Annotated in this window: 45 protein-coding genes and 1 pseudogene (2 of these 46 cut by a window edge); 30 read left to right on the top strand and 16 right to left on the bottom strand. The window is 60.8% G+C overall.

Annotated elements, in window-relative coordinates:
* The 5 genes from K5K95_RS12045 to K5K95_RS12025 all read right to left on the bottom strand — a co-directional run.
* Positions 1-634 carry the 5' end (the start) of a pilus assembly protein TadG-related protein gene (locus K5K95_RS12045; RefSeq protein WP_222589615.1) on the bottom strand. It extends 1349 nt beyond the left edge of the window, so only the first 634 of its 1983 coding nucleotides appear in the window; its start codon is at positions 632-634; the stop codon falls past the left edge of the window.
* A 230-nt stretch (positions 635-864) separates the two neighbouring features.
* Positions 865-1422: a DUF4136 domain-containing protein gene (locus K5K95_RS12040; protein ID WP_222589614.1), complete on the bottom strand. Its 558-nt coding sequence runs from the start codon at positions 1420-1422 to the stop codon at positions 865-867.
* A gap of 55 nt (positions 1423-1477) precedes the next feature.
* Entirely contained in the window at positions 1478-2098 is a 621-nt protein-coding gene (locus tag K5K95_RS12035; protein ID WP_222589613.1) for a DUF4136 domain-containing protein, read from the bottom strand.
* A 12-nt stretch (positions 2099-2110) separates the two neighbouring features.
* Positions 2111-2860, bottom strand: a complete 750-nt coding sequence (locus K5K95_RS12030; protein ID WP_090176010.1) for a methyltransferase domain-containing protein — start codon at positions 2858-2860, stop codon at positions 2111-2113.
* A complete protein-coding gene (locus tag K5K95_RS12025; RefSeq protein WP_090176013.1) occupies positions 2857-3162 on the bottom strand; it encodes a MazG-like family protein in 306 nt (101 codons plus the stop codon). Before K5K95_RS12025 ends, K5K95_RS12030 begins: the two co-directional genes overlap by 4 nt.
* A gap of 240 nt (positions 3163-3402) precedes the next feature.
* Between K5K95_RS12025 and K5K95_RS12020 the strand changes: the two genes are divergently transcribed.
* Both K5K95_RS12020 and K5K95_RS12015 read left to right on the top strand, forming a co-directional pair.
* Entirely contained in the window at positions 3403-3696 is a 294-nt protein-coding gene (locus K5K95_RS12020; protein WP_222589612.1) for a hypothetical protein, read from the top strand.
* Between the two features lie 162 nt (positions 3697-3858).
* Entirely contained in the window at positions 3859-5208 is a 1350-nt protein-coding gene (locus K5K95_RS12015; RefSeq protein ID WP_222589611.1) for an MATE family efflux transporter, read from the top strand.
* A gap of 42 nt (positions 5209-5250) precedes the next feature.
* Here the strand turns inward: K5K95_RS12015 and K5K95_RS12010 are convergent, their stop codons facing one another.
* From K5K95_RS12010 to K5K95_RS11985, 6 genes are all read right to left on the bottom strand, one after another.
* The gene (locus K5K95_RS12010) at positions 5251-6063 is read right to left on the bottom strand and encodes a DUF4123 domain-containing protein (RefSeq protein WP_222589610.1); all 813 of its coding nucleotides are present in this window, start codon (positions 6061-6063) and stop codon (positions 5251-5253) included.
* On the bottom strand, positions 6060-7364 hold the full coding sequence (locus K5K95_RS12005; RefSeq protein WP_222589609.1) for a type VI secretion system Vgr family protein: 1305 nt from the start codon (positions 7362-7364) through the stop codon (positions 6060-6062). Before K5K95_RS12005 ends, K5K95_RS12010 begins: the two co-directional genes overlap by 4 nt.
* Positions 7365-7596: 232 nt before the next feature.
* A complete protein-coding gene (speA, locus tag K5K95_RS12000) occupies positions 7597-9510 on the bottom strand; it encodes an arginine decarboxylase (protein WP_222589608.1) in 1914 nt (637 codons plus the stop codon).
* Positions 9511-9727: 217 nt separating this feature from the next.
* The gene (locus K5K95_RS11995) at positions 9728-10099 is read right to left on the bottom strand and encodes a translation initiation factor Sui1 (RefSeq protein ID WP_090176030.1); all 372 of its coding nucleotides are present in this window, start codon (positions 10097-10099) and stop codon (positions 9728-9730) included.
* 175 nt (positions 10100-10274) lie between these two features.
* Positions 10275-10832, bottom strand: coding sequence for an NUDIX hydrolase (locus K5K95_RS11990; RefSeq protein ID WP_222589607.1), 558 nt, complete (start codon positions 10830-10832; stop codon positions 10275-10277).
* Between the two features lie 3 nt (positions 10833-10835).
* Positions 10836-11903 (bottom strand): DUF2333 family protein, encoded by a 1068-nt coding sequence (locus K5K95_RS11985; RefSeq protein ID WP_222589606.1) that lies wholly within the window; start codon positions 11901-11903, stop codon positions 10836-10838.
* Positions 11904-12190: 287 nt separating this feature from the next.
* Here K5K95_RS11985 and gcbA point away from each other — a divergent pair, with 287 nt between their 5' ends.
* From gcbA to K5K95_RS11915, 14 genes and pseudogenes are all read left to right on the top strand, one after another.
* Positions 12191-13861: a diguanylate cyclase GcbA gene (gene gcbA, locus K5K95_RS11980; RefSeq protein WP_222589605.1), complete on the top strand. Its 1671-nt coding sequence runs from the start codon at positions 12191-12193 to the stop codon at positions 13859-13861.
* Positions 13862-15353: 1492 nt separating this feature from the next.
* A pseudogene (locus K5K95_RS33580) lies at positions 15354-15860 on the top strand (methyl-accepting chemotaxis protein); the annotation flags it as partial.
* A gap of 239 nt (positions 15861-16099) precedes the next feature.
* Positions 16100-17842, top strand: a complete 1743-nt coding sequence (locus K5K95_RS11970; RefSeq protein ID WP_222589603.1) for a protein-disulfide reductase DsbD — start codon at positions 16100-16102, stop codon at positions 17840-17842.
* Positions 17843-17973: 131 nt separating this feature from the next.
* The gene (gene aroQ, locus K5K95_RS11965; RefSeq protein ID WP_020797556.1) at positions 17974-18426 is read left to right on the top strand and encodes a type II 3-dehydroquinate dehydratase; all 453 of its coding nucleotides are present in this window, start codon (positions 17974-17976) and stop codon (positions 18424-18426) included.
* Between the two features lie 46 nt (positions 18427-18472).
* The gene (gene accB, locus K5K95_RS11960; RefSeq protein WP_090176048.1) at positions 18473-18934 is read left to right on the top strand and encodes an acetyl-CoA carboxylase biotin carboxyl carrier protein; all 462 of its coding nucleotides are present in this window, start codon (positions 18473-18475) and stop codon (positions 18932-18934) included.
* A gap of 17 nt (positions 18935-18951) precedes the next feature.
* The gene (accC, locus tag K5K95_RS11955; RefSeq protein ID WP_090176051.1) at positions 18952-20310 is read left to right on the top strand and encodes an acetyl-CoA carboxylase biotin carboxylase subunit; all 1359 of its coding nucleotides are present in this window, start codon (positions 18952-18954) and stop codon (positions 20308-20310) included.
* A gap of 181 nt (positions 20311-20491) precedes the next feature.
* Positions 20492-21370 (top strand): 50S ribosomal protein L11 methyltransferase, encoded by an 879-nt coding sequence (prmA, locus tag K5K95_RS11950; RefSeq protein ID WP_222589602.1) that lies wholly within the window; start codon positions 20492-20494, stop codon positions 21368-21370.
* Between the two features lie 30 nt (positions 21371-21400).
* Complete coding sequence (locus tag K5K95_RS11945) at positions 21401-22615, top strand: DUF3426 domain-containing protein (RefSeq protein ID WP_222589601.1); 1215 nt, start codon at positions 21401-21403, stop codon at positions 22613-22615.
* Positions 22616-22800: 185 nt separating this feature from the next.
* Positions 22801-23811, top strand: coding sequence for a tRNA dihydrouridine synthase DusB (gene dusB, locus K5K95_RS11940; RefSeq protein ID WP_208670221.1), 1011 nt, complete (start codon positions 22801-22803; stop codon positions 23809-23811).
* Positions 23808-24128 carry a DNA-binding transcriptional regulator Fis gene (gene fis / locus K5K95_RS11935; RefSeq protein WP_007907419.1) on the top strand — a complete coding sequence of 107 codons (321 nt, stop codon included), beginning with the start codon at positions 23808-23810 and terminating at the stop codon, positions 24126-24128. The genes dusB and fis overlap by 4 nt, the downstream gene beginning before the upstream one ends.
* Positions 24129-24209: 81 nt before the next feature.
* Entirely contained in the window at positions 24210-25817 is a 1608-nt protein-coding gene (purH, locus tag K5K95_RS11930) for a bifunctional phosphoribosylaminoimidazolecarboxamide formyltransferase/IMP cyclohydrolase (protein ID WP_090176058.1), read from the top strand.
* 154 nt (positions 25818-25971) lie between these two features.
* Positions 25972-27267: a phosphoribosylamine--glycine ligase gene (gene purD / locus K5K95_RS11925; RefSeq protein ID WP_222589600.1), complete on the top strand. Its 1296-nt coding sequence runs from the start codon at positions 25972-25974 to the stop codon at positions 27265-27267.
* A gap of 99 nt (positions 27268-27366) precedes the next feature.
* Positions 27367-30144, top strand: coding sequence for a hybrid sensor histidine kinase/response regulator (locus tag K5K95_RS11920; RefSeq protein WP_222589599.1), 2778 nt, complete (start codon positions 27367-27369; stop codon positions 30142-30144).
* Positions 30145-30208: 64 nt separating this feature from the next.
* Positions 30209-30805, top strand: coding sequence for a MarC family protein (locus tag K5K95_RS11915; RefSeq protein ID WP_222589598.1), 597 nt, complete (start codon positions 30209-30211; stop codon positions 30803-30805).
* A 111-nt stretch (positions 30806-30916) separates the two neighbouring features.
* Here K5K95_RS11915 and K5K95_RS11910 read toward each other — a convergent pair whose 3' ends face one another.
* The 5 genes from K5K95_RS11910 to cobG all read right to left on the bottom strand — a co-directional run bounded on the left by K5K95_RS11910 (position 30917) and on the right by cobG (position 42891).
* A complete protein-coding gene (locus K5K95_RS11910; RefSeq protein ID WP_222589597.1) occupies positions 30917-37993 on the bottom strand; it encodes a TcdA/TcdB pore-forming domain-containing protein in 7077 nt (2358 codons plus the stop codon).
* 537 nt (positions 37994-38530) lie between these two features.
* A complete protein-coding gene (cobJ, locus tag K5K95_RS11905; RefSeq protein ID WP_222589596.1) occupies positions 38531-40234 on the bottom strand; it encodes a precorrin-3B C(17)-methyltransferase in 1704 nt (567 codons plus the stop codon).
* Positions 40234-40965, bottom strand: coding sequence for a precorrin-2 C(20)-methyltransferase (locus tag K5K95_RS11900; RefSeq protein WP_033063954.1), 732 nt, complete (start codon positions 40963-40965; stop codon positions 40234-40236). The genes cobJ and K5K95_RS11900 overlap by 1 nt, the downstream gene beginning before the upstream one ends.
* Positions 40965-41591: a precorrin-8X methylmutase gene (locus K5K95_RS11895; RefSeq protein WP_090176078.1), complete on the bottom strand. Its 627-nt coding sequence runs from the start codon at positions 41589-41591 to the stop codon at positions 40965-40967. The genes K5K95_RS11900 and K5K95_RS11895 overlap by 1 nt, the downstream gene beginning before the upstream one ends.
* Complete coding sequence (cobG, locus tag K5K95_RS11890) at positions 41584-42891, bottom strand: precorrin-3B synthase (RefSeq protein ID WP_315903122.1); 1308 nt, start codon at positions 42889-42891, stop codon at positions 41584-41586. The genes K5K95_RS11895 and cobG overlap by 8 nt, the downstream gene beginning before the upstream one ends.
* A 144-nt stretch (positions 42892-43035) precedes the next feature.
* Here cobG and cbiE point away from each other — a divergent pair, with 144 nt between their 5' ends.
* The 14 genes from cbiE to urtA all read left to right on the top strand — a co-directional run.
* Entirely contained in the window at positions 43036-44247 is a 1212-nt protein-coding gene (gene cbiE / locus K5K95_RS11885; protein WP_222589594.1) for a precorrin-6y C5,15-methyltransferase (decarboxylating) subunit CbiE, read from the top strand.
* The gene (locus K5K95_RS11880) at positions 44240-45337 is read left to right on the top strand and encodes a cobalt-precorrin-5B (C(1))-methyltransferase (protein ID WP_222589593.1); all 1098 of its coding nucleotides are present in this window, start codon (positions 44240-44242) and stop codon (positions 45335-45337) included. The genes cbiE and K5K95_RS11880 overlap by 8 nt, the downstream gene beginning before the upstream one ends.
* On the top strand, positions 45334-46062 hold the full coding sequence (locus K5K95_RS11875) for a cobalt-precorrin-6A reductase (RefSeq protein WP_222589592.1): 729 nt from the start codon (positions 45334-45336) through the stop codon (positions 46060-46062). Before K5K95_RS11880 ends, K5K95_RS11875 begins: the two co-directional genes overlap by 4 nt.
* A 155-nt stretch (positions 46063-46217) precedes the next feature.
* Positions 46218-46508, top strand: coding sequence for an addiction module antidote protein (locus tag K5K95_RS11870; protein WP_208670244.1), 291 nt, complete (start codon positions 46218-46220; stop codon positions 46506-46508).
* 98 nt (positions 46509-46606) lie between these two features.
* Positions 46607-47005 (top strand): DUF2946 domain-containing protein, encoded by a 399-nt coding sequence (locus K5K95_RS11865; RefSeq protein ID WP_222589591.1) that lies wholly within the window; start codon positions 46607-46609, stop codon positions 47003-47005.
* Between the two features lie 48 nt (positions 47006-47053).
* Positions 47054-47533 carry a copper chaperone PCu(A)C gene (locus K5K95_RS11860; RefSeq protein WP_222589590.1) on the top strand — a complete coding sequence of 160 codons (480 nt, stop codon included), beginning with the start codon at positions 47054-47056 and terminating at the stop codon, positions 47531-47533.
* Between the two features lie 20 nt (positions 47534-47553).
* Positions 47554-48003, top strand: coding sequence for a DUF2946 domain-containing protein (locus K5K95_RS11855; protein ID WP_222589589.1), 450 nt, complete (start codon positions 47554-47556; stop codon positions 48001-48003).
* 84 nt (positions 48004-48087) lie between these two features.
* Entirely contained in the window at positions 48088-50205 is a 2118-nt protein-coding gene (locus K5K95_RS11850; protein WP_222589588.1) for a TonB-dependent copper receptor, read from the top strand.
* A gap of 112 nt (positions 50206-50317) precedes the next feature.
* Complete coding sequence (locus K5K95_RS11845; protein WP_222589587.1) at positions 50318-51697, top strand: PepSY-associated TM helix domain-containing protein; 1380 nt, start codon at positions 50318-50320, stop codon at positions 51695-51697.
* 1006 nt (positions 51698-52703) lie between these two features.
* On the top strand, positions 52704-53492 hold the full coding sequence (locus tag K5K95_RS11840) for an ABC transporter ATP-binding protein (protein ID WP_222589586.1): 789 nt from the start codon (positions 52704-52706) through the stop codon (positions 53490-53492).
* Positions 53489-54436, top strand: a complete 948-nt coding sequence (locus tag K5K95_RS11835; RefSeq protein WP_222589585.1) for an ABC transporter substrate-binding protein — start codon at positions 53489-53491, stop codon at positions 54434-54436. Before K5K95_RS11840 ends, K5K95_RS11835 begins: the two co-directional genes overlap by 4 nt.
* On the top strand, positions 54433-55443 hold the full coding sequence (locus K5K95_RS11830) for a FecCD family ABC transporter permease (RefSeq protein WP_222589584.1): 1011 nt from the start codon (positions 54433-54435) through the stop codon (positions 55441-55443). The genes K5K95_RS11835 and K5K95_RS11830 overlap by 4 nt, the downstream gene beginning before the upstream one ends.
* Before the next feature lie 549 nt (positions 55444-55992).
* Complete coding sequence (locus K5K95_RS11825; RefSeq protein ID WP_222589583.1) at positions 55993-56364, top strand: DUF6124 family protein; 372 nt, start codon at positions 55993-55995, stop codon at positions 56362-56364.
* Positions 56365-56690: 326 nt separating this feature from the next.
* Positions 56691-57671 carry the 5' portion of an urea ABC transporter substrate-binding protein gene (gene urtA / locus K5K95_RS11820; RefSeq protein WP_222589582.1) on the top strand. The gene runs 285 nt beyond the window's last position, so the window shows 981 of its 1266 coding nt (coding positions 1-981); its start codon is at positions 56691-56693; the stop codon falls past the right edge of the window.

The raw sequence follows: 57671 nt of genomic DNA, 5'->3' as shown, positions 1-57671 counted from the left end.
TGATGTTGGTATTCACCAGCCCGTTCCAGCCGACGGCATTGATGTTCAGGTTACCGCCGAGCAACCCACCGAATAACGCATTGAGCATGACCGACTTGCTGGTATCGACGCTCAGCGCTGTACTGCGAATGGTCAGCGAAGCCAGGGGTGGCGGTAAGGCGGCGACCGCCGTGGCGGACAGGTTGACTGTCGCCCCGCGTGGCGCGCCACCGAACAGTGCGCCGATGCCGCCGGCGAAACTCTGCGGGACCACATGGCTGGCGATCACCCGAATGGCTTCGCTTTTGCTTGGGTCGCCGGCAAAGACTCGAAGGTTATTAGCGTCCAGGGCCAAGACACCACAAGCCACCTGCAGGTTGCGGTTGGGGCCGGGAAAGGAGAAGCCATTGCGGTTGGCGCTGGCGTTGGCATACACCGTGGCCGTGGCCCCGGCGGTGCAATCGCCGCCTCGGGTCGAGGCTTCAAGTGCGGCCATGTCCGCCACGCGCTGCAGGTCGCGCTTTTCCAGGTACAACCGACCGCTGTCGACCACCAGCAGCACAAACACCAGGGCCATGCCCAGCGTCAGCGCCGCCATCATGCCGATAGCCCCGCGTTGTCGGGTCGCGCCGTAGAACTGCTGTCGGGAAGACATCGCGCACTCCTTTGCCGGTGCACAACCGAGGACTACCTCCTTGGGTCAAAAGCAGTGTAGACAAGGCTCGGCAAGACTGCTGGCAAGACGCCACCCCACACTCAAAAACTAATGTGGGAGCGAGCCTGCTCGCGATAGCGGTGAGTCAGTCGACATTAATGTCGAGTGGACCGACGCCATCGCGAGCAGGCTCGCTCCCACAGGGGGGCATGGTGTTTGGGGTTCGGTGGTTAGCGCGGTGGATAGTTGGCGAGGATGCGTCCCACGGTTTCATGTATCGCATTGCTGCGATCGGAAGGGTTGGTTGTACGGCTGAGCAGTTGCTCATCACTGCCACGCCACACCAGTTTGCCGTCCTTGCCATCGAGTAGATCGATCTGGATGGTCGCCACCTTGTAACTGACGTTACGGGTTTCGTTGTACATCGGTGCGCCCCAATAACCATTCCAGGGATTACCCCAACCGCCGCCATAGTTGGTGGTCACCTGCTGCTGGCGCTCTTCGATGATCAGGTAGGTCTGGACATCCAGATTACCCTTGCTGCCGGGAGCGGCCGGGCGCAGGCCGCGCTGATCCAATTGGTCGGCCACCGATTCGCGGATACGCTGTTCGGTCAGGTCGCTCTTGATCCGTGGGTCGTCAGGGCGATATTGCAAGGCAGGCTCTTTCCAGCTCCAGCTGCGATAGGCGGCGAAGTCGCGGCTGGCATCGAAGTCACTGTTGACCTGGTTGGCGGCGCAAGCGCTGAGCAGCACGGCCACAGCCAGTATGGTAAAACGGCGGATCATGATGGTTCTCCGGGTTGAAGACATGAACCTTTCAAAGGCTTCCAAACCACAGAAGCTAACTAGGAGGATACGCCGACATCGCCTTTTCTACAGCCTCCCGGATCGCGTCGGCACGCTCGCTTTGGCTGCCCCGATTGCCGGTTTCAGCACTTGAACTCCACACCGGTTGACCGGTGCTTGCGTCGAACAAATCCACCCGCACGACCACGACCTGTTCCTGATAAGTGCGCACGATCGGCACCGTGTTGTACATGCCATAGCCGCTGCCGTAATGGTTGTAACCGCCGCCGTAGTAACCGCCGCCGTAGCCATAGTCATCCTGCACCTGCCGCAAGCGGGTCTCCAGGTGCAGATCGGCGCTGACAAACAGGTCAGCCGGGCGGCTGGTATCGTGCAACGGCCGCAAGCCGCGCTGGTCGAGGGCATTGCTGACCGCTTCTGCGACCTCGGCCGAGTCCGCCCAGACGCTGCCCGGCGGCAGTTGCCCGTTGAGCCAGGCCCAGCTGCGGTAACGACCGTAGTCACGCGGCGGCGCCGGGTAGGCGCTGCGGTCGAAGGTGCTGGCCGCTTGAGGCGGTGCCGGCGGCAACGGATTGGACGACGCCACATAAGGGTTGCTGCCCTGACACGCCCCCAACCCGAGGCAGATCACCAGTAACCCTGCACGACTTTTCATTTCGAGCTCCGATCAGACCGGCCGACAGATCCAGTGCAAATAACGCCCAAGCCCGGCAAAGCTTGGGTGACGTCGGTGAGCCAGCTCCATTTCGAGCAGGTCCACCAGTTCGGCGCGTGCCTGGAACTCCACTGGCATGTAGTCGTGAAAAACCCGCACTCCGCTCTGAGTTTCGACCCGCCACAGACCCTCAAGTTGCTCCGCCAGTTCACGCGGATCAAGAGGCTGCTGCGGCGTCAGGCTTTGCTTCTCGCCGGCCATGTCGTTCTTGCGCATTTTGCGGAAGTGACCCTTGAGCAGGTTGCGATAGATCAGCGCATCGCGGTTGTAGAAGGCCAATGACAGCCAACCGTCCGGCTTCGTCAACTGATGCAGCACCGGCAGGATCGCATGCGGTTCGGCCAGCCATTCCAGCACGGCATGGCACAGCACCAGGTCATAAGGTTCGGTGAGCTGACCGAGCAGTTCCTGCCACGGCGCCTGAATGAACGTGGCGCTCTGCCCGGCCTCGGCGAAGCGCTGGCGGGCGCCTTCGAGCATCGGTTCGGCGGGCTCGGCCAGCGTGACATCATGCCCGCGCTGGGCCAGCCACAGCGACATGTGCCCCAGGCCGGCACCGATATCCAGGACGCGTAACGGCCGCTCCGGCAAGGTTTCCGCCAGGTCGGCCTGAAGCACGGCCAGGCGGATTGCCCCTTTGGCGCCCCCGTAGATCTTTTCCGCGAAGCGGGTCGCCAACTGGTCGAAATGACGGTCGCTCATGAGCCAAACCTCTTTTCACTGTCTGCGAGCTTGCTGCGCACCACTTCATCCATGTCCAGCCCCAATTCGCTGCACAGCAGCAGCAAATAGAGCACTATGTCGCCGACTTCCTGCCCGGCGTGGGCGAGTTTGTCGGCCGGCAACTGGCGCGACTGGTCTTCGGTCAGCCACTGGAAGATCTCCACCAGCTCGGACATTTCCACGCTCGCGGCCATGGCCAGGTTTTTCGGGCTATGAAATTGCCGCCAGTCATTGCGGTCACGGATGGCGTGCAGGCGTTCGGTCAGTTCAACAAGGTTCATCGGGCTCTCCTGAAGGCGTATAGCTTCGGGGGGATGGCCGGGGATGGCAAGGGTGCTTTTCCTGTGGGAGCGGGCTTGCTCGCGAAAACGGACTGAAATCGACATCAGTGCTGGCTGACAAACCGCCTTCGCGAGCAAGCCCGCTCCCACAGGGTCTATGCAACCCTCTATGCTTGCAGGGAACTCGCCATCGCGATCAATGGCCCAAGCCTCAACCCCTTACATCAGGACGTTCACGACATGCAGGTAGAAAGTTTTTTCGAATGGCTCGGTCAGGCACTCGGTTCGGTCATCCGCTTTATCGTTGATGGCCTCAGTGGCTTGTTCAACCTGCTGAGCCATGCCGGCAGCAATTTTGTCGAAGGCTTGTCCCGTGCCTTGGGCATGGAAACGTCGATTATCACTATCATCGCGTTGATTCTGGGGTTGATGCTGTTGTGGTCAGCGATTCGGGCGTTCATGAACGCGTCGATCATCATGGGGATCATCTGGTTGCTGCTGGGGCTCTGGTTGCTGAGCTGGATCATCCACTGACAACCTGACTGATCGTTCCCACGCTCTGCGTGGGAATGCAGCCCGGGACGCTCCGCGTCCCAAACGTCGTGACGCAGAGCGTCACAGGAGTCATTCCCACGCAGAGCATGGGAACGATCATCACAAACTGTCGCTACAATGCTGGCTCCCCAAGGAGCCTGCATGTCCAACCTGATTGCCGACTGGCGCGACCGCCCTACCCATCGCCGGGTCTGGGCGCTCGCGGCGCCCATGATTCTGTCGAATATTTCCGTACCGCTGGTGGCACTGGTCGACAGCACGGTCATCGGCCACCTGCCCCACGCCCATCAGTTGGGGGCCGTCGCGGTCGGGGCCAGCCTGTATACCTTTCTCGCCTGGGCCATGGGTTTTCTGCGCATGGGCTCCACCGGTTTTGCCGCCCAGGCGGCCGGTCGAGGAGATGGCGCAGCGTTGCGGCAAATCCTGTTGCAGGGCTTGTTGCTGGCGATGGGCCTGTCGATTCTCCTCGGGGCCCTGGGCGTGCCGTTGAGCGGCGTCGCGCTGCACTTCATGCAACCCTCGGCAGAGCTGGATCAACTGACCCGCGAATTCTTCCACACCCGATTGTTCGGCCTGCCGGCAGCGCTGGCCAGTTATGCACTGGTCGGCTGGTTTCTCGGCACCCAGAACGCCCGGGCACCGCTGGCGATTTTGCTGAGCACCAACCTGGTGAACATCGCACTGAACCTGTGGTTCGTCCTCGGACTGGAATGGGGCGTGGTCGGTGCGGCCAGGGCCTCGGTCATTGCCGAATGGACCGGCGCCTTGATCGGCCTATACATGACGCGCCACGCCCTGCGCGCTTATCCCGGCCATATCGCCTGGGCCGCGCTGGCGCTGTGGAAAAGCTGGCGTCCGCTGCTGGCGGTCAATCGCGACATCTTCATCCGTAGCCTGGCGCTGCAATCGGTGTTTTTCCTGATCACCGTGCAAGGCGCGCGGCTGGGTGATGCCACCGTCGCCGCCAACGCGCTGCTGCTCAACGGTTTGCTGCTGACGGCCCACGCGCTCGATGGTTTGGCCCATGCCGTGGAGGCGCTGTGCGGACATGCCATCGGTGCGCGTGATCGAGAGGCGCTGCGTCGCTCATTGGTGGTCGCTTGCGGCTGGTCATTGCTGGCGAGCCTGGGGTTTGCGGCGCTGTTTGCGCTGGCCGGGCATCTGTTCATCGAGATGCAGACCGACATCCAGAGCGTGCGCGAAACCGCATTCGTCTACCTGCCCTACCTCGCCGTGCTGCCGTTGATTGCCGTCTGGAGTTATCTGCTCGATGGCCTGTTCATCGGCGCCACTCGCGCACGGGAAATGCGCAACGGCATGCTGCTGACGGTGCTCTTGCTGCTGCCCTTTGCCTGGGCGCTCCACCGTTTTGGCAATCATGGGCTGTGGATAACGTTCTTGCTGTTCATGTTGCTGCGCAGCCTGACCCTCGGCGCGTTTGCCTGGTACCTGCGCCGCAACGACGGCTGGTTCGCCGGCAACGTTCACTGAATCGGGCCGGCCTGCCAAACCTCCAGCGCCAGACCCCAAGCCTCATGGGTCTGACTGCCCGGAGGAATCGTTCTGCCACAGGTTGCGCAGGTTATCGAGCCGTTCCTGCTGGGTGCTTCCCGGCAATGGCTGCATGGGCAAAGTGTCGGGATACTGCAAACGCAGCCAAAACCAGCCATCCAGTACCGCACGCTCACTGAAGCCCAGCGCCAGTCCTTCCTGCGCGTCGGACCACAGGCGGTTGTAGTCGGTCCCGGTGGATCGGCTCCAATGCCAGACGTGCTGCTCCAGCATGCAGGTTTGCAAGGTGTCCTGCTGGCGCGGCGTCAGGTTTTCTTCGATGGCCAGCGCACTGACGGCAAGCCCGGGATTGAACAATTGCTGCCAGCCCTGACTGCCGATTGCGCGGTCGGCCCAGGTGCCGCCAAACCAGCGCAACTGGCTGATCGGGCCGAGCCAGCGACTCAGTTCCTGGGCGTCGCAGGCATCGAAAAAGTAACTGGCGGTGTGCGGGTTGTAATAGCTCAACAAGGCACGGTGATGCAGGCCGAAGGATACCGTCAGCATGCGACGCAAATGGTCGAGTAACTGTGACGGCGATGCCTCGCTGGTCAGCAACAATCCGCTCCAGACGTGAGGCTCGCGGTGACACAGTCCGGCGAGCAGCGGGCATTGCTCAAGGTCGACCAACACTGGCCCGTATTCGCGCAATGGCTGGAACTCGGTGCCATCGAACAGCAGGAACTGTCGAGCCTGCGCAAACTGCTGGCGCAGCGCCGCCCCGGCACGTGGTTCGCCCGGGACATCGAGCAATAACCATTGCGCCGTCGAGTCAGGTGCCTGGACGGTGATCATGCCGCACCGCTCTGGCCAGACTGTGTCGCCAGTCGGCAGGTGCAAAAAGGCTGGGTGCAATGAATAAAACTGCCGCCTGCGGGCAACAGACACAGAAGCGCCAGCGGTTCGCTGGATTGCAACTGTCCCAGCAAACCGCTGAGCGCCAGGCTCGCATCGGGCGTCGCTACGGGTGGCACGCTGGATGCCTTGATCGGTACAGGTCCAGGAAGAAATCCGGTGATCAACGGTTGGTCCGGATCGCCTTCGATAAAACTCACCAGCACCTGCACCCCTTCGCGCAATGGCAGGTCCTCTGTGTCGGCCAACTGCGGCGCAATCGGCAGCCAGCAATGACTCGGCGCCGCGCCTTCCCCTTGGTAAACCCAGTCAAACTGCACGGCAACCGGCCGGGACGAATCCGGTTGCGGTTCATCGATCGCTACCACCCACGCCCGCTGAAGACCATGCATCCGCGGCTTGCCGAGTGCATGAGTCACCAGGATCGAACGCTCCCCCGCCAGCGCATGAATCCGGTTTCGATACCCCGATTCCGAAGCCTGATGCTCGACGCGGGTCAGCAGCCAGCGACGATTGCATTCCATGATCGGATGGCCGGACAGCGACATCCACTGACCGCTGCGCAGTGTTGGCCGCTGGGTATCGCCCTCCAACCGATGATCGCGCCCCTGCAGCGTGAACGGGAGCACACCCGGTCGTTCGCCTTCGCCATTGAAAACGACGGCTTCATCGCGACTAAATTGTCCCGGATCATCACCGAAAACCAGGCAGTGACCACCTGCGCGATGCGCGAACCAGTAATGAAGCCCCTCTTGGGCGCAAAGACGCTGGAGAAACTGCAGGTCCGATTCCCGGTACTGCGTACAGAAGTCTTGCGGCGTGTAGTCGCCACTCACATCGAAACGGCAACCTTTGCCGGTAATGCCATGCTCCTTGAGCACCTGACGAAGAATGTCCGGCACCGAGCGATTGCTGAAGATTCGTTGGCTGACGCGCAGCCCCAGGCATGCCAGTTTCGGCCCCATGCGCACGCGGCAAAGCCTCGAACCGACGCCTTGACCAGGCTGGACGAGTTCAAGCAAATGGCCGTGGATTCCGTTTCCTGGCGGTCCGAAGTGCAAGAAAGCCGGGCGGTACAGCAAGCTTGCCAGGTCCAGTGTCGGATCATCGATCAGCAGATCCACCTCGAACACAAAAGGTTCGCTGATCGCTTCACTACCGGTAAAGGCCAAGACCTCGACAGGGTCGGACAGACCCTCTACATCGAGACGACAGGACGGCTCGTTGACTGGATCGAACATCGGCGATTCTCTACAGGAGGGGCGGCCGGGGATTCTCTCCGAGAGAGTTGACCGAGTAGAGAGCCGAAGTACAAATTAGGAAATTACCTACGCGAAAAGAAGACCACATCGCTTGGATAACCCATGATGTAAGTCATTTCGGTAGAAAACAGGGAAGCTTCGCACCGGGTCATCTGAAATTTCCGTCGCGCACGGAACATTTTCAGACAACCCGATGAGAGCGAGCCTTACCTCAGGAAGACAGGTAAGACGAACGGGTCAGCCCCAGACGCAAAGCGTCGAGGAACTGGGTGCGCTCGGCCGCGGTGATGCGGGCACTGGCGCACTTGTCGCGGTAGTGAGTCATCAGCTCTTCCGGCGACAAGTGCACGTAACGCAGCATGTCTTCGATGGTGTCGTGGGTTTCGATACCGGCGTGGTACACGCTGCCATCGGCGTTCTGGTAGATGTTCACCGAGTCGGTGTCACCGAACAGGTTGTGCATGTCACCAAGGATTTCCTGGTAAGCGCCGACCAGGAAGATACCCAGCAGGTAGTCTTCGCCTTCGTTCAAACCGTGTACCGGCAGGCTGGTTTCGATGCTCTGCTCGTCGACGTATTGCTTGATCTTGCCGTCGGAGTCGCAGGTCAAATCTTGCAGCACGGCGCGGCGCAGCGGCTCTTCGTCGAGACGGTGCAGCGGCAGGATCGGCAAGACCTGGCCGATGGCCCAGGTGTCCGGCAGGCTCTGGAATACCGAGAAGTTGCAGATGTACTTGTCGGCCAGCTTGTCGTTGAGTTCATCGAGCACCTGACGGTGCGAACGCTGACGCGCCTTCAACGAGTTGTGCAGGCGACGGCACACGGCGAAGTAGCATTGCTCGGCCAGGGCTTTTTCAGCCAGGGTCAGCTTGCCATCGGCGTACTGGGTCGCGATGTCGCTCATGTAGTGCGTGGCGCGCCAGTAGGTTTCGGTGACCATTTCGATGTCGGTCGGACCCAGCAGGTCAACCAGCCATTGCACGGTTTCCGGCAGCGCTTCCTTGTTGTCGATCTGCGGCACGTCATCGTTATGCTTCTCGACGTCGGTCACTTGCACCACCAGCATGGCGTGGTGAGCGGTCAGCGAACGGCCGCTTTCAGAGAAGATGTTCGGGTGCGGCAGGCTCTGCGCGTCGCAGAATTCCTTGAGCATCCCGACCACGACACCGGCGTAATCGTCCATGTCGTAGTTGATCGAACTGGCGTTGCGCGAGTGAGTACCGTCGTAGTCGACACCCAGACCGCCACCAACGTCGATGTGGTCAACCGGCAGGCCGAGGTTGCGCAGTTCGCCGTAGTAACGAATCGCTTCCTTGAAGCCGTGCTGGTAGTCCGCCAGGTTGGCGATCTGCGAACCCATGTGGAAGTGCAGCAGGCGGATGCCCTGATCCAGACCCGCCGCGCGGAAACGCTCGACCACCGACAACAGTTGCGCCGCCGACAGACCGAACTTGGACTTCTCGCCACCGGTGTCCGCCCATTTGGACGATGCCAGGGACGACAGACGCACGCGCAGGCCAACCTGTGGCTTGACCTTGAGCGAGGCCGCTTCTTCGATCACCAGCGCGACTTCGGATTCTTTCTCGATCACGATGAACACGTTGTGGCCCAGCTTCTGGCCCATCAGTGCCAGACGGATGAACTCGCGGTCCTTGTAACCGTTGCAGACGATGGTGCCGCCCTTCGGCGCCAGGGCCAGCACGGCCAACAGTTCAGGCTTGGAGCCGGCTTCCAGGCCAATGGACACGTTCTGGGTGGCGATGATGTTTTCGATCACCGCTTCTTGCTGGTTCACCTTGATCGGGTACAGCGCGGTGTACTTGCTCTGGTATTCCAGACGCTCGATGTTGGCATCGAACGCGCCGGTCAGCTGACGAACGCGGTCTTGCAGGATGTCGGGGAAGCGCACCAGCAACGGCAAGGACAGGCCGCTTTTGCGCAGCTGGTCGACTTGCTCGAAGAGGTCGATAGGCGAACTGGTCGGACCGTTCGGACGAACTTCGACGCGACCGGCGTCATTGATCGCGAAATACCCGGCCCCCCAATGGCGAATCCCGTAAACACTGCGGCTGTCCGCAACTGTCCATTGGCTGCCATCGTCTTTGCGTGTGCGTCGTACGGACATTGAAGTCCCCTATAAAGAAGTCATAGAGCGTCGCCTGGGATCAGGCCGGCGCATTCTAAAGAATGAAAATGACGGTTCGTCAACGAGGGGATAGACCTCGCTGACCGCAGTGAGTTTAGAAACCGGTCAGAACAGGCTCTGTGAAAACCATGTAGGCGACGCCAGACCTGAACGGATCAGGGCTGGATCAAGCCGAGGGTGGTTTTCACAGAGGCTGCTAGCCGCCGGACTTCTTCGCCTTGAAACCCAGCTTGATCAGTTCGGCCAAGAGTAGCTCGACATGATCGCCCTGGATTTCAATGATCCCGTCTTTCAACGCCCCGCCGGTCCCGCAACGTTTCTTCAACGTGGTCGCCAGGTCCTTGAGCGCGTCTTCGGCCAACGGCACGCCGGTGATGGTGGTCACCGTCTTGCCGCCACGGCCCTTGCTTTCGCGACGCACGCGAGCAATGCCGTCGCCGGCCGGGATAACGGTCTGTTTGCAGATACAGGCGTCGACCGGCTTACTGCAATCCGGGCAATGACGACCTGCGTCGGTGGAAAATACCAGGCCACCAAGGGCGGCGAAGGATGCGGCTTTTTTGGCCACCGGCAATCCTCTTGGGAGGACAAAGACTGATCGCAACCTTGGGCAAGGTTATCGACCGCGAAGCCCCACTCAGGCAGGGGCAGCGCTACTGAGCCGGGCACTGCCGGTTCAGCTTGAAAAGGTCGCGCAGTGTAACGGCAAAAAGCCGACTTGCTAAGAGCCAATCGGCGCCAATTTATAGCTCTTTTGCGACGTCTTTCCCTTGAGCCCGCAGATAGCGCATCAACGCGGCCAGGGAGTCCGGGCAATAGGGCTTTTGCTGGATTTCCAGCATGACCTGATCAATGGGGATGAAGCGCGCTTCAAGCACCTCTTCCGGTTGCAGGATCAACGGGCCATCCCACACCGCCGAAAACGCCGAACACCACAGGCGATTGCTCGTGTCTTCAAAGAAGAAGTGATCATGGGCGCTCAATTCCACGCCGCTCACGCCCAGTTCTTCTTCAAGTTCACGCGCTGCCGACTCGGCATAGGTTTCGCTGGCAAGCACCATGCCCCCTGCCGCCACGTCCCAGAAACCCGGGTAAATGGCTTTGCTCAGGGTGCGGCGGTGAACGCATAGTTCACCGGCCGAGTTGAACAGCATGATGTAGGTGCCGCGCCCGATCAGCCCGCGCTCGCGCAAATCGGAACGGACCAGGGCGCCGAGCAGGTTATCGTGCTCGTCGACCCAGGCGATCTGTTCGGCATCCGAGGCCGCGCGGTGGGCGGCCTCTTTGGCGTTATCGACCATGACTCAGCCCTGATTGAGCAATTGACGCAAGTCGATCACTGCAGCGTTGGCCCGGGAAATGTAATTGGCCATGACCAGCGAGTGGTTGGCCAGCACCCCGAAGCCGCTGCCGTTGAGTATCATCGGGCTCCAGACCGGTTCTTGCGAAGCCTCCAGCTCACGAATGATCTGGCGCACGCTGACCGTGGCGTTCTTCTTGGCCAGTACATCGGCGAAGTCGACTTCGATGGCGCGCAGCAAGTGCGACAGCGCCCAGGCCTGACCGCGTGCTTCGTAGAACACGTTGTCGATCTGCATCCACGGGGTCTCGACGATTTCTTCATCGACCTGCGGCACCTGGCCCGGGGCCAGGACTTCGGTTTTCAGTGCGGTGTTGAGCTTGACCCGGCCGACGCTGGCCGACAGACGTTGCGACAGCGAACCCAAACGGGTGCCGACATCGCCCAGCCAGTTGTTCAGGTTGTCGGCGCGGGCATAGAACAACGCGCTTTTCTGATTCGGATCGGACAGGCGTGCCTGATAACGGCTCAGGGAATTGATGCCTTCCTGGTATTCGGACTCACTGGAAGGCAGCACCCAGCTCTTGTTGTCGAAGTTGAAACGCGGCTCGGCCTTGGCCAGGTCGGCGTCTTCGGTGGACTGCGACTGGGAACGGGCGAAGTCTTTACGCATTGCCCGACTCAGGTCACGGACCTGGACCAGCACGCCATATTCCCAGCTTGGCGTGTTATCCATCCACAGGCCCGGTGGGAAACGGTCGTTGGAAATATAGCCGCCCGGCTTGTTCAGCAACGTACCGGCGACGGTCTTGAGGGTCTCCACCGTGGTGTACCCGATGACCATCTGCTTGCCTTCTTTCTCGGCAGCCGCCTGGGCATTTTGTTGAACCGGAAACAGCGCAGGCTCCTCGCTCCAATACCAACCCAGCCCAATCGTCACCAGCAGGTAAAGGCCGATCAGCGTGGCCAGCGCCCGGCTGAACAACAGGCCGCCGATGTAGCTGCGGGTGGCCGATTTCGGTTCAGCGGCACGTTCAGGCGCGCTGCCCGCGCGATTCTTCCAGTCCAGCATGGCGATATCCTTTCAATCACTTGAGTTCATCGGTTCGACCACAACCCTACGCCATCGTGCCTCGTTTGCCGCGCATTAATCCTGCGCGAAACAGCGAGCCACCCAACGAGGCGATCCTGGCGCCACTATAAATGAAGCACAGCGTTGAGCCTATGCGACCAGTCGGTCAGAAACTGAATGATGTCGCTTTGCAGATTATTGACACACAACACTCATGGGATTCAAAAGAGGTGCTAGCATAGAGCCACCAGTCGATCTCAGCATGCACCCTAACTAGTAGTCAGGATATGACCGAGCCAGAAGACCCCAGCCGTGAGCGCCTCAAGCACCACTTTGCCCAGCGGGTAATTCATCAGGCACGTCAAATTCTTGAGATATGGCAGCGCCTGCAACGCAGCGAGTGGTCCACTACCGATTTGTCCGAACTGAGCGAGGCCAACCTGCGCCTGCTGCGGTTCGCCGAGCGTTTCGAACAACCGGAACACTCTCAACTGGCGCGCCACATCGGCCAGTCGCTGGAGGCGGTCGACGCCAATCGCGGACGCCTGAGCAGCGGGCTGATCACCGACCTCAATCGCTTGATGCAACGCCTGTCACGCACCGGCCTGCGTCACGGCGATCACCTCGAACAGACTTTCCTGCCGCCGCTGCGCAAGCCGATCTACGTGATGCTGCAAGATCACGACCGCGCCGAGCGCCTGGCCAAGCAACTTGAATTTTTCGGACTCAGCGCGCAGTCCCTGGACAGCGTGTCGGCATTTCGCTCCTCGATGATTGAGCGCTTGCCTGCGGCGATCGTCATGGACGTGGATTTCAGCGGCGCCGGCATCGGCCTGAAACTGGCGGCCGAAGCCCAAGTCGGCCTGGACGAACCTTTGCCCCTGCTGTTCTTCAGCCTGCACGAAACCGACACCCCGACCCGCCTCGCCGCCGTGCGCGCCGGCGGCCAGGAATTCCTTACCGGCACCCTCGAAGCCTCGAGCCTGCTGGAGAAAATCGAAGTCCTGACCTGCGTCGCCCAGTACGAACCTTATAAAGTGCTGATCATCGACGACTCCCGCGCCCAGGCGTTGCACACCGAACGTCTGCTTAACAGCGCCGGCATCGTCACCCGCACCTTGATCGACCCGATTCAGGCGATGGCCGAGCTGGCGGACTTTCAGCCGGACCTGATCATCCTCGACATGTACATGCCCACCTGCACGGGAACGGAACTGGCCAAGGTGATCCGCCACAACGACCGTTACGTCAGCGTGCCGATCATTTACCTGTCGGCCGAAGATGATCTGGACAAGCAGCTCGACGCCATGAGCGAAGGTGGCGACGACTTCCTGACCAAGCCGATCAAACCGCGGCACCTGATCACCACCGTGCGCAACCGCGCGGCCCGGGCGCGCAATCTGAAGGCGCGGATGGTCCGCGACAGCCTGACCGGTTTGTATAACCACACGCATATTCTGCAATTGCTCGAAGACTGCAGCTTCCGCGCCCGCCGCGAGAACAAGCCGCTGAGTTTTGCGATGCTCGACATCGACCACTTCAAACGCGTCAACGACAGCCATGGCCACCCCATGGGCGACCGGGTGATCAAGAGCCTGGCGCTGTTCTTGAAGCAGCGCTTGCGCAAGACCGATTTCATCGGCCGTTACGGCGGTGAAGAGTTCGCCATCGTCATGCCGGACACCGATCTCGAATCGGCGCACAGGGTGCTCGATGAAATCCGTCAGCGCTTTGCCGAGATTCACTACCCGGCCCAGCCGCAGGATTTGTGGTGCACCTTCAGCGCCGGGGTGGTGGAGCTTTGTGAACACTCCGACAGCCTGATGATGGCCAGCCAGGCCGACGAGGCGCTGTACCGCGCCAAGGACGGCGGACGTAACCGCGTGCAAGCCGCGCGAACGTCAAAGCAAAGTGCCACTTTTTCATCGGATTGGACCCATTCAGTCATAACCCTGTAACAGAAACGCAATAACTTCAGGCGCTTACCATTCTGCCGTTGGTAGACCCGCGATGCGCCTGAAGCTGCTGACCAATCTCAATACCCTCCTTTTAGTCGCCGTGTGCGTGGCCCTTGGCGTGACGCTCTGGTGGTCGCAAAAAGCTTTGGAACGCCCCTATCTGCTGATGGAGCGCTATCTGGGCCTGTCCCAGCAATTCCAGAATGAGGTGGCGCGCAATATCGAGGATTACCTCGCCAGCGGTGATGCCCTGCGTTTGAGCAGCGCCAGCCAGGCCATCGACAGCCTGCAAAAGGAACTCGGTGAGTTGCCGCCCGCATTGGCTGAAACCCTGCGCCCGAGCCTGTCGAACCTGGAAGAATTCAGCAAAACCGATCTGCTGGCCGCCGGCAAACTGGCGGGCGATCCGCAGGCCTTGCTGTTGCAAGCGGAACGGGAACTTGGTGCCAGTCTCGAACAACTCAGCCAGTACGCCAGCGCAAACGCGACTTATCTGGCGCCCTTGCTCGCCGCCTCGCAGCACCTGGGCAAACTGTCTCTGGCCCGGGACAAACTGGTCAGCAGCGGCCGCAGCGAATTGGCCGCCGATGTCGAGCGCGAAGTCGCCAGCATCCGTACGCAGGCCGAGCTGCTTGGCGCGTTGCCGCTGCTGGGTGTTGCCAGCAGCAGCGAATCAGGCAGTGACGATTTCTCGGCGATGATGGGCCTGGAGAACACCGAAAAAACCGTAGCCGAAGACGCAGGCGTTGGCCTGAAACGGGAACTCAACAGCCTGCTGACGCGCTACCCCGCCGAGCTCTCGCGCACGCGCGACCAGATTCAAAAACGCGCCGACCTCAGCAACGCGACGCACCTGAAGATCGCCGCCGTACAACAGGCCATTGCCGGGCTGGAACCGGTGGTCCGCGCTCAGCACGGTCAGATCCAGGGTGAAGTGCGGTTGATGCAGGGCGTGATGATCGGCCTGATTTTGCTGATCGCCCTGCTGATCGACACCTTGCAACGCAAACTGGCCAGGACGCTGACCAACCTGGCGCCGGCGCTCTCGACCTGGGCCGAAGGCGACTTCAGCCAAGACATTCAACTGGGCAAGACCAACCGCGAACTGCATGACATTGAAGCGTCGCTCAATCGCCTGCGCGCTTATCTTGTGGACCTCGTGGGGACCATTCGCCTGAATGCCGAACAGGTCGCCGGCAGCAGCCGCACCCTGGCCGAACTGAGCAATGACCTGCACAGTGGCGCCGAGCATCAAGCGGGCGACACGGCGTTGATCCGCGATTCCCTGGGTGAACTGGAGGCGACGATTCAACAAGTCGCCGGTGACGCCAGCCAGGCGGCCGACGCCAGCCGTCATGCCGGGCTGGCGGTCGAGCATGGACAAAAAGTCATCGGCCTGAGCCTCACCGGGCTGCATGCGCTGGTGGGCGAAGTGCAGGGCAACGCACAGATGATCGAACATCTGGCCGAAGAGTCGGCGACCATCGGCGGCGTTCTCACGGTGATTCGCTCGATTGCCGACCAGACCAACCTGCTGGCCCTGAACGCCGCCATCGAAGCCGCCCGCGCCGGAGAAATGGGTCGCGGATTTGCCGTTGTCGCGGAAGAGGTTCGCTCACTGGCACAACGCACCGCGGGCGCCACGGCCGAGATCCAGACCTTGATCGCCGGCCTGCAAACCGCCGCAAGGCAATCGGTTGAGGGCATGCGCGCACAGGTCGAACACGCCGAAGCCACGGCCAATCAGGCCCAGGCGGCCGACGGCGCACTGGATAAAATCGTCGGCGCGATCCAGACCATTTCCGACACCGCCGTGCGCATCGCCGATGTCACCGCCCAGCAGAGCGGCGCCGTCAGTGAGATCCGCGATCACAGTGAGCGGATTCACCAATTGGGTGGGGATAACTTGCTGCGCATCGGCGAGGGCCGCGTGCAAGGGGAAAATCTGTTGGTGTTGGGTGGACGACTTCACACCGCCGTCCAAGCCTTCCGCGTCTGATAAACCGCCATCGCGGGCAAGCCCGCATGATCGTTCCCACGCTCTGCGTGGGAATGCCTCAATGGACGCTCTGCGTCCGCTGTTGGGACGCGGAGCGTCCCGGGCTGCATTCCCACGCAGAGCGTGGGAACGATCAAAATCAAAAGATCGCAGCCTCGTTTCACTCGACAGCTCCTACATACATACGGACCCGAGACGACTCCGCTATCATTCCCGCACCTCCGATACGCGAGATTGTCATGCGCCGTTTGCTCTGCCTGCTGTTTTTAATGTTCGCCCTGCCGGCCTCCGCCGGGTTGCTGGAGAGTCGGCCCAGTACCACCCTGGGTTCGATCAACAACAGTGCCGACTTCCTGCCGGTGCGCGAGGCGTTTCAGCTGAGCCTGGTAGACAGCACACCGCAATCGATCAAGCTGCGTTTTGTCGCGACAGAGGGTTACTACCTCTATCGCCATCGCTTTCAATTTCGCGCCGACCCGGCCGATGTCGGCCTCGGCGCGGCGCAATTGCCCAAGGGCGAACAGAAACACGATGAGTACTTCGGCGATGTCGAGGTCTACCACGGAATTCTCGACGTAGAGCTGCCGCGCACCGATCAACGGGCCTTTACCCTGGCGGTGACCTATCAGGGCTGCGCCGATAAAGGCCTGTGCTATCCACCCGAAACCGAGCGCCTCAGCATTGATGGTATCGGCGCCCCGACGGCCGCGCACATCTGGAGCTGGCGTGAACTCGCGTTGTTTTTTCTCGCAGGCTTGGGGCTGACCTTCACACCGTGCGTGCTGCCCATGCTGCCGATCCTTTCCGGCGTAGTGCTTCGCGGCCAGGTCGGTGGCTTGCGCGGCTTCAACCTGTCCCTGGCTTACGTGCTGCCAATGGCCGCCTGCTTCGCCTTGCTGGGTGCGTTGATGGGAATGTTCGGCGCGCAACTCAACCTTCAGGCGCGCCTGCAATCGGCCTGGGTGCTGGTGCCGTTCGCGATGTTTTTTGCTGTGTTTGCCCTGGCGATGTTCGGCGTGTTCGAACTCAAGTTGCCGCACGCCATCAGCAGTCGGCTGGATCGTATCGCCGGCCGCACAGAAGGCGGCTCGCTGTGGGGCGCGGCGGTGTTGGGCGTGGTGTCGAGCCTGCTGGTCTCCCCCTGCGTGTCGGCGCCGCTGGCCGGTGCGCTGCTGTATATCAGCGCCAGTGGCGATGCTCTGGGCGGCGGTTTGAAATTGTTCATGCTCGGCCTTGGCATGGGCGTACCCCTGTTGCTCGTGGCTACCGGTGGCGCGGCCTGGCTGCCCAAAAGCGGGCCGTGGCTGATCCAGGTGAAAAATGCGATCGGCGTGTTGCTGCTGGGTCTGGCGATCGGGCTGCTCAGTCGCGTATTGCCGGGACAGATCACCTTGTTGCTGATCGGCTTGCTGGCCGGGGGCGTCGGGTTGTTCATGGGCGCGCTGGAGTTCGTCTACAAACCGCCGCGAAAACGCCTAGGACAATTACTGGGGATGTTCCTGCTGTTTTACGCGCTGGCCTGTTGGTACGGCGCATTCAGTGGTCAGACGGACCCGTTCAATCCGATCGGCCAGCCGCACATGATTGCCGGCAACCAGCAACCGCAAGACAGCGGCGCCTGGCAAACCGTCACGACCCCGGCCGAGCTTGATCGCGTTCTCGCCGACGCCCGATCCACAGCCACCCCGCTGCTGCTCGACTGGTACGCCGACTGGTGCATCAGCTGCAAAGTCATCGAACACGAAGTGCTCAACGACGCCAATGTCGTCGAACGCCTCAAGGGCTATCGACTGATCCGCTTCGACATCACCGCCAGCAACGCTGAGCAACGCACCCTGCTCGATCGCTACAAACTGTTCGGTCCTCCGGCGCTGATGTTTTTCGGCAAGGACGGCATCGAACGCACTGATGTGCGGGTGATTGGCGAGATCGGCGCGAAGGACTTCGCTGAACGCGTCGCCAAAGCAAATGACCGGATTTAATCACTCGGTCACATATTTCGCGCAAACATCGGCCATCGTGCTGGCTATTGCATAGAACTGGACAGTCACAAAGGCTTTGCGGCATAGTCGCCGGGTTCTGACAATTGCACACAGATAACAAGGATCAGCAGATGGCGACCTTATTGGTTTTGCACGGCCCCAACCTGAACTTGCTCGGCACCCGTGAACCGGGCACCTATGGCGCTACGACACTGGCGCAGATCAACCAGGACCTGGAACGCCGCGCTCGTGAAGCCGGTCACCATTTACTGCACCTGCAAAGCAACGCCGAATATGAATTGATCGACCGCATCCACGCCGCTCGCAGCGAAGGTGTGGATTTCATTCTGATCAATCCAGCAGCTTTTACGCACACAAGTGTCGCATTACGTGACGCGCTGCTGGCGGTGAGCATCCCATTCATCGAAGTGCATTTGTCTAACGTGCACAAACGCGAACCTTTCCGCCATCACTCTTACTTCTCCGACGTAGCGGTGGGAGTGATCTGCGGCCTTGGCGCCAGCGGTTATCGACTGGCCCTGGAGGCCGCCCTAGAACAGCTTGAAAGACCGGCAACAGCTTGAACAACAAGCGTTACGCCCCTGACCGACCCTTGGGAGTTGATGATTCATGGATATCCGTAAAGTTAAGAAACTGATCGAACTGCTGGAAGAGTCCGGCATCGACGAGCTCGAGATCAAGGAAGGCGAAGAGTCCGTACGTATCAGCCGTCATAGCAAGACTCCGGCTCAGCAGTATTACGCACCTGCTCCAATGCACGCTCCGGCTCCAGCGCCTGTCGCTGCTGCCCCGGTTGCCGCTGCCGCTCCTGCTGCTCCGGCCGCCCCCGCGCTGAACGGCGCCGTTGCCCGTTCGCCGATGGTCGGTACGTTCTATCGCAAGTCTTCGCCATCCTCGCCGTCCTTCGTTGAAGTCGGCCAGACCGTGAAGAAAGGCGACACCCTGTGCATCGTCGAAGCCATGAAGATGATGAACCACATCGAAGCTGAAACCAGCGGTGTGATCGAATCCATCCTCGTCGAAGACGGCCAGCCGGTTGAGTACGACCAACCGCTGTTCACCATCGTTTGAACCGCGGAGAAACTTTGATGACTGCGAAGTTGGAAAAAGTTCTGATCGCCAACCGCGGTGAGATTGCCCTGCGGATCCTGCGTGCCTGCAAAGAGATGGGCATCAAGACTGTCGCCGTTTACTCCAAGGCCGACAAAGAGCTGATGCACCTGGGCCTGGCAGACGAATCCGTCTGCATCGGTCCGGCCTCTGCCGCGCACTCTTACCTGCACATCCCGGCAATCATCGCCGCCGCTGAAGTGACCGGCGCTACCGCCATCCACCCAGGCTACGGTTTCCTTGCGGAAAACGCTGATTTCGCTGAACAGGTCGAGAACTCCGGCTTTGCTTTCATTGGCCCCAAAGCCGACACCATTCGCCTGATGGGCGACAAGGTATCGGCCAAGCACGCCATGATCGCTGCGGGTGTTCCAACCGTTCCGGGTTCCGACGGCCCACTGCCTGAAGACGAAGAAACCGCTCTGCGCATCGGTCGCGAAGTCGGTTACCCGGTGATCATCAAGGCCGCTGGCGGCGGCGGTGGTCGCGGCATGCGCGTTGTGCATAAAGAAGAAGACCTGATCTCCTCGGCGAAACTGACCCGCTCCGAAGCGGGCGCAGCGTTCGGCAACCCGATGGTCTATCTGGAAAAATTCCTGACCAACCCACGTCACGTGGAAGTCCAGGTGCTTTCCGATGGCCAGGGCCATGCCATCCATCTGGGCGACCGCGATTGCTCGCTGCAACGTCGTCACCAGAAGGTTCTCGAAGAAGCGCCGGCACCGGGCATCGACGAGAAAGCCCGTGCTGAAGTCCTAGCTCGCTGCGTCAAGGCGTGCATCGACATCGGCTACCGTGGCGCCGGCACCTTCGAGTTCCTTTACGAAAACGGCCACTTCTACTTCATCGAGATGAACACTCGTGTCCAGGTAGAGCACCCGGTTTCGGAAATGGTCACTGGCATCGACATCGTCAAGGAGATGCTCAGCATCGCCGCTGGCAACAAGTTGTCGTACACCCAGGAAGACGTGGTCATCCGTGGTCACGCGCTGGAATGCCGGATCAACGCCGAAGACCCGAAAACCTTCATGCCAAGCCCAGGCACGGTCAAGCATTTCCACGCTCCAGGCGGCAACGGCGTTCGCGTCGATTCGCACCTGTACAGCGGTTATGCCGTTCCGCCGAACTACGATTCGTTGATCGGCAAGCTGATCACCTACGGCGCAACCCGTGAAGAAGCCATGGCACGCATGCGCAATGCGCTGGACGAAATCGTTGTCGACGGGATCAAGACCAACATCCCGCTGCACCGCGACCTGGTCCGTGATGAAGGCTTCTGCAAAGGGGGCGTGAACATTCACTACCTCGAGCACAAGCTGGCAGGCGAGAAGCACTAAGCTTCGACCCTATCTACAAAGCCGCCTCCGGGCGGCTTTGTTGTTTCTGGGTATTTCATCCGAGCATCAGGAACTGTGCGGTGAGCACAGGCGACTCCCACAAAACCTCCGCGCTCGCGTAAACTTGCGCGCTTCTCGCAGCCCGCTAGGCTGCAATCTATATTTTTCAAAGGTGCCCGCCATGCCTTGGCTGCAAGTCCGTCTCGCCATCAGCCCAGAACAAGCCGAAACCTACGAAGACGCGTTCCTTGAAGTGGGCGCCGTGTCGGTGACCTTCATGGATGCCGAAGATCAGCCGATCTTCGAACCGGAACTCAACACCACGCCGCTGTGGTCGCACACGCACCTGCTGGCACTGTTCGAAGGCGGCACCGAAGCCGCCTCCGTGCTGGCCCATCTTGAATTGCTGACCGGTAGCCCGCTGCCCGAGCACCACAGCGAAGTCATCGAAGACCAGGACTGGGAACGCAGCTGGATGGACGGTTTCCAGCCGATGCGTTTCGGCCAGCGCCTGTGGATCGTGCCAAGCTGGCACGCCGCCCCGGAACCGGACGCCGTGAACCTGCTGCTGGATCCGGGCCTGGCATTTGGCACCGGCACCCATCCGACCACCGCCTTGTGCCTGGAATGGCTCGACGGTCAGGACCTCAAGGACTGCAACGTGCTCGACTTCGGCTGCGGCTCTGGGATCCTGGCGATTGCCGCCCTGTTGCTGGGCGCCAAGCAAGCCGTGGGCACCGACATCGACGTCCAGGCACTGGAAGCTTCCCGCGACAACGCCGGGCGCAACAATATCGCCGAAGCGCTTTTCCCGCTGTATTTGCCGGAAGATCTGCCCCAGGTTCAGGCTGACGTGCTGGTCGCCAACATCCTGGCTGGCCCGTTGGTTGCCCTGGCGCCGCAGCTGTCCAGCCTGGTCAAGCCTGGCGGCCGCCTGGCACTGTCGGGCATCCTCGCCGAGCAAGGTGAAGACGTTGCCAAAGCCTACGCCCAGGACTTCGATCTGGACCCGATCGCCAATCGCGATGGCTGGGTGCGCATCACTGGCCGTCGGCGCTAGAATGAGCGCCTGCCTAAACCGGATCGCCGCATGACCGATAGCTTCGTCACTCAGTGCCCGCATTGCCAGACCAGCTTCCGCGTGAGCCACGCTCAATTGAGCGTGGCCCGTGGAGTGGTTCGTTGCGGCTCGTGCCTGCAGGTGTTCAACGCCGCCAAGCAGCTGCTTGACCAGCGGGCCGGCAAGGAAGCGGTCAAACCGGTCGCCCCGACCATCGTCGAACCGCCGGCACAGCGCGCCATCAGCCAAAAGCAATGGTCTGCCGCCGAGCTGGATCTGGACAGCCTGGACCTGGACGAAGAACTTGCCCGGCTCGAACAGCGGGAAATCCAGCCGACCACCGAATTCGGCCGGCACCGCGAAGACAGCCTGAGCGCTCGCCGCGATAACCCCGAACACGACGCTCCGTGGTCCGACAGTCTCTTCAGCGAATCGGCCGCCGATCGCGCCCAGGCGGTCGAAGACGACCAAAAGGAAGCGCGGACCGAACCGGGCAAGCACGCGCGCACTGAACCTTCGTTCTCGCTGGAACCGGTTGATCTGGACGACGAACCCCAGGTGCCGCAACTGCGCCTGAATGACCCGCTCGACATGCCCTTGCACCATGATCGCCTGTCGGCAACCGATGCACCTGAGGACGACCTGCCCCCGATCGTCCCCCTGCGCAAGCGACACGAGCGCAGTGAATCGACCGAACGTGCCGAGGCGTTGCAAGACCTCAGCGACGATCCGCTGCAACTGGATTGGCAAAAACGCCGCTCCCCCTGGGGCCGACGGCTGTTCTGGTCCCTGCTGGTGTTGCTCGGCGCAGTCGCGCTCGCGGGCCAATACGTCGCTTACCATTTCGATGAATTGGCACGCCAGGACCAGTACCGTCCGTGGTTCCAGCAACTGTGTCCGCAAATCGGCTGCACGGTGCCATCCAAGGTCGACATCGCAAAAATCAAAAGCAGCAACCTCGTCGTGCGCAGCCACCCCGAGTTCAATGGTGCGCTGGTGGTCGATGCGATCATCTACAACCGCGCGCCCTTCTCCCAGCCGTTCCCGTTGCTGGAACTGCGTTTCGCCGACCTCAACGGCCACCTGATCGCCAGCCGCCGCTTCAAGCCCGGCGAGTACCTCAACGGCGATCTTGAAGGAATGGCGGAGATGCCACCGCAGACGCCGATCCACATCGCACTGGATATCCTCGATCCAGGCTCCAAAGCGGTGAACTACAGCCTGAGCTTCCATTCGCCCGAGTGAAACGGTTCACCGTTACAGGCTTGACGGCATATTTCTGACTTTGACCGCTCATACCAAACCGCTGGCGATAACAGAATTACTGTTCAGATTTTGTTCAATTCAGCCTTTATCCAGTCATCGAGAGCGGGTATCATGCCAACCCTTTTTCGAACTCTCATGATCCGGCCCCACAACAGGGAAGTCCTATGTCGGCGGTACGCATCGGTCCATATACATTGCACAACGGCTTGATTCTCGCACCAATGGCGGGCGTCACAGACCAGCCCTTTCGTCAGCTGTGCAAGCGACTGGGCGCAGGACTTGTAGTCTCTGAAATGGTCACCAGCGACATGAGTTTGTGGAACACCCGCAAATCGCGGATGCGCATGATTCACGAAGGTGATCCCGAGCCTCGCTCGGTACAGATCGCCGGTGGCGATGCACAGATGCTTGCGGATGCGGCCCGAGCGAATGTCGAACTGGGCGCACAGATTATTGACATCAACATGGGCTGTCCGGCGAAGAAGGTCTGCAACAAGGCCGCCGGTTCCGCACTGTTGAAGGATGAAGCGTTGGTCACCGAGATCCTGCACGCCGTAGTGGCTGCGGTCGATGTGCCGGTCACCTTGAAGATCCGCACCGGCTGGGACCGGGACAACAAGAATGGTTTGACGGTGGCGAAGATCGCCGAGCAGGCAGGCATCACGGCGTTGGCGGTCCATGGCCGCACCCGTGCCGACCTGTACACCGGTGAAGCCGAGTACGACACCATTGCCGCGATCAAGCAGGCAGTGTCGATTCCGGTCTTCGCCAACGGCGATATCGATTCACCCGAGAAGGCCCGGTACGTACTCGATGCGACCGGTGCCGATGGCCTGCTGGTAGGCCGGGCAGCCCAGGGGCGGCCATGGATTTTTCGTGAGATCGATCATTTCCTGCGCACCGGCGAGAAACTCCCGGCACTGGAACTGATCGAGGTGGAACGCATTCTGCTAGAGCATCTGGCTGCACTGCACGTCTTCTATGGAGACGTTATGGGTGTCCGTATCGCTCGAAAGCATGTGGGCTGGTATCTCGCAACCTTGCCGGGCGCCAGGGAGTTTCGCGCCCACTTCAATCGTTTGGAAGATACGGAAGCACAATGCGCCAACGTTCAGGGCTTCTTCGCCGAACGTTATAAGAGCCTGACAGGGGACGGAGAAGGGGTGGCCGCATGACGATGATGACCGAGACTTTAGTGAGTGGAACAACACCCGTGAGCGACAACGTGAATTTGAAACAGCACCTCAACACGCCGAGCGAAGAAGGTCAGACCCTTCGCGGGAGTGTCGAGAAAGCGCTGCACAATTATTTCGCCCACCTTGAGGGCGCTGCCGTCACGGATGTGTACAACCTGGTGCTCTCCGAAGTCGAGGCTCCCCTGCTCGAGTGCGTGATGAACTACGTCAAGGGCAACCAGACCAAGGCCAGCGAGCTGCTCGGACTCAACCGGGGCACGCTGCGCAAGAAACTCAAGCAGTACGATTTGCTGTAAGCATTCAATCAAACCAGAAAGGCGCCCGCGTAAAAACGGTCGCCTTTTTTGCTGACTCCTTTGCTTTTGATGGAAATTGAAATGACCGACCAGACTACCCGCCTGCCGATCCGCCGCGCCTTGATCAGCGTTTCCGACAAGACCGGGATCCTTGAATTTGCCAAGGAGCTTGAAGCCCTGGGCGTCGAGATCCTCTCCACCGGCGGAACGTTCAAGCTGCTGCGCGACAACGGTGTTGCCGCAGTGGAAGTCGCCGATTACACCGGTTTCGCAGAAATGATGGACGGTCGGGTCAAGACCCTGCACCCGAAAATCCACGGCGGGATCCTCGGTCGTCGCGGTATCGACGACGCCATCATGAACGAACACGGCATCAAGCCGATCGATCTGGTGGCGGTCAACCTGTACCCGTTCGAAGCCACCATCAACAAGCCAGGTTGCGACCTGCCGACCGCCATCGAAAACATCGATATCGGCGGCCCGACCATGGTCCGTTCGGCAGCAAAAAACCATAAAGACGTGGCCATCGTGGTCAACGCCAGCGACTACGCCAGCGTCCTCGAAAACCTCAAGGCCGGCGGCCTGACCTACGCTCAGCGTTTCGACCTGATGCTCAAGGCCTTTGAACACACCGCCGCTTACGACGGCATGATCGCCAACTACATGGGCACCGTGAACCAGGCCGCTGAAACCCTCAGCACTGAAGGTCGCAGCGAGTTCCCGCGCACCTTCAACAGCCAGTTCGTCAAGGCTCAGGAAATGCGCTACGGCGAGAACCCGCACCAGAGCGCGGCGTTCTACGTGGAAGCCAAGCCTGCCGAAGTCGGCATCGCCACCGCGACCCAACTGCAAGGCAAAGAGCTGTCGTACAACAACGTGGCCGACACCGACGCCGCGCTGGAATGCGTCAAGAGCTTCGTCAAGCCGGCCTGCGTGATCGTCAAGCATGCCAACCCGTGCGGCGTGGCCGTAAGCCCGGACGCCGAAGGCGGCATCCGTCAGGCCTACGAACTGGCTTATGCCACCGACACCGAATCGGCGTTCGGCGGCATTATCGCGTTCAACCGCGAGCTGGATGCTGAAACGGCCAAGGCCATCGTCGAGCGTCAGTTCGTCGAAGTGATCATCGCGCCATCCGTCAGCGAAGAAGCCCGCGCCATCGTGGCCGCCAAAGCCAACGTGCGCCTGCTGGCCTGTGGCGAGTGGTCGGCTGACCGCGCCCCTGCTTGGGACTACAAACGTGTCAACGGTGGTCTGCTGGTACAGAGCCGCGACATTGGCATGATCAGCGCCGATGACCTGAAAGTCGTGACCAAGCGCGCACCGACCGAGCAAGAGATCCACGACCTGATCTTCGCCTGGAAAGTGGCCAAGTACGTCAAGTCCAACGCCATCGTCTACGCCAAGAACCGTCAGACCATTGGTGTCGGCGCCGGCCAGATGAGCCGCGTGAACTCGGCCCGTATCGCCGCGATCAAGGCTGAACACGCCGGTTTGCAAGTCGCCGGTTCGGTGATGGCATCGGATGCGTTCTTCCCGTTCCGCGACGGTCTGGACAACGCGGCCAAGGTCGGTATCACTGCGGTGATCCAGCCAGGCGGCTCGATGCGTGATGCGGAAGTGATTGCTGCTGCCGACGAAGCTGGCATTGCCATGGTCTTCACCGGCATGCGCCACTTCCGTCACTAAGCACAACGATCAACTGTGGGAGCTGGCCTGCCAGCGATAGCATCACCTCGGTTTAGCTGATAAACCGAGTTGTTTGCATCGCCGGCAGGCCAGCTCCCACAGAAAAGCGTCCCTGCGGCGCTCAACAGAATTAGCGTCATCCGAGGTTTTTGAAATGAATGTTTTGATCATTGGCAGCGGTGGCCGTGAACACGCCCTGGCCTGGAAAGTGGCTCAGGATCCGCGCGTGCAGAAAGTGTTCGTTGCCCCGGGCAACGCCGGTACGGCCACTGAAGCCAAGTGCGAGAACGTCGCCATCGACGTGCTGTCCCTTGAGCAACTGGCTGACTTTGCCGAGAAAAACGTTTCCCTGACCATCGTCGGCCCGGAAGTGCCGCTGGTCGCAGGCGTGGTCGATCTGTTCCGCTCCCGTGGCCTGGATTGCTTCGGTCCGACCGCTGGCGCCGCTCAGCTGGAAGGTTCGAAAGCCTTCACCAAGGATTTCCTCGCACGCCACAAGATCCCGACCGCCGACTACCAGAACTTCACCGAGATCGAGCCGGCACTGGCTTATCTGCGCGAAAAAGGCGCACCGATCGTGATCAAGGCCGACGGCCTGGCTGCCGGTAAAGGCGTCATCGTTGCGATGACCCTGGCCGAAGCCGAAGACGCCGTACGCGACATGCTTGCGGGCAACGCCTTTGGCGAAGCCGGTTCGCGCGTTGTGATCGAAGAGTTTCTGGATGGCGAAGAAGCCAGCTTCATCGTCATGGTCGACGGCAAGAATGTGCTGCCGATGGCCACCAGCCAGGACCACAAGCGCGTCGGCGACGGCGACACCGGCCCCAACACCGGCGGCATGGGTGCTTACTCCCCTGCCCCGGTGGTGACTGCCGAAGTTCATCAGCGGGTCATGGACCTGGTGATCTGGCCGACAGTTCGCGGCATGGCCGAGGAAGGCAACGTCTACACTGGCTTCCTGTACGCGGGCTTGATGATCGACAAGGCTGGTAACCCAAAAGTTATCGAGTTCAACTGCCGTTTCGGTGATCCTGAGACCCAACCGGTGATGCTGCGTTTGCAGTCGAGCCTGGTGTTGTTGGTCGAAGCCGCCCTGGCGCAAGCCCTGGACAAGGTCGAAGCGCAATGGGATCCACGTCCGAGCGTCGGGATAGTGCTGGCTGCTGGCGGTTACCCGGGCGACTACGCTAAAGGCGTCGCCATCAACGGTCTGGAAGCCGCCGCCGCTCTGGAAGGCAAAGTCTTCCACGCCGGCACTGCGCTCAAGGACGGTCAAGTGGTGACGGCCGGTGGTCGGGTGCTCTGCGCTACCGCCATGGGCGCCAGCGTCGATGCTGCCCAGCAGCAGGCTTACAAGCTGGCGGCCAGGATTGATTGGGAAGGCTGTTTCTATCGCAAAGACATTGGCTACCGTGCCATTGCCCGCGAGCGTGGCGAAAATCAGGAATAAGCGATCCATTCAGCCGGGCAAGGGCCTCAGGCCCTTGCCGGACTATTCCGGCGCCGCGCATAGTACTAATCTGGCATCAACCTACGAAGGGATTTCGCCGTGCGCTGGCTCAGGATTGCCATAGGTTTCACTGTCACATTGCTGACCTTGCTCTGCATGCTCCCGGCGTCGGCCGCGCAAGGCAGTGGCTGGGCAGTATTGCTTGATGAACAGGGCGACCTGCAGCTGAACGACATCCGTTCCGCTCGCTACACCAATCAATTCAGCCCTACCGAACTGGACCGCCTGACCGCGGCCGAGCCCGGAGGGGCGTTGTGGCTGCGCTTCAGGCTGACGCCCGGCAAACACGAGCAATTGCTGCGAGTGTTTGCGCCCGACCTGTCGCACCTCAACCTGTATGTACTCGACGGCGACACGCTGATCGATCAATTGAACACTGGCACCTCGCAGCCCCAGACTGACCGTCCCCTGCCCAGCAGCGACTTCATGTTGCCGCTGCCACAAAGCGACAAGCCCCTCGATGTCTACCTGCGACTCGTGTCCGAACACCAGTTGCGGCCTTTCATCACCCTGCAATCGGCGATCATGACCGCCGCCAACCAGAAGCAGACGCTGATTTACGGCCTGCTGTTCGGTTGCATCGGGATGCTCATCCTGCACAACCTCGTGCGCTATGCGTACACGCGATCGCGTAGCAGTTTGTGGCTCGCCGGATGCGAAGCGCTGTTGATGCTCAGCCTGCTGTTGCTGCTGAACCTGGCCGGACCCTGGCTACCAGACTGGCATGCCGTGCAGACGCCGGGCGCTTATCTCGCCTTGCTGCTGACGGCGCCCTGCGGCCTGATGTTCGCCTATCGTTTCTTCGCCCCACTCGGCCCGCACCCGCTGAACAAGCTGTTGCTGGGGGACATCCTGTTCATCGTGGTCTGCGGCTTGTTGCTGTTGTTCGTCAACACGCTGCCGCTCAATATCATGACCTACGCCCTGGTGGCGCTGGCCGGCCTGAGCATGTTGTTCGTCGGCGCCCATCACTGGCAAAAAGGCTATCGCCCGGCTCGCCTGTTCGTTGCGGCGATGGTGGTGTTCAACATCGGTACGCTGATCATATTGCCGGCCCTGCTGGGGCTGACCCAAGTTGCCCCCCAAGGCCTGATCATCACCCTGCTTGCGTTCATCTGCGTCAGTGGCCTGCTGATGAGCATTGCCCTGAGTGAACGACAGCGCAGCATCACTGAGGATCGCTTCAGCGTCAGTCGTGACCTGGCGGCCAGCAATGCCGAGATCAACGCCAAGGCCGAGTTCCTCGCCAAGATCAGTCATGAGATCCGCACCCCGATGAATGGCGTGCTGGGCATGACCGAGTTGCTGCTGGGTACGCCCCTGTCGGTCAAACAGCGTGACTATGTGCAAACCATCCACAGTGCCGGCAACGAACTGCTGACACTGATCAACGAGATTCTCGACATCTCCAAGCTCGAGTCCGGGCAGATCGAACTGGACGATGTGCAGTTCGACCTCAATGCCCTGATCGAAGACTGCCTGAGCATCTTCCGCGCCAAGGCCGAACAGCAGAACGTCGAGCTGATCAGCTTCATCCAGCCGCAAGTGCCGCGCGTCATCAGCGGTGACCCGACGCGCCTGCGCCAGACCTTGCTGAGCCTGCTGGAAAACGCCCTCAAGAAAACCGACGAAGGCGAGATCCTGATCGTCGTCGCTCTCGATGACCGCAGCGCCAAACCGCGCCTGCGCATCGCCGTGCAGGACAGCGGCGTGCCGATGGAACCCGAAGAGCGTGATGCCCTGATGCACGCCGAGCTGCACAGCAAGCACTTCCTCTCGGCGACCAGCCTGGGCGGTAATCTGGGGCTGGTGATTGCCCGCCAGTTGATTCGCCTGATGCAGGGTGAATTCGGTATCAAGAGCGGCGCCAACCAGGGCAGCACCTTGTGGCTGACCCTGCCACTGGACCCTGATCGACTCGAACATCCGACCTCGGACCTCGATGGCCCGCTGCAAGGTGCACGCGTGCTGGTGGTCGACGACAACGACACCTGCCGCAAGGTGCTGGTGCAGCAGTGCAGCGCCTGGGGTCTGAACGTCAGTGCCGTTCCGTCGGGTAAAGAGGCATTGGCATTACTGCGCACCAAAGCGCACTTGCGCGACTACTTCGATGTGGTTCTGCTCGACCAGAACATGCCCGGCATGACCGGCATGCAACTGGCGGCCAAGATCAAGGAAGACCCGAGCCTGAACCACGATATTCTGCTGATCATGCTCACCGGCATCAGCAACGCACCAAGCAAGATCATCGCGCGCAACTCCGGGATCAAACGTATCCTGGCCAAACCGGTGGCCGGCTACACCCTCAAGACCACCCTGGCGGACGAGCTGAACCAGCGCAACAAAGGCCAGGCCATGTCGCAGCAATTGCCAACAGGCCCGATGCTTCCGGTCAAGGTCCCAAGCGATTTCCGCATCCTGGTGGCAGAAGACAACAGCATCTCGACCAAAGTGATTCGCGGCATGCTCGGCAAGCTAAATCTGCAACCGGACACCGCCAGCAATGGTGAAGAAGCCTTGCAGGCGATGAAAGCCCAACGCTATGACCTGGTGTTGATGGACTGTGAAATGCCAATCCTTGACGGGTTCTCGGCGACTCAGCAGTTACGTGCCTGGGAAGTCGGTAATCAGCGGATTCGCACACCGGTGGTGGCATTGACCGCGCACATTCTCGCCGAACACAAGGAGCGCGCACGCCAGGCCGGCATGGACGGGCACATGGCAAAACCGGTCGAGCTGTCGCAGCTGCGCGACTTGATTGAGCACTGGGTAGCGGAACGGGATCAGCAAAACCGGGCGACGGCTCAAACCTCCTGAGCCGACAGACCTCGTAACGCCTGATAGACTCCCCCTCGACTTTCCCAGACTGTGAGCCTGCACCATGCTCCATGTGTTATTCAGCGTTTACCTGAAGATGCTGGTGCTCTATAGCCCGTTCTTCGTGTTGTCCTGCTTCATCAGTCTGACCCGCGGCTATTCGCGCAAGGAACAACGGCGCCTGGCCTGGAAAGTGGCGATTGCCACCCTGGTGTCCAGCATCCTGCTGTACCTGTTCGGGCGCGTGATTTTCAGCGTCTTCGGCATTACCGTCGACGCGTTCCGCATTGGTGCCGGCAGCGTGTTGTTCATCTCGGCATTGGGCATGGCCCAAGGCAAGTCAGCGGTACAGACCGACAATGTGCAGCAGGATGTGACGATCGTCCCGCTGACCATTCCCCTGACGGTCGGCCCCGGCACCATCGGCGCCTTGCTGGTGATGGGCGTCAGCCAGCCGCATTGGGACGACAAGCTCACGGCGATTCTCAGTATTGCCTTGGCCAGTTTTACGGTTGGCGTGGTGCTTTACCTGTCGAACCGGATCGAGCGGATTCTCGGTGACCAGGGCTTGCAGATCGTCAGCCGGTTGATGGGTTTGTTTGTCTGTGCGCTCGCGGCGCAAATTATCTTTACCGGGGTAAAGGGTTATCTGGTTCCCTGAGCGCACAAACGCCGCTGGTGACACGGCTGGAAAGCGCTACTGTTCTCGATCAACAAAAACGCCCCAAAAGGGGCGTTTTTGCATCTTGGCGGAAAGGGGGCCTGCCTACCGTCAAGCCAGCGCTGAAAGCTCCGGCACCCACGGCGCACGGCTCAACGACAAGAGTTGTTTAAACCCGATACTTTGCGGGTGTCCCTTTTGCGCCACCAGTGTGGCGACCAAGGTCGACACCGCGCACGACACATCCCCTTCCATCGAAAGAAACACATCGCCACGCACGCTCACATCACCGCCATGCACGCCCCGGAATATCAAACTGTGCCCGCTGTCCGCATCGACAATCACCAAGTGCTCATCCACCAGGCTCGCCCATAACTGATCGGCGACCTTGATATCCCAGATCAGCTTGCCTGGAATCAAAGGCCGCTGGCCCAGTGCATAGCGGCAATCGACAATCACCGATTCAAGCTTCAACCAGATCGCCTGGGTGAGCCGGCTCGTGACGGTGCCTTGCCCCATCCTGAGGACCAGGATGCTGACATCATCGGCGAGCAACGCCAGCAGGTCCTGACTCCTCGCCGGAGCGTCGATCACCTGCACTTCGCCCGTTCGCCGGACATAGTCGAGTGGCCCGGCATGGCCCTTTTGCGGATAGCTGCTCAGGCGCCCTTCTGGTCGTTCATACAGCAGCACGCTGGTTTGCTTCTGTGTGCCGATCAGCTCGTAGGCGAACCTTATGTCGGCATTCGGGACGCGGATCAATCGCCCGGTTTTAACCACGAACCATTGGTGGCTGTCGGGCGCGGCGACGGTTAGAAAAGGTGCGCATCGATGTTCGTTCGCCAGCCCAAGCAAGGCCTCGCTCAAGTCACCGTCATTGCTGGCAACCCAATGACCGTCGACGCCGGTAATCAACGCCGGCTCCCGATAATCCAAAGCCAGCTGGATGCCTTCAGGCGTTATTGCCCGCAGGCCCGTACCGTCGACCGTCACCTCGGCAAAGCGCCACGAATCCCACTCCTGCTGCGGTGCCGGCACTGCCGTCGCGGACACCTGTTGTGAACCCTCGGCGAACGCCTTATCCAGAACCGCGACGTCGATGAAGTCCTGCCGATAGACGCCTCCCGTTGAAAGATCAAACAACCAGACGGCCTGCCCATCCGGGGTGACATTGAGCAAGCGCACCGGTTTTCCATGGCCAAGGCTCGAGAGCAGGAGCCGATCGCCCACGTACCAGGCGCACAACTTCCCGTCGCCTGGAGTTCTGGCCAAACCCAGCAAGGCAAAGCTTGAGACCGGATACTGCATCGCAATGCCGTGCAGTGCCGACCACCACTGTGGCCGATCCCGGAACCAGGCGTCGGCCAGCCCGCCGAACTGCAGATGCCCCTGTTCGTTCAGATTGAAAAACAGCCCGGTATCAGTGAGGGCGACATAACCCGAATCAAGGGCAATCATCTCCTTCAACCCCGTCGGCGCGATGCGCATGTTGACCCATTGCCCGCGATCGCCTGCCGCTGACCATTGCTGGCGCACCAGAGTGCGCTGGGTCTTGTCGAAGATGACCATCACGTCGGCATCGGCCCCGGCAGGGGTAATCAGCACCAGGTCATCCAGCGTCTTGATCGAATCCGGCCACCCTCGTGCACGATGCCCACGGGCAGGTGCGCGAATGATTCTGCGATCCCTGTCGCGAACCCACACCAGATCCCGTACATCGGCCTCAATCAGCCAGCAGACAGAGATCAAAGCCGCAAACTGCCAGTCAACCGTCTGACTGGCCTTGGGCGGCACAAAGTCGCCCAGGATCGGCGTCCAGTCAGCCAGCGTGTCTCCCGCCAACAATGTCGCTAACGCAGGGTCGAGGTTGCGGGTGATGGAGCACAGCAACGCCCTCTGCTCGTGAACCAGGAAGACGAGCTCATCATGAGAGCCATCCTCGCGCGACACTTTCTGGACGATCTGAATGGCACCGCTGGCCAGGAGAGTAACGCCGGTGATTTGTGTTTCGGCATTGGTCACCCACAGGCGATAGCGCTGGATGAGCGTGCCGGTGGTCGCGTCGACCTGCCAGATTTCATACCCCTGGGGATGATAAAAGTAGGCGCAACCCTGAACGACGGTGCCCAGCATGACCTCGTCGGCCAGCAACACGTCGTGGTTACGGATGTACAGAAAACGATCCTGAGCCGCATCGTAAAAGGCCACGACGGTTCTGGGCTCGTCGGGCTTTTCGAAGGGAACGACAAACCCGTGGACCGGGGTGTAAGGCATCGCCAGCCTGTGCGCTTGAGCCAGCGTCTTGAAGTGATCGAGTAATGCCTGCTCATCAAGCGTGACGTCGGCTTCTTCCTCGATCAACACCAATTGCAGGGTGTTCTGGTCCAGTCGCATGACTTTGTTGCCCGCCAGTTTGAACAGCACCTCGCGCCGGGCGGTCCCCGTCAGTTTGACGTCGACCGTGCCGGCCGAGAATTGGTCGGCACGTGTTATCTGGAGAGCCTCTTCGTCCAGCCAGCGGGCTTCAATCACCCAGCGCATGACGCCATTACCCGGCGCATCGAGCGCCAGGCTGACACCGGGATTGAGCAGGACGGAGCACTGGGCGCCGGCACCCTCGATACGGTAGGTAATCAGGCCGTGCCACTCCTTGGGCAGCACGGGTACCACCAACGAGCGCTCGAGGCGGTCGAGGCGGACGTTGAACACGGTAGGTTTGTAGACAGGGTTCAGCCGACTGATCACGTATTCGCCGGGAAACGAATAGAACGAGAACAGAAACTGCAATCGACCGTCGCTGTCTTTCTGCTCCAGGCGACGCGCCGTATCGAACCCGGCGTCATGGCGGGTCGTGACAAAAGGCAACAACGTGTAATCGTAGCCGTACCAGGTTTTTGGCGTGCAGGGCAGCACGATCGCCTGGCCGGCCAGTGGTTTGAACGCAGCCGTGGCAGGCAGTCCAAGCCCCTGACGGATATCGATGGCGCGCTTATAGTCGACATCGAAATCCGGGACACCTAGGTGGTCATGCAACGGGAATAATCTCGGGCTGTCGAAGCGCACGGTCGATGCGCGCAGGTCCAGTTCGGCGAATCCCGGCAGTGGATGAGCGATCCAGGTATTGGAGGCCTCGTCCAGGTGATAGCCGCCCTGTCGGTAAGCTTTTTCGAGGCGGTCAAAGAATAGCCCGACCTGCTTGGCTTCTTCGGCGATAGCTGCGAACCCTTCAGCCAGCGCGGCAACGCCCACGGCCAGACCGCCCAGAATGACACTCACGCCGCCCAACACTGCCGCAGCCGTACCGGCCCCGACCAGACCGGCGCCAATGCCCGCGGCAGCCAGTGCCGCGCTGGCGGAATCGAAGGCCAACTGAGTGCCAAACTGCGCCTTTTGGATGTCATTGGCCGCGTGGTTCAACTGATAGATATCGAACCCGACATTCACCAGCCCCAGCACGGTTCCCACCCCTTCATTGCCGATATGCCCCAGCGCCCCGCGCACTAACGGAGCACTGGTTCGAGCAATAATCTTCTCGTCGTTCAGCGCCTGCCGGACCAGTTGGATAACGCCCAGCACATCCACCACGTTGCCATGGAGCAACTGGGCATGGTTCACATAGGCATGCAGGCGAATGGCCGTGGTCAGGGCATTGTTCTCTTCACTGGCGGCCCCTTCGTGATGACGCAACGCGTTCATCAAGGCTTGAACGGAAAAACCGGCGTTGAGGGTGTGGACGCTGCCGGCCTCCGTGGGATCAACCTCGTTGACGCGCTGGCGGCCGCCCAGGGTTTCGAACACCCGGGACAGGTATTGCTTGATCCCGATGAATCGATGATCGCCGGTGCTGACAACCGTAATGGCTTGTTCGGCTTTGGGATTGACCAGACTCAACGTGTACTCGCCGGTCGGCGTGACGTGCAGCGTTTCAAACAACGGCACGATATCCGCTGACAGTTGATGCTGCGCCTGTAACTGGCGGGTCGCCTGCGCAATCTGCTCTCCCCACCCCTGCGCATCAAGCTCCAGCAACGAACGCCCCAGCGCGGCGTTGTTCACCAGGGATTGGCCACGACCGCTGGCCAACCGTTGCCGTAGCGGGGGCGTCATCTGCTCCGGCAACGGCCCGGGTTCAAACAGACTTGAAAGCGGGAGGCCGGAGTGGAACAGCTGCCGGTTCAGTGCGTGGCCGTCGAGTGCGATCAGGTCAAACTGCGGGTGGCCCCCGACGAAGGACGCTGCGTAGTTCCTGGCCATTTCGTGCTGGATGAAAAACGCGGTCAGCGCCTTGCTGAACGAGTCCGCTCGATCGAATTCGAAGACGCCAAAATTCGGATCGAAAAAATGCCAGGTGCTCTGCCCGCCATTGATTGTTTTGGCGACCAACATGGCATGGCTGTCAGTGTTGAGCAGCAGGGTGCAGGTTGAGGGTTGCGCCTCCAGTCGTGCCACGACACCCGCCAGATCGGCGCGAGGCAATGCCATGCCGATCTCGCTGAGCTGAATGCCGCGAAGCTCCTCGAGCATGCTCAAGAAGGATTTGGAATCACTGTCCCTGGCGGCGATGACACCCAGATAAAACCGCTCGCGCAAGGTGTTGCCCGCCTGACCGCCCTTGGTGATAGCACCGGCCATGCTCAAGGCCAGGGGCAGGCAACGTCCGGCCACGCGGTCGCCGGTACCTTCGAGCAACAAGTCCTGCGGCACCAGTTTGAAATAGCCCTCGTCGAAACTGCCCAGCACGTCTTCTGCGCGTTCGACAATCCGGGTCCGGTATTCAAGCTTCGCCACTTGCTGAATCCGCGCGACAGACTGACCCCATTGATACAGCGTGAGGTCCTGCGCAAGTGCTTGCTGGCGGAGCTGCGCAGCTGTTTCAGCGAAGCTCGGCGAATGTTCGGAACCACTGCTCAACCCGGCCTCGAAAGCGGGGCTGTGCACATTGAACACTGCATGTTCTATCGCCGAATAAGCGAGGGAGGGCCCCCGCTCCGCCACCGTATTGGCAAGGTTTTCCAGCTTTGCGCTGACGGCGTCGAAGCTTCGGTTATCCAGCATCCTGGCCCCCGACAGAGCCCCCAGCATCAGGCGTTGCAACGGATTCACCTGACCGATGGGCAGCGATTCCCTGGCGATCCGGTTGAGCAATTCACCCACCGCCAGGTCTCGCGTGTCGGGGTCGGGGAGCGAAGCCGGCGGCCGCATGCTGGCCTGCTGCGCGATGATCAGTTGCCGCTCATCGAAGCTCAGGGATATCCACCGATCGAATATCATGCTGCCGGTGTGGCGTTGACGCATGGCTTCGAGGAACGGCTTGCCGAGATGATCGGCCAGGCGCTGCAACACATCGGTGATCAGCACATGGCGACCTTCGATAACCGGCCAGCCTTCCTCGAAATCAATGCTTTGATAGTCAAGCAACTGCGTCAGATCACCGGCGTAGCGCGCCTTGAACGCCCCTGCCTTCCAGCGTTTTTTTTCCTCGGCGAGCCATTGGTGAGCGTTGCCCTCGGCCTCTTTCCAGGAGTGGTCCTGTTCCTCTTCGGTAAAGCGGTTGACGCTATCGGCGAGTATCGCCTCGGCGTTCCATTGTTCAACCAGCCCGACGGTGTAAGGCATCTGCAAGGCATCCGCCATGGCGTGACGTACCGCTGCGGGTCCGGTGAGGTAGATGGTGCTGTCACCGTCCGGCAGCAGGCCATCACCAAAATAGCCGACGACGCCCTTTATCAAGAATTCGACAGCCACTTCTTCAAGCTCGGGCAACCTGTCCAACGGGCCGAAGGTTTGCAGCGCAACGTCCTTCGCTATCTTGCTCAGCGCCTGATCATCGGACAAAGGGGCCCCATCCTGGACGGCCCGCTGCGTCACTGCGTCGAGAAAGTCATAGTTGATCCTGAAGCGCTCGAGCACGACTCCCAGCATTTGCGACTTCGCGTGCGCCATCAACCATGCATTGCTGAGGCTGTTGGAGTCGATGACAGCGCGCAGACCATCGAGTCGTACACGCTGGTCTTGTGGGGGAAGAAAAACATCAGTCAACGCAGGTGTGTTCTTGGCAAAGCGCTCCAGGGTTTCGCGATATTCCTGTGGAATACGCTCCAGAAAACTCGTGTACTTGTTTGCCTGACGGCCCGGCATCCACTGCGGGTTGTTATTGAGCAGCAACTGCAAAACGCCTAGCCGCGCATTGGGATCGAACTGACTGATATCCACCGTGCCAACGGAATTGGCCAATGGCGGCAGATTATCGACATCGGAATAAATACCGCCTTCGGCAAACAACACTTCGGCCCGCAGCACATCAGAGGCCGCTGCCAGGTTTCCCCGTAGTCGGATTTCACGCTGATAAATATCGTTCACTTGAAACGAAGACTGTTCTGTTTTTACATCCCGTCGTTCCAGCCCCTCGAGGGCGACGCTGCGCAAGTTTTTATCGCGCAGCGCCTTGAGCGCAACTTCATCCTGAGCATAAGCACTCACGAGAAGATCAACTCTCGCGTCGTCGGCGCTGCCGCCTTTTTTTACCACCTCGTTGATATGCTCAAACATCTGCGTCTTGAGCACGATCGCCCGCTCTTCGTAGAGTCGCTCCAGTTCTCCGGGGTTATCGAGCGTGTCTCCTCCTTGGGTCATGGCGTGCGCTTTCGCTGCCTGGATAATGATCCGGTTGGTTTCGTGGGCGAGCAGCGCGTCACTGTCATACCAGAGTTTCAAGGTATAACCCCGATGCGCCAGCACCTGCTTCCAGACATTGATGTAGTCGCGCTGAATAGCCCCCAGACCGCCCCCCAGCCAGACAAAATGCAGGATCTTCGGCACTTCGACGGGCATCGATTGAAGGAGCGAGACGTGGCTGCTCAAGCGCTCCTGAAAGGCTTCGACCCTGTCGTGAATCTCCATCAGGTCCGGCGCCTGCGTCCCTTTGGGCTGAGGCGGGCGTTCCAACTCAGAGGCGCGCCGACGGCGACCATACGGTGTCTGCAAGGACGCCAGGGCTTCCTTGAGCAACGCCACGGGTTCACGTTGCCGCTCGGGAGCCAAGTCACGGGTACACGCAAGGTAATACCGCACGATCGCCTCGTATTCGGCCGTTCCTTTGAAGTCTTCGAGCGCCGTTTCAAGTTCAGCTAGTTGAAACAAAGCGGCAAATCCCTTGACCCCGTCCGCCACCCGGTTATCGATATTCATAACGCATCACATCCTGTCATCGTTGAGAACGCTGGATAAAAACAGTGGGCGGCGCAGTGCAATGCCTCGATATGTAATCGGAGCGCGACCCATCGTTAATAAATGGAAAACTTAGAAAAAGAGCTGATTAAACAATGCTTAATCGAGCAAGCCCGCAACTGCACTTACCACTGCAACTTGCACAGCCGTGCAATCACCGCCCACTTCTAAAAACACTAAACGACGACCACAACAACTTCAACCAACTCAAAAACCCATTAATTAATTACACTTATCCCAATATATAAGTGTAACTTTTGATCTTTGCCTGACATGTTTATTAACGATAGGCGCACGACCGCAAACAACATGGGCTGTGTCGGTTGTTTCACAACATGACGGTCAAAGTGACGAAGAGTCCTGGGTGGACGAGGGCATTTTCCAGGCGCGTTATGGCGATGTACGACGGGTTTGCGAGCGAGTTTCCAGGGAGGCGCGGTGACAAATCCTACGCACGGAAACGAGGGAGCTGCGGCCAGCCGGGCTGGCCGCGATGGCTTAACCGGCTGGCTTGTCGCCGTACCAGCGTGGCGTATACACCCACTGACCGCCCTCGGCACGAGGGAAGGTGCAGGTTGTGGAAGAACCGATCAGCACCATGGTGCGCATGTCCACCTGATCCGGGGTCAACTGCCCCAACGTGATAACACGCAGGGTCTGCCCCGGACGGCCGATGTCCCGACCCAATACCACCGGCGTTTCAGCGGTACGGTGCTGCGCGACAATCTCCAGCGCACGGCCCAGTTGCCACGGGCGGGAACGGGATATCGGGTTATAGAACGCCAGCGCCAGATCGGCCTGAGACGCCAGGTCCAGACGTTTTTCGATGATCGCCCATGGCTTGAGGTTGTCCGACAGCGACATGACGCAGAAGTCATGCCCCAACGGCGCACCGGCCTGGGCCGCCGTCGCCAGCGACGCAGAGACACCCGGAAGGATTTCCAAGTCAACGCTATGCCAGCTCGGCTCACTCGATTCGTGTAACGCTTCAAGCACGGCAGCGGCCATGGCAAACACGCCGGGATCACCCGACGATACGACCACCACCGAGCGCCCTTGAGCGGCCAGTTCGAAAGCATGGCGAGCGCGCTGCATTTCCTCGCGATTGTCGGTGCAATGCAGCACCTGATCATCACGAAACGGACCGGCCATGCGCACGTAGGTTTCGTACCCGAGCACATCGTTGGCGCGTGCCAGTTCGGCCTTGACCGCCGGCACCATCAGCTCGGCGGCACCCGGGCCCAGGCCGATCACCGCAAGACGTCCGCGTGCACGACCGATCTGCGCCAGGTCCAGCGGCTGGCTCGCCAGCGCAATCGCCAGGCCGTTGCCTTGGAAAACGATGGCGGCGTCCGGCAGCGCGTGACGGGCCAGTTCGCTGACGTCGCCACCCACCGAGGCAAAACGCAGCGGCACGCCCAACTCAAGCGCTGCTTCACGCAATGCTGGGTTGGCCATCTGCTGCTCGCTGGCCAGCAGGCACGCCAACGATTGCACGGCGATGTTCGCCTGCCGCAGCGCCGCGCGAATGGCACTCGGCACCTGGGTTATTTCGCCACTCACAGCCACCAGCACGCTGCGCGGGTAGATCATCAATTCATTGGCCGCTGGGGCGCGCTCGGCACTGCCGATGTGGATCGACAACGGTGCCTCGGGATCTTCCGGCAACTGCGCTTGAGCCAGCCAGGGCGCAGCACCTTCGATGCGCACGTGTTGACCTGCCAGCAGGTCCGAGACAAAGCGTTTGCCCAGTTCCAGATCACCCAACGTATAACCGCTCGGTGGATTGAGCAGGCATGTGCCAAAGCGCAATTCGCCACTGGTGGTGATGGCCGCAGAGACGTCGAGCGCGGCGGCGATTTCTCGCGCCATGACGTTCACCCCACCCAGCCCGCCCAACAGCGGCACGACAGCGCTGCCGTCTTCGGCCACGGCCAGAACCGCTGGCTCGGCGCCTTTTTCCAGCAGCAACGGTGCCAGGGTGCGGATGACGATGCCGGCCGCGCACAAGGCAATGACCGGGATGTCCTGTTGATAGAACTCACGCAAGGTCGCGCCAAACTCGTGATAGACACGGTCAGCGCCTTCAACCCGCCCGGCCAGGCCATGGATCAATGCGCCGGGATACACCTGCTGAATCTTGCGCGCAGTGGCAAGGCTGCCATTGCCCAGAATGACAATGGCCGGAACTGGACGGGACATCAGCCTTGCCACCTTTCGCCAGGAACGATGATCAACGAGAAATACGGCGAGGACATCGGCTCGACCTGATCCAGCGGCACGATTTTCTGATTGGCCATGGTCGCGCGCTCGACGTACAGCGCACGCTGCGCCAGGCCGAGCTCTTCGAGCACCTGGCGGACCTTGGGAAAGTTGCGCCCCAGTTTCATGATCACCGCCGCATCGGCATCGGCCAGACGACGCTTGAGATCGTCATGGGGCAGCACGCCGGACAGCACCGACAGGCTCTGATTGCGATACACCAGCGGCGCGCCCAGAACGGAAGCCCCACCTAGCATCGAGCAGACACCCGGCACCACTTCGGCCTCATAACGCTCGGCCAGACGATCATGCAGGTACATGTAGGAGCCATAGAAGAACGGATCGCCTTCGCAGATCACCGCCACGTCCCGGCCAGCGTCCAGGTGCGCGGCGAGTTCTTCGCCGGCCGCATCGTAAAAATCGCTGATCACTTGCTCGTACGACAGCGGCGCCGGCAACGCCTCGGTGGTCACCGGGTACACCAGTGGCAGCAGCGTTTGCGCGTCCTGCAAATGCGCTTCGATGATGCCGAAGGCGTTGCCCTTTTTACCCTTGGCAACGAAATACGCCACCACCGGCGACTCGCGCAACAGGCGCAGGGCCTTGACGGTAATCAGCTCCGGGTCACCGGGGCCGACGCCCAGGCCGATCAAGCGTCCAGGCTGCTGCATCATTCGATCTCCGTGGCGAGGGCATTGACGGCAGCGGCGGCCATGGCACTGCCACCCAGCCGGCCCTGCATGATGACAAACGGCACGCCACGACTGTCCGCCGCCAGCGCTGCTTTCGATTCGGCGGCGCCGACGAAGCCCACAGGGAAGCCAAGAATCAGCGCCGGTTTCGGTGCGCCCGCGTCGAGCATTTCCAACAGATAAAACAGCGCGGTCGGCGCGTTGCCGATCACCACCACACTGCCTTCCAGGTGCGGACGCCACAGCTCCAGCGCGGCGGCGGAGCGGGTGTTGCCCAGCTCAAGGGCCAACTGCGGGACACTGTCGTCGCGCAGGGTGCAGATGACTTGATTGTTCGCGGGTAACCGCGTGCGGGTCACGCCTTCGGAGACCATCCGCGCATCACACAGAATCGGCGCGCCAGCGGCCAGCGCATCGCGCCCGGCCTTGCCCGCGCCGTCGGAAAATTGCAGTCCATCGATGGCATCGACCATGCCGCACGCGTGGATCACCCGCACCGCGAGTTTTTCCAGGTCGGCTGGAATACGCGCAAGGTTGGCCTCGGCGCGAATGATCGCGAAGGAGTTGCGATAGATCTCCTGACCGTCGCGGATGTAATCAAGCATCAAGGGGGCTCCGTGAGCGGGCGTCGAGCAAGGCCGCGACCGCTTCAATAGTAAGGTTGCGTGCGTGCAGCGCGCCGAATCCCGGCTGCGCTGCATCGCGAAAATAGAGGTCATAGTGACCGGGAGAAACCGCCAGCAAGGTCATCGGCGCAATGTGCGCCGCCGCGCAGGAACGTTGGCAACCGGACACATGCACGTCCAGGGTCCTGCCGTGGCTTTGCAGCAAAGCCGCCAACCTCCGGGCATCGCCCTTTGTGTCGGCCAGGCCTTTAGCGCAGCCGGGCGAGCCGGTGCAGGCAATGAGGTGCGCGAGGGCATCATCGGCCGAGCAACGCAGGCCGAGCTGTTCGAGGCTGTGGATAACGTGCGCCGCCTCGTCGACCGCGACGCCGGGCAAAAGCAGACTTTGCCAAGGCGTGAAACGCAGACTGCCATCGCCGCGTTCTCGCGCCAGTTGCGCTGCGCCCCTGAGCATCTCGGGATTGAGGCGGCCCAACGGCGGCACCGCGCCGATATAGACATGCCCGGCATCACGCTGCGGATGCGCGCCGATATGCAAGACATCTGGGCTGACTGTGCGCTGCCAGCTATCGATGGACTTCAACGGCACGCGCTCGGCCAGGCGGGCGAGAAACAGGTCGAGCGAACATTCGCTGAGCAAGTGCCGCATCCGGGTCTGCTCGTGGCGCGCGCACTCCAGAAACAACTCCAGCACCGCGACCACCAATGCGTGGCCCTGCTCCAGCGACACCGCGCCCGCCGGCAGGTCCACCGGGCATCCCGCCAAGCCGAAGGCGAAAACGCGCTCGCCGTCACGCTCGGTGGCGGACAACCACAGATCATGGGGATGTTCGAGCATCGCCAGACCTTCACCGCCGTCGAGTTGCACGGCGAATTTGGCGCTGAGGTCGTGGAAGCGTGCATGGTTTTGCAGCGTGGCAAGGATCTGCCCGGCCAGCGGACGCGTGTCGAACAGCATCTGCTGATCGATGCCGGCGCTCGGGCTGAGCATCAGATTGCGCACATCGTCACCGGCTGCGCTGCTTGGGCCCAGTCCGGCGGCCATCAGGCTGTCGATCAATGCACGGTGTTCGCTGCCGATCCCGCGAATCTGCAGGTTGGCGCGGTTGGTTGCCTCGATCACGCCGCCGGCAAAGCGCTCGGCGGCCTCTGCCACCGCGTCGGCCTGCGCCGCACTCATCGAGCCGCCATTCAATTTGATCCGGCAAATGCCGCCATCCAATGCCTGGACGATACGCAGCAACCCCGGGCAGGCCGAGGGGCGTAAGGCTGTGGACATCGGACGTTCGTTCAAGGGCGCGACCGGCTGTGTGGGAAAGGCGCTTCGCGGGCGAAGGCGCGGTATTATGCCTGCTTTGTTCGACGGCATGAAAAGCCTGCCCGTCGGAACAGTCCGTTTGAGGACTTTTTTTGAGGACGGCAGATGTCACCGTGGCTGACAGTAGTGGGAATCGGTGAAGACGGCGTCAAGGGCCTGGGCAGAAACGCCCGGCATGCCCTGCTGCGTGCTTCGCGGATCATTGGCGGGCAGCGGCAGCTGGATTTGCTGCCGGTGTGCATTCGCGGTGCGCGGCAGTTGTGGCCCAGCCCATTCTCCCTTGACCCTGTCCTGGCGCTACGCGGGGAACCGGTCTGTGTCTTGGCCAGCGGCGATCCGATGTTCTTCGGTGTCGGCGCCAGCCTCGCCCGGCAACTGCCCAGCGAGGAAATGCAGGTCCTGCCCGCACCGTCCTCCTGCTCGCTGGCCGCAGCGCGAATGGGCTGGCCATTGCAGGACGTCGTGACGCTTTCGGTGGTGGCTCGCCCGGTCGCCGCGCTCAACGCACAGTTGTTCAGCGGCGTACGTTTGCTGGTGCTGAGCAATGACGCGCAGAGTCCGGCCACTGTCGCGGCGCTGCTGCGGGAGCGCGGTTTCGGCCCGAGCCGTCTCAGCGTGCTGGAACATCTGGGCGGTGCTGACGAACGACGTATCGATGGCGTCGCCAATGACTGGAACGATCCATCAGTCGCCGATCTGAACCTGATCGCCATCGAGTGCATCGCCGATCCAGAGACGCCGCGCCTGTCCCGACTGGCTGGCCTGCCCGACTCGGCTTTCCGGCACGACGGCCAATTGACCAAGCGCGATGTGCGCGCCATCACCCTGGCACGCCTCGCACCAGTACCCGGCGAACTGCTGTGGGATGTCGGCGCCGGCAGCGGCTCGATCGGCATCGAATGGATGCGCGCCCACCCGACCTGCCGGGCACTGGCCATCGAAGCCGATGAAGGTCGGCAATTATTGATCGAACACAACCGCGACGCCCTTGGCGTCCCCGGTCTGCAACTGATTCGCGGCAGTGCGCCGCAGGCGCTGGCCGGGCTCGAACGTCCGGATGCGATCTTCATCGGCGGCGGCGTCACCCGCGAGGGCGTGCTCGACACCTGTTGGGCGCAACTCAAACCTGGCGGCCGGCTGATCGCCAACGCAGTCACGCTGCAAAGCGAAGTGACCCTGATGGCCTGGCGTGAACGCCATGGCGGCGAACTGACCCGCATCCACGTCGCCCAGGCCCAGCCGCTGGGGGACTTCGACACCTGGCGTCAGGCGCTGCCGATTACCCTGCTGGATGTGACGAAGCCTTTCGATGCGTGATGAAACCGCCGAACAACCTGCCCCTCTGCGCAGTGGCCTGACCACCGGCAGCTGCGCCACCGCCACCAGCCTGGCGGCGGCCCGCCTGTTGCTGGCCGGGGTGAGCGCTGACGCCGTAGAGATCATTTTGCCCAAGGGCAAGCAGGTGCAAATGCGCCTGGAATTCTGTCGCCTGATCGACAACGGCGCCGAAGCCGGGACGATCAAGGACGCGGGCGATGACCCCGACGTGACCCACGGCGCGCTGCTGTATTCCCAGGTGCGACTGAGCCCCGAGCCCGGCATTCAATTCAAAGCCGGGCGTGGCGTTGGCACTGTCACCCGACCGGGTCTGGTGCTGGGCGTCGGCGAGCCGGCGATCAACCCGGTACCGCGCAAGATGATGACCGATCACCTGACGTCGCTGGCGGCAGAGCTTGGCTACACCGGCGGCTTCGAGGTCACCGTCAACGTCGAGGACGGCGAAGCGTTGGCCCTGAAGACCATGAACCCGCGACTGGGGATTCTCGGCGGGCTGTCGATACTTGGCACCAGCGGCATCGTCCGGCCGTTTTCCTGCGCGGCCTACATCGCCTCGATCCATCAAGGCATCGACGTCGCCAAGACCAACGGTTACCTGCACATCGCCGCGTGCACCGGCAACGCCAGCGAAGACACCATGCGCCGGGTCTACGACTTGCCGGAAATCGCCCTGATCGAAATGGGCGACTTTGTCGGCGCCGTCCTCAAGCATCTGCGCAAAGTCCCGGTGGATAAACTCAGCCTGTGTGGCGGCTTCGGCAAGATCAGCAAATTGGCGGCCGGGCACATGGATTTGCACAGCCGACATTCGAGCATCGACCTGCCGCAACTGGCCGAATGGGCCGCCGCAATTGGCGCCGACGAGGCGTTGCAACAAGGGATTCGCGAGGCCAATACCAGCCAGCAAGCCTTGGCAATGGCCAGCGCGGCAGGCATCGCCCTCGGTGATGCGGTGTGCCAGCACGCCCTGGAGTTTGCCCGCAGCGTGGTGCCGGCGCAGGTCCAGGTTGAAGTCTTTGCCATCGATCGCCAGGGCGGGATTGTCGGCCATGCGGGAGCTTTCCAATGAAGCGCATTTTGCTGCTCGGCGGCGTCACCGAAGCCCTGGCCATCGCCCGAACCCTGGGGCCGCAGCACGTCTACAGCCTGGCCGGCGTCGGACGGGTGCCAACGGACTTGACCTGCCAGGTGCGCGTCGGCGGTTATGGCGGTGCCGAAGGCCTGGCGCACTTCATTCGCGAGGAAGGGATCGATCTGCTGCTGGACGCCACCCATCCCTACGCCGCACAAATCAGCCAGAACGCCGCGACCGCCGCGCAGTTGTCGGGCATTCCTTGCTGGGCATTACGACGTCCCGCCTGGCAGCCACAGGTCGGCGATGACTGGCGAGATGTCCGCGACTGGCCCGAGCTGATCAAAGCCTTGAAACCCTTCCATCGACCGCTGTTCACCCTCGGCCGCGAACCGTTGCAGCACCTGCACGAAATCCCCCCGGAGCAATTCTGGACCTTGCGCGCCCTGGACGTTTACCCCAGCAACGAACGCTGCGAAGTCATCGGCGCACGCGGACCGTTTCTGATCGAGGACGAACGCGAGCTGTTTGAACGCCGGCAGATTGATGTGCTGATCAGCAAGAACAGCGGCAGCACCGCGACCGAGCCGAAACTGGAAGTGGCGCGGGAACGGGGGGTGCCGGTGATTGTGTTGCAGCGGCCGGTGTTGCCGGGGGTGGATCGGGAGTTTGGCTCCGTGACAGATGTGCTGGCAGCCCTGACCGCAAAGTCCATCACATAACCTGTAGCAGCCTTCGCCAGCGGCTACAGGAAACGCGCAACGCCCTACATCACTATCGGACCTCACCCACGACATCATCCAAAACGACCGACTAGTCGGATCGTAATTCAGCCCTTATGGTCCTGAGCTCCAAAACAAGCGGCTCTGAGACTACGATGACCGAACAATTCACCCGTTTCGATGCCGCCGAATTTCTTAAAACACCCGAAGAAATGGCCGCTTACCTGGACGCCTGTTTTGAAGAGGATGCTGGCGACGGAGTACTCATACGCGCCGCCCTTAATGACATAGCGAGAGCAAAGGGCATGAGCCAGATTGCCCGCGATGCAGGCCTGGGTCGTGAAAGTTTGTACAAAGCATTGGGAAGCACTGGCAATCCAGAATTCGCGACTATCATGAAGGTTATGAAAGCACTGGGCCTGCGCTTGCATGCCACGACGCGGTGATCGCGCTGCGACACCACACCGCACGCCGCTTTTTTACTTATCGGCCCTGATCAGGCTAAATAGCCGCGCCTGATCTCCCACCCAACGGATTGTCATCCATGTCCCGACAACGGCTTGCAATTGCCTGGATCGCCTGCTTCGCAGTGCTGTTCAACATGCTCGCCATGCCGATGACAGGCGCCATGGCGCAATCGGCGAAATCACCCGCCGAGCAGTTGTTGTGGGGCAGTTTTTGTACGTCCAGCGGCACCAAAATGGTGGCGATTTCCCTGGGTGACATCGAGCAGAAAGCGCCGCAGAACGACGATCATTCCAACATGCAGCATTGCTGGTGTTGTTCGGGTTCTGCGCCGTTGGTGGCATTGCCTGGGCACACGCCACAGCTGTATTACACGCGTTTCGAGGCCAATCGAAGCCTGCCCGCCGCCTCGCTCGATACCCCTACCCCGCGCCAGCAATGGCCGAGTCTCAACCCCCGCGCTTCCCCTCTGGTGTGATTTCGTCTCGCAATTGACCTGCGTTTTGAATCGCTCTGGAGAACTGCCATGTTGAACAAACTCATCGTTCTGGCCGCGTTGCTGCTGCCTGCCTGCTTTGCCAATGCCCATGAATACAAAGCGGGGGAATTGGAGATCGCGCACCCGTGGTCGCAAGAACTGCCACCCAATGCCCCGACCGTTGCGGCGTACTTCGTGATCGACAACAAAGGCAAGACGGCTGACCGCCTGCTGAGCGTCGATTCGCCGATTGCAGGCGAAGCCCAGCTGCACGAGCACGTCATGCAAAACGACCTGATGAAAATGCAGCAGGTGCCGAGCGTCGACATTCCTGCCGGTGGTACCGTCACGTTTGCACCGATGGCCTATCACGTGATGTTGGTGAACCTCAAAGACCGCAGCCTGCTGAGCGATGGCAAGCGGTTCCCGCTGACGATGCATTTCGAAAAGGCCGGGGACGTGACGGTCGACGTCGCGGTGCAGAAAAAGCCGCCCGAAGAGATGCAGATGCACGCTCACGCCCAGTAATCGACTGAGCAGAAAACGCCATGCGCCCGTCTAGCGCCAGGCCATCCGCACACCGTCGTCAGTCTCCGGGATTGACGCGCGGCAGCTGGATCAGCCTGTTCGCCATGTTGATGATCTTTATCGGCCCGCTGATTTCCCAGTCGATGCCGATGGATCAACGCGCGTCCTCGATGACCATGAACATGTCGATGGACATGAGCATGGACATGTCGGCGATGGAACACGCCGACCATGGCGCGCAACCCGACGCCGAGCACTGCCCTCCCACCGCCTCGCATCACGCGCTCTGGGAAAAATGTGGCTATTGCAGCCTGCTGTTCAATTGCCCGGCGCTGACCGGCGGCCAGTCCTTCGTCGCCTTCGATACACCGACAGCCACCACCTACACCGCCCCGTCCCCTCGCCTGGGCCACGCCCGGCAAACCTTCTTCCCCGGCGCTCGCACCCGCGCCCCGCCCATCGTCGCGTAAACACCCACCTCTGATTGCACACGGTTTCGAAGACAGCTTCAGGCTGCCGGCCGTGTCGTTTACGACTGTTCGATGGAAATTGTCATGTCCAGGTTTTCTGCTGACACACGCTTGAGCCCTGCCCAAGCTTTTTTTGCCCCGAACGAATCAAGCATTCGTTTCAGGCACGCCACCGCCATCCTTTGCGGTGCCCTGCTGACACCGATGGTCCAGGCTGATGAAAACGCGAGCCTCAGTGAAGAACTGAGCCCGACGGTGATCACCGCCATTGCGCCGAGTTCACCGCTGACCATCGTCACCAACCCCAAGGACCCGCGCCAACCGGTGCCGGCCAGCGACGGTGCCGACTACCTGAAAACCATCCCCGGCTTTGCCCTGGTGCGCAACGGCGGCACCAATGGCGATCCGGTGCTGCGCGGCATGTTCGGCTCGCGACTGAATATCCTCACCAATGGCGGCCAGTTGCTCGGGGCCTGCCCTGGACGGATGGACGCGCCGACCTCCTACATCTCGCCGGAAACCTACGACACGCTCACCGTCATCAAGGGACCGCAAACCGTGCTCTGGGGACCTGGCGCCTCAGCCGGGACCATCCTCTTCGATCGGGAACCAGAACACTTCGGCGAACTCGGTACCCGGGTGAACGCCAGCGTATTGGCCGGTTCCAATGGCCGCTTTGACAAACTGGTGGACGCCGCTGCCGGCGGGCCGCTCGGTTATGTGCGGGTGGTCGGCAACACCGCGCACGCCGACGACTACAGGGACGGCAACAACGACACCGTGCCGTCACGCTATGAAAAGTGGAACGGTGATGTCGCGCTCGGCTGGACGCCCGACGCCGACACCCTGCTGGAACTGACCGCCGGCAAGGGCGACGGTGAAGCGCGTTACGCCGGTCGTGGCATGGACGGCTCGCAATTCAAGCGCGAGAGCCTCGGATTGCGCTTCGAGAAGTCGAACATCGGTGACGTGCTGGACAAGGTCGAAGCGCAGATCTACTACAACTACGCCGACCATGTGATGGACAACTACACCCTGCGTACGCCGTCCGGCACCGGGATGATGAGCGGCCCGATGGCGTCCAACGTCGACCGCCGTACCCTCGGCGCGCGGATCAAAGCCACCTGGCGCTGGGCCGATGTGCAGTTGATCAGCGGCCTCGACGCGCAGACCAGTGAGCATCGTCAACGCAGCGCCATGGGCATCGACGTCTACAAGGACCTGCCGTACACCGAGGATGCCGATTTCCATAACTACGGCGTGTTCAGCGAACTGACCTGGTACGCCGCCGAGCGTGATCGAGTGATAGGCGGCGCACGCCTGGACCGCGCCTCGGCCAAGGATTATCGGCAGACCACGGGCTCGGGAATGATGACGCGCCCCAACCCGACCGCCGACGAAACCCGCGCCGACACCCTGCCGAGCGGCTTCTTCCGTTACGAACATGACCTCGCTGACAGCCCCACAACGCTGTACGCAGGCCTCGGTCACACCCAACGTTTCCCGGATTACTGGGAGCTGTTTTCACCCCAGTCCGGTCCCGCCGGTTCGGTGAATGCCTTCGATTCGATCAAGCCGGAAAAGACCACCCAGCTCGACTTCGGCCTGCAATACAAGACCGAAGACCTCGAAGCGTGGGCCTCGGGCTACGTCGGGCAAGTGCGCGATTACATCCTGTTCAACTACACCCCGACCCCGATGGGCACCACCTCGCAAGCCGAGAACATCAACGCTCGAATCATGGGCGGTGAACTCGGCGCGGCTTACCAACTGACCTCCAACTGGAAGACTGACGCGACGCTGGCCTATGCCTGGGGCAAGAACAGCAGCAACGGCAACCCGCTGCCGCAAATGCCGCCACTGGATGCGCGTTTCGGCCTGACCTACAGCGAAGACAACTGGAGCGCCGGAGCCTTGTGGCGGGTGGTCGCAGCGCAAAACCGCATCGATCAGAACAAGGGCAACGTGGTGGGCAAGGACTTCGGCAAAACCCCGGGGTTTGGCGTGTTCTCGCTCAACGGCGCCTACCGGATCGACAAGCACTGGAGGGTCAGCACGGGCGTCGACAACCTGTTCGGCAAGGCATACGCCGAGCATTTGAACCTGGCCGGCAATGCCGGTTTTGGCTACCCGGCCAATGACCCGCAGGCCATCAAGGAACCGGGGCGAACGCTCTGGACCAAGGTCGACATGAGTTTCTAACAACAAAAGTCAAAGATCGCCGTCGACGCCACCGCCCCCTGTAGGAGCTGTCGAGTGAAACGAGGCTGCGATCTTTTAAAAAACGACTGATTCGCCAAGCGGAGCACAACCGATGAAACAGCCCAAAATGAATTTCTACAACCTGGCCTGGCGCTGGCATTTCTATGCCGGTCTGTTCGTCGCGCCATTCATGGTGATGCTGGCCCTGACCGGTGTCATTTACCTGTTCAAGCCGCAACTCGATCCACTGATGTACGGCAGCTTGATGAACGTTCCCGCCGGGCATCACAGCGTCTCGGCCGACGAGTTGCTCAAGCGGGTCAAAGAGGCTTATCCACACGCCACGATCAAACAGTACCTGCCGCCGGTCAACGCCGAGCGCAGCGCGCAATTTGTCGTGCTCAATGACGGCAGCGAACTCAATGTGTTCGTCGATCCGTACCACGGCGACATCCTCGGCGAGCAAGATGCGAAGAAAAACCTGCAAGCCGTTGCGCGCGCGATTCACGGTGAATTGATGATCGGCACGGTCGGTGATCGACTGGTCGAACTAGCCGCTGGCTGGGGCGTGGTGCTGGTGGTGTCCGGCGTGTTCCTGTGGTGGCCGCGCGGGCAAGCCGCCGGCATTTTGTGGCCGCGTTTGAGCAGTCGCGGTCGCGTGCTGTGGCGCGATCTGCACGCCGTCACCGGGTTCTGGGGCGCCGCGTTTTTGCTGGTGATGCTGCTCAGCGGCATGACCTGGACCGGGTTCTGGGGCAAGCAATACGCGGGCGTGTGGAACGTGTTCCCGGACGCAATGTGGAATGACATGCCCAAGTCCGATGTCGAGGCCCGCAGCCTGAATACCGCCACGCGCCAGACCGTGCCCTGGGCCATGGAAAACACACCGATGCCGATGTCCGGTGACCACGCCGAACACATGGCCCACGGCGCTACGCCAGCCGGCCCTGCGGCACCGACCATCAGCCTGCAAGACGTGCAGAACATCGCCGTGCAACGCCAGGTCGAGCCGGGCTACAGCATCACTTTGCCGACCACGGCAACCGGCGTGTTCACCATCGCGGTGTTCGCCGACGACCCGCGCAACGACGCCACGCTGCATGTCGATCAGTACACCGGCAATGTCCTCGCCGATGTGCGCTACGAGCAATACGGCACTGTCGCCCGTGCTACGGAAATCGGCGTGATGTTGCACGAAGGCAAGATGTTCGGTGCGTTCAACCAGATCATCGTGCTGCTGATCTGCCTGATGATTTTGCTCAGCGCGGTCAGCGGTGTGGTGATCTGGTGGAAGCGTCGGCCACAGGGAAAATTCGGTGTTCCACCGCTGCGCCACGACCTGCCGAAATGGAAAACCGCCATGGTGATCATGTTTGCATTGGCGGTGATATTTCCGCTGGTGGGCGCCTCTTTGGTAGTGGTCTGGGTATTGGATCGCGTGCTGCTGTCGCGCTTCACCCGGCAAACTGAATCGGCCTCATCTTCATCGTGAAACAAGCGAGATGCGCAAAATAGACAGGCCTGTAGACTTTCCGCGCTTATCTCGCAGTCATGATCGTTCCCACGCTCTGCGTGGGAATGCAGCCCGGGACGCTCTGCGCCCCAAACCGGACGCAGAGCGTCCATTGAGGCATTCCCACGCAGAGCGTGGGAACGATCCTCAATTTTCAGCCGCGCATTGTCGCGCGCCTAGCAGCCGCCGGACTTAAGTTTTCCATCACAGTTGTTCAGACTGTTTTTATTTTGTGGATCAAACTGAAGGTCTGTACCCACTGTTTGACCGTTAGCTTGGCGGCATCCGATTGTTACGTAGCACCGCCCGGTTCCCGTCGCCATAGCCCGTGGTATCTCTACGTCATTGGTATCGACACGCGGCGTCTGGCAAGTTTTATAAGCAGGACTGGTCACCCAGGCTGTATCACAAACAGCTGTCGAATTATCAGCAGCTAACACCCCACGAACTAAAACCAAAAATGCGAACAATCCCAAGAAACCGATAACCCTCTTCATTTGATGACTCCCGAAAATTCCCGCAACCCGGAAGCTCCACTCTAACTACAGATAAAAAATGCAAATACTGTCAGAAGTGACAGTTAAAATGAGTTTTATAGACCCTTAGTGAATAAGCCTGACGGGCTACCAGATATATCGACATTAAAATGTACAGCTCGAAAAGCTCTACAAAGCGAATTCCTCCAATTGAATCGGCCTCATCTTCATCGTGAAACCAGCGAGATGCGCGGACTAGAGAGGCGTGTAGACTTTCCGCGCTTATCTCACGGTCATGATCGTTCCCACGCTCTGCGTGGGAATGCAGCCCGGGACGCTCTGCGTCCCAAACCGGACGCAGAGCGTCCATTGAGGCATTCCCACGCAGAGCGTGGGAACGATCCCCAATCGCGAGCAGGCTCGCTCCCACAGGATTTGCGCGGTTCCTGTGGGAGCGAGCCTGCTCGCGATGGCGTCATCAGCATCACCCAATATCTCAGAGCAAACGCATGACCTCGCTGAACCTCACGAACCTCGCCTGGACACCTCTGGGTCACGGCCACTGTCATCACCAGTTCCAGCTGCGTGATGCCTCGTTGCACGTGGCCGCCGGGGAGTTTGTCGGGTTGATCGGCCCCAACGGCAGCGGCAAGACCAGCCTGCTTCGTTGCGCTTATCGCTTCAGCAAACCCGAGAGCGGCGCGGTCCTGCTCGATCATCAGAACGTCTGGAAGCAATCCTCACGCTGGTGTGCGCAACGCATCGCCGTGGTCCTGCAGGAGTTTCCCGATGCGTTCGGCCTGAGCGTCTTCGACGTGGTCGCGATGGGTCGCACGCCGCACAAAGGCCTGTTCGACGGCGACACCTTCGAAGACCGTGAACTGGTGACCCAGGCACTGGAATCCGTCGGCCTCCAAGGCTTCGATGATCACGCCTTTTCCACCCTCTCCGGCGGTGAAAAGCAACGGGTGATCCTCGCCCGCGCCCTGGCCCAACAACCGCAACTGCTGATCCTCGACGAACCCACCAATCACCTCGATCCGCGCTTTCAGATCGAACTGTTGCAACGGGTCAAACGCTTGAACATCGGCACCCTGGCCAGCATCCACGACCTCAATCTTGCCGCCGCTTTCTGTGATCGACTCTACGTCATCGATCACGGTCGCATCGTCGTCAGCGGCACGCCCAGGGAAGTGCTGACCGCCCCGCTGTTGCGCGACATCTTCGGCGTACAAGCGCTGATCGATGAACACCCCTTGCACAGCTACCCACGAATCACCTGGATAACCCAACCATGACTTTGCGCTCCCTGCTTTGCGTCGCCCTGTTGCTGGGCAGTGCCCAGGCCTTGGCCGAGGCCACGAAATACCCGCTGACGATCCATAGCTGCAACCGCGAAGTGACCTTCAAACACGCGCCACAACACGCGGTCAGCCATGACATCAACATGACCCAGATGATGCTCGCTCTCGGCCTCAAACCAAGCATGGCCGGCTACAGCGGCGTGACGGGCTGGAAATCGGTGACGCCCGAGATGCAGACCATCCTCGACGGTTTGCCGGAGCTCGCGGCGAAATACCCGTCGGTGGAAACCCTGCTCGATGCCAACGTCGATTTCTTCTTCGCCGGATGGGATTACGGCATGCGCGTGGGCGGCGACCTCACGCCACAGACCTTGCAGCCGCTGGGCATCAACGTCTATGAGTTGACCGAGTCCTGTGCCTTCGTGATGAAGCGCCCGGCCGCCACGCTGGAAGACACCTACAACGACCTGCGCAACCTCGGCAAAATCTTCAACGTGCAGGACCGCGCTAACGCCTTGATCGCGCAAATGCAGACGCAAGTCGCCGAGGTACGCAAGGAACTGCCGGCGGACAAGCTCCGCGTCTTTCTTTATGACAGCGGCGAAGATCGCGCCATGACCTCCGGCCGCCTCGGCATGCCGCAAGCCCTGATCGATGCCGCGGGCGGTCGCAATATTCTGGATGACGTCGAGTCGAGCTGGACCCGGGTCAATTGGGAGACTGTGGTCGAGCGCAATCCGCAGGTGATCGTGATCGTCGATTACGGCGAAGTCACTGCCGAGCAGAAGGAGCAATTCCTGCTGAACAACAAGGCGCTGCAATCGGTGGACGCCATCAAGAACCAGCGCTTCATCGTGATTCCCTACGTGCAGGCCACGCCGGGCATCGACAATGTGCTGGCGGTTGAAACCCTGGCCAAGGGATTCCACGGCGAATGATCAATCGTCGCTACGCCTTGTTGTTGATAGCCCTCGGCGCGCTGTTACTGGTGTCGTGCGTGGTCTCGCTGGGCTTCGGTCCGGCGCGGGTGCCGGTGGACGTGGTGTGGCGGATTCTGCTGCAAAAGGTGTTCGGCGCCGGTGAGGTGAACTGGAGCGCCGGGCAGGAACATATCGTGTGGCTGATCCGCGTACCGCGCATGTTGCTCGGTGCGCTGGTGGGCGCCGGGCTGGCGTTGATCGGCGCGGTGCTGCAAGCGGTGACGCGCAATCCGCTGGCCGATCCGCACCTGCTCGGCGTCACCTCTGGCGCCACCCTCGGCGCGGTGATCGTGTTGCTGCATGTGGGTGAAATCATTGGGTTGCTGACCTTGCCGATCGCGGCATTTATCGGCGCGCTACTGAGCATGTTGATCGTGCTGATGATTGCCAACCGCAACGGGCGCCTGGACAGTGATCGACTGTTGTTGTGCGGCGTGGCGGTATCGTTCGTGATGATGGCGATCGCCAATTTGCTGTTGTTTCTCGGCGATCACCGGGCGAGTTCGGCGGTGATGTTCTGGATGCTCGGCGGACTTGGACTGGCACGCTGGGAACTGCTCGCCGTGCCCGCCGCCAGCGTATTGCTCGGGCTTGTGTTGTTGCTCGGCATGGCCCGGCCGTTGAATGCGTTGATGGCCGGTGAACAGACCGCTGTCACTCTCGGCTTGAATGCTCGCACCGTGCGGTTGCGCGTGTTCTTGATTGCTTCATTGATGACCGGCGTTTTGGTGTCGATCAGCGGGTCCATCGGGTTTGTCGGGCTGATGGTGCCGCACATTGCGCGCCGTTTGGTCGGCGCGGAGCATCGGCGATTGCTGCCGGTGTGCGTGTTGATCGGCAGCATTTTCCTCGTCTGGGTCGACGTCGCCGCCCGCACCCTGATCGCCCCGGAAGACCTGCCCATCGGCGTCGCCACCGCGGCCATCGGTGGACTGTTCTTTATCGGCCTGATGCGCCGCCGCTGATCCCGCCAGCACATTCAGAATTACTTTGCATGATGTACCGCTATCGCGAGCAGGTTCACTCCTACAGGGGTTTATCGTCGTTCACAGACTCCGTGCCCGACACAAATCACCTGTGGGAGTGAGCCTGCTCGCGATGGCGATGGCACAGTCAGCATCAATGTGACAGACAGACCGCAATCGCGAGCAGGCTCACTCCTACAGGGGGGTGGTGATTCCGGGGTTGTTTATGTGTGTTTATTTGAATGCAAAAAGACCGGACGTTTCCCACGACTTTTTCAGGTTGTTCGTCGGACGTGGGCTGTCTAGTCTGGGGCTGTCACTGCACATCAGTGATCGGGTGTGAGAACCCGGCACCCCTGTTAATCCAACATCAGTACCACCATAATTGCCGCCGGCTTATCCGCTGCCTGCAATGCTCAATGGCGGCTGTGTGCGGGCGGACTTCGGTCCGGCCGGGTTCGGGGTTACCGGTTTCTCACTCCGCACATAGCTGCCACCCTTCTATCGTGTGAGAACGATAGGTAGTGGCCCCAATTGAGATGACCCCAAATGTGCAAAAAGATAGTTCCAGATCCACCCATCGCCACCACCACGCCCGAACCCGAAACATCACGCGACGACGACCAGCTCCGAGACCGCGAAGCCATCAACCGCGCCCTCGACTATTACCTCGATCCCACGACCCGCTACGCAGAAAAACCCCGCCGCCCCAGCACCATGTTCATGATCGCCCCCGACAACGACACCGAAAGCCTGCTGGTCCATGCATGTGAATCCCTGGCATCCGCCAGCGTGATGGCCAGCGATTTCGCCACCGACCTGATCGGCCCGCAACGCCATAAGGCGCTGGCGATCCAGCAGATCATCATGCTCGCGGAGCTGGCCGTGAACCGCGCGGTGGATAACGTCGTTCCCACCTGAATACACCACAAAAAAAATGTGGGAGTGAGCCTGCTCGCGATGGCGGCAGCACATTCAACATCACTGTGACTGTCACTCCGCTATCGCGAGCAGGCTCGCTCCCACAAGGGTTGATGCTGACTGATGTACCTGCGCCCTGTTCTGGCGCAGGCCACCGCACCAATGCCTCATGCACGTCCCTTCCTGGTGCGTTGCATGCGCGCGCAGCCGCTCTAATACGACGTTTCCTTGCCTGCACCCGACTAGGCACAGCCCTTGCAAAACACCCTTCAGTAGTCCGCATCTGCCAACCAAGAAAAATTTCTAATGTTCATGGAGATCGCACAATGAAGCGTCGTAGCTTGATCAAGGCATTCACACTCTCGGCAAGCATTGCCGCGATGGGCTTGACCTGGACTGTCCAGGCAGCCGAGACCATCAAGGTCGGTATTTTGCATTCGTTGTCCGGGACCATGGCGATCTCCGAAACCTCGCTCAAAGACATGGCGTTGATGACCATCGACGAGATCAACGCCAAGGGCGGCGTGAACGGCAAGATGCTCGAGCCGGTGGTCGTGGACCCGGCGTCAAACTGGCCGTTGTTCGCGGAAAAGGGCCGTCAGCTGCTGACTCAGGACAAGGTCGCGGTGGTCTTCGGCTGCTGGACATCGGTGTCGCGCAAATCGGTGTTGCCGGTGTTCGAAGAACTCAACGGCTTGCTGTTCTACCCGGTGCAATACGAAGGCGAAGAAATGTCGCCGAACGTGTTCTACACCGGTGCCGCGCCGAACCAGCAGGCGATCCCGGCCGTGGAATACCTGATGAGCGAAGAAGGCGGCAGTGCCAAGCGTTACTTCCTGTTGGGCACCGACTACGTCTACCCGCGCACCACCAACAAGATTTTGCGCTCGTTCCTGCACTCCAAAGGCGTAGCGGACAAGGACATCGAAGAGGTCTACACCCCGTTCGGCCACAGCGATTATCAAACCATCGTCGCCAACATCAAAAAATTCTCGGCAGGTGGCAAGACAGCGGTCATCTCCACGGTCAACGGCGACTCCAACGTGCCGTTCTATAAAGAACTGGCCAACCAGGGTTTGAAAGCCACCGACGTTCCGGTCGTGGCCTTCTCCGTCGGCGAAGAAGAACTGCGCGGCATCGACACCAAGCCCCTGGTCGGCAACCTCGCGGCTTGGAACTACTTTGAGTCGGTCGAGAACCCGGCGAACAAGAAATTCGTCGCCGACTGGAAAGCCTACTCCAAGAAACACAACCTGCCGGGCGCCGACAAAGCGGTGACCAACGACCCGATGGAAGCCACCTACGTG

This window comes from Pseudomonas sp. DR48 (assembly GCF_019823085.1).
Classification (GTDB): domain Bacteria; phylum Pseudomonadota; class Gammaproteobacteria; order Pseudomonadales; family Pseudomonadaceae; genus Aquipseudomonas.
Note: the sequence above shows the minus strand (reverse complement) of the source record. Positions and strands in the feature narration are given on the sequence as shown.

Bases quoted from the DNA above. Each gene is read 5' to 3' on its own strand.
- K5K95_RS12040 (WP_222589614.1), bottom strand. From the start codon at position 1,422: ATGATCCGCCGTTTTACCATACTGGCTGTGGCCGTGCTGCTCAGCGCT.
- K5K95_RS12035 (WP_222589613.1), bottom strand. From the start codon at position 2,098: ATGAAAAGTCGTGCAGGGTTACTGGTGATCTGCCTCGGGTTGGGGGCG.
- K5K95_RS12030 (WP_090176010.1), bottom strand. From the start codon at position 2,860: ATGAGCGACCGTCATTTCGACCAGTTGGCGACCCGCTTCGCGGAAAAG.
- K5K95_RS12025 (WP_090176013.1), bottom strand. From the start codon at position 3,162: ATGAACCTTGTTGAACTGACCGAACGCCTGCACGCCATCCGTGACCGC.
- K5K95_RS12020 (WP_222589612.1), top strand. From the start codon at position 3,403: ATGCAGGTAGAAAGTTTTTTCGAATGGCTCGGTCAGGCACTCGGTTCG.
- K5K95_RS12015 (WP_222589611.1), top strand. From the start codon at position 3,859: ATGTCCAACCTGATTGCCGACTGGCGCGACCGCCCTACCCATCGCCGG.
- K5K95_RS12010 (WP_222589610.1), bottom strand. From the start codon at position 6,063: ATGATCACCGTCCAGGCACCTGACTCGACGGCGCAATGGTTATTGCTC.
- K5K95_RS12005 (WP_222589609.1), bottom strand. From the start codon at position 7,364: ATGTTCGATCCAGTCAACGAGCCGTCCTGTCGTCTCGATGTAGAGGGT.
- speA (WP_222589608.1), bottom strand. From the start codon at position 9,510: ATGTCCGTACGACGCACACGCAAAGACGATGGCAGCCAATGGACAGTT.
- K5K95_RS11990 (WP_222589607.1), bottom strand. From the start codon at position 10,832: ATGGTCGATAACGCCAAAGAGGCCGCCCACCGCGCGGCCTCGGATGCC.
- K5K95_RS11985 (WP_222589606.1), bottom strand. From the start codon at position 11,903: ATGCTGGACTGGAAGAATCGCGCGGGCAGCGCGCCTGAACGTGCCGCT.
- gcbA (WP_222589605.1), top strand. From the start codon at position 12,191: ATGACCGAGCCAGAAGACCCCAGCCGTGAGCGCCTCAAGCACCACTTT.
- K5K95_RS11970 (WP_222589603.1), top strand. From the start codon at position 16,100: ATGCGCCGTTTGCTCTGCCTGCTGTTTTTAATGTTCGCCCTGCCGGCC.
- aroQ (WP_020797556.1), top strand. From the start codon at position 17,974: ATGGCGACCTTATTGGTTTTGCACGGCCCCAACCTGAACTTGCTCGGC.
- accB (WP_090176048.1), top strand. From the start codon at position 18,473: ATGGATATCCGTAAAGTTAAGAAACTGATCGAACTGCTGGAAGAGTCC.
- accC (WP_090176051.1), top strand. From the start codon at position 18,952: ATGACTGCGAAGTTGGAAAAAGTTCTGATCGCCAACCGCGGTGAGATT.
- prmA (WP_222589602.1), top strand. From the start codon at position 20,492: ATGCCTTGGCTGCAAGTCCGTCTCGCCATCAGCCCAGAACAAGCCGAA.
- K5K95_RS11945 (WP_222589601.1), top strand. From the start codon at position 21,401: ATGACCGATAGCTTCGTCACTCAGTGCCCGCATTGCCAGACCAGCTTC.
- dusB (WP_208670221.1), top strand. From the start codon at position 22,801: ATGTCGGCGGTACGCATCGGTCCATATACATTGCACAACGGCTTGATT.
- fis (WP_007907419.1), top strand. From the start codon at position 23,808: ATGACGATGATGACCGAGACTTTAGTGAGTGGAACAACACCCGTGAGC.
- purH (WP_090176058.1), top strand. From the start codon at position 24,210: ATGACCGACCAGACTACCCGCCTGCCGATCCGCCGCGCCTTGATCAGC.
- purD (WP_222589600.1), top strand. From the start codon at position 25,972: ATGAATGTTTTGATCATTGGCAGCGGTGGCCGTGAACACGCCCTGGCC.
- K5K95_RS11915 (WP_222589598.1), top strand. From the start codon at position 30,209: ATGCTCCATGTGTTATTCAGCGTTTACCTGAAGATGCTGGTGCTCTAT.
- K5K95_RS11910 (WP_222589597.1), bottom strand. From the start codon at position 37,993: ATGAATATCGATAACCGGGTGGCGGACGGGGTCAAGGGATTTGCCGCT.
- cobJ (WP_222589596.1), bottom strand. From the start codon at position 40,234: ATGTCCCGTCCAGTTCCGGCCATTGTCATTCTGGGCAATGGCAGCCTT.
- K5K95_RS11900 (WP_033063954.1), bottom strand. From the start codon at position 40,965: ATGCAGCAGCCTGGACGCTTGATCGGCCTGGGCGTCGGCCCCGGTGAC.
- K5K95_RS11895 (WP_090176078.1), bottom strand. From the start codon at position 41,591: ATGCTTGATTACATCCGCGACGGTCAGGAGATCTATCGCAACTCCTTC.
- cobG (WP_315903122.1), bottom strand. From the start codon at position 42,891: ATGTCCACAGCCTTACGCCCCTCGGCCTGCCCGGGGTTGCTGCGTATC.
- cbiE (WP_222589594.1), top strand. From the start codon at position 43,036: ATGTCACCGTGGCTGACAGTAGTGGGAATCGGTGAAGACGGCGTCAAG.
- K5K95_RS11880 (WP_222589593.1), top strand. From the start codon at position 44,240: ATGCGTGATGAAACCGCCGAACAACCTGCCCCTCTGCGCAGTGGCCTG.
- K5K95_RS11875 (WP_222589592.1), top strand. From the start codon at position 45,334: ATGAAGCGCATTTTGCTGCTCGGCGGCGTCACCGAAGCCCTGGCCATC.
- K5K95_RS11870 (WP_208670244.1), top strand. From the start codon at position 46,218: ATGACCGAACAATTCACCCGTTTCGATGCCGCCGAATTTCTTAAAACA.
- K5K95_RS11865 (WP_222589591.1), top strand. From the start codon at position 46,607: ATGTCCCGACAACGGCTTGCAATTGCCTGGATCGCCTGCTTCGCAGTG.
- K5K95_RS11860 (WP_222589590.1), top strand. From the start codon at position 47,054: ATGTTGAACAAACTCATCGTTCTGGCCGCGTTGCTGCTGCCTGCCTGC.
- K5K95_RS11855 (WP_222589589.1), top strand. From the start codon at position 47,554: ATGCGCCCGTCTAGCGCCAGGCCATCCGCACACCGTCGTCAGTCTCCG.
- K5K95_RS11850 (WP_222589588.1), top strand. From the start codon at position 48,088: ATGTCCAGGTTTTCTGCTGACACACGCTTGAGCCCTGCCCAAGCTTTT.
- K5K95_RS11845 (WP_222589587.1), top strand. From the start codon at position 50,318: ATGAAACAGCCCAAAATGAATTTCTACAACCTGGCCTGGCGCTGGCAT.
- K5K95_RS11840 (WP_222589586.1), top strand. From the start codon at position 52,704: ATGACCTCGCTGAACCTCACGAACCTCGCCTGGACACCTCTGGGTCAC.
- K5K95_RS11835 (WP_222589585.1), top strand. From the start codon at position 53,489: ATGACTTTGCGCTCCCTGCTTTGCGTCGCCCTGTTGCTGGGCAGTGCC.
- K5K95_RS11830 (WP_222589584.1), top strand. From the start codon at position 54,433: ATGATCAATCGTCGCTACGCCTTGTTGTTGATAGCCCTCGGCGCGCTG.
- K5K95_RS11825 (WP_222589583.1), top strand. From the start codon at position 55,993: ATGTGCAAAAAGATAGTTCCAGATCCACCCATCGCCACCACCACGCCC.